43 protein-coding genes and 3 tRNA genes (1 of these 46 running past the window's edge) are annotated in these 45,530 nt (G+C 50.1%); 13 read left to right on the forward strand and 33 right to left on the reverse strand.

Features of this window, described 5'->3' with window-relative positions; translation table 11 throughout:
* On the reverse strand, positions 1-682 hold the 5' portion of the coding sequence (citC, locus tag D9736_RS14745) for a [citrate (pro-3S)-lyase] ligase (RefSeq protein WP_130258604.1). The gene continues 377 nt to the left of window position 1, outside the view; only the first 682 of its 1,059 coding nucleotides appear in the window; its start codon is at positions 680-682; its stop codon lies off the left edge, out of view.
* A gap of 378 nt (positions 683-1,060) precedes the next feature.
* On the opposite strand from citC, the gene dpiB reads away from it, so the two are divergent.
* Complete coding sequence (gene dpiB / locus D9736_RS14750; protein WP_130258605.1) at positions 1,061-2,719, forward strand: sensor histidine kinase DpiB; 1,659 nt, start codon at positions 1,061-1,063, stop codon at positions 2,717-2,719.
* Positions 2,688-3,368, forward strand: coding sequence for a two-component response regulator DpiA (gene dpiA / locus D9736_RS14755; RefSeq protein ID WP_130206469.1), 681 nt, complete (start codon positions 2,688-2,690; stop codon positions 3,366-3,368). Before dpiB ends, dpiA begins: the two co-directional genes overlap by 32 nt.
* 38 nt (positions 3,369-3,406) lie before the next feature.
* Here dpiA and dcuC read toward each other — a convergent pair whose 3' ends face one another.
* Complete coding sequence (gene dcuC / locus D9736_RS14760) at positions 3,407-4,792, reverse strand: anaerobic C4-dicarboxylate transporter DcuC (protein ID WP_130206471.1); 1,386 nt, start codon at positions 4,790-4,792, stop codon at positions 3,407-3,409.
* A gap of 561 nt (positions 4,793-5,353) precedes the next feature.
* Here dcuC and pagP point away from each other — a divergent pair.
* Both pagP and cspE read left to right on the forward strand, forming a co-directional pair.
* On the forward strand, positions 5,354-5,914 hold the full coding sequence (pagP, locus tag D9736_RS14765) for a lipid IV(A) palmitoyltransferase PagP (RefSeq protein WP_130258606.1): 561 nt from the start codon (positions 5,354-5,356) through the stop codon (positions 5,912-5,914).
* Positions 5,915-6,088: 174 nt separating this feature from the next.
* Positions 6,089-6,298 (forward strand): transcription antiterminator/RNA stability regulator CspE, encoded by a 210-nt coding sequence (cspE, locus tag D9736_RS14770; RefSeq protein WP_000034825.1) that lies wholly within the window; start codon positions 6,089-6,091, stop codon positions 6,296-6,298.
* Positions 6,299-6,351: 53 nt separating this feature from the next.
* On the opposite strand, the gene crcB is transcribed toward cspE, so the two are convergent.
* Positions 6,352-6,735 (reverse strand): fluoride efflux transporter CrcB, encoded by a 384-nt coding sequence (crcB, locus tag D9736_RS14775; RefSeq protein ID WP_130206475.1) that lies wholly within the window; start codon positions 6,733-6,735, stop codon positions 6,352-6,354.
* Positions 6,736-6,827: 92 nt separating this feature from the next.
* Here crcB and D9736_RS14780 point away from each other — a divergent pair, with 92 nt between their 5' ends.
* Entirely contained in the window at positions 6,828-7,616 is a 789-nt protein-coding gene (locus D9736_RS14780; protein ID WP_130258607.1) for a deaminated glutathione amidase, read from the forward strand.
* A 128-nt stretch (positions 7,617-7,744) separates the two neighbouring features.
* The gene (gene tatE, locus D9736_RS14785; protein ID WP_064528973.1) at positions 7,745-7,948 is read left to right on the forward strand and encodes a twin-arginine translocase subunit TatE; all 204 of its coding nucleotides are present in this window, start codon (positions 7,745-7,747) and stop codon (positions 7,946-7,948) included.
* A gap of 99 nt (positions 7,949-8,047) precedes the next feature.
* Here the strand turns inward: tatE and lipA are convergent, their stop codons facing one another.
* From lipA to leuS, 14 genes are all read right to left on the reverse strand, one after another.
* The gene (lipA, locus tag D9736_RS14790) at positions 8,048-9,013 is read right to left on the reverse strand and encodes a lipoyl synthase (protein ID WP_000042625.1); all 966 of its coding nucleotides are present in this window, start codon (positions 9,011-9,013) and stop codon (positions 8,048-8,050) included.
* A 302-nt stretch (positions 9,014-9,315) separates the two neighbouring features.
* Positions 9,316-9,957: a lipoyl(octanoyl) transferase LipB gene (lipB, locus tag D9736_RS14795; protein WP_130258608.1), complete on the reverse strand. Its 642-nt coding sequence runs from the start codon at positions 9,955-9,957 to the stop codon at positions 9,316-9,318.
* A gap of 99 nt (positions 9,958-10,056) precedes the next feature.
* A complete protein-coding gene (gene ybeD / locus D9736_RS14800; protein WP_130206481.1) occupies positions 10,057-10,320 on the reverse strand; it encodes a DUF493 family protein YbeD in 264 nt (87 codons plus the stop codon).
* Between the two features lie 109 nt (positions 10,321-10,429).
* Positions 10,430-11,641 (reverse strand): D-alanyl-D-alanine carboxypeptidase DacA, encoded by a 1,212-nt coding sequence (gene dacA, locus D9736_RS14805; RefSeq protein ID WP_064528971.1) that lies wholly within the window; start codon positions 11,639-11,641, stop codon positions 10,430-10,432.
* 140 nt (positions 11,642-11,781) lie between these two features.
* Positions 11,782-12,858, reverse strand: a complete 1,077-nt coding sequence (rlpA, locus tag D9736_RS14810; RefSeq protein ID WP_130222594.1) for an endolytic peptidoglycan transglycosylase RlpA — start codon at positions 12,856-12,858, stop codon at positions 11,782-11,784.
* Positions 12,859-12,867: 9 nt separating this feature from the next.
* Positions 12,868-13,980 (reverse strand): peptidoglycan glycosyltransferase MrdB, encoded by a 1,113-nt coding sequence (mrdB, locus tag D9736_RS14815; RefSeq protein ID WP_000131717.1) that lies wholly within the window; start codon positions 13,978-13,980, stop codon positions 12,868-12,870.
* A gap of 2 nt (positions 13,981-13,982) precedes the next feature.
* Complete coding sequence (mrdA, locus tag D9736_RS14820; protein ID WP_130219433.1) at positions 13,983-15,884, reverse strand: peptidoglycan DD-transpeptidase MrdA; 1,902 nt, start codon at positions 15,882-15,884, stop codon at positions 13,983-13,985.
* Between the two features lie 30 nt (positions 15,885-15,914).
* Positions 15,915-16,382: a 23S rRNA (pseudouridine(1915)-N(3))-methyltransferase RlmH gene (gene rlmH / locus D9736_RS14825; RefSeq protein WP_000776104.1), complete on the reverse strand. Its 468-nt coding sequence runs from the start codon at positions 16,380-16,382 to the stop codon at positions 15,915-15,917.
* Positions 16,383-16,385: 3 nt separating this feature from the next.
* Positions 16,386-16,703 (reverse strand): ribosome silencing factor, encoded by a 318-nt coding sequence (gene rsfS, locus D9736_RS14830; protein WP_001161662.1) that lies wholly within the window; start codon positions 16,701-16,703, stop codon positions 16,386-16,388.
* Between the two features lie 259 nt (positions 16,704-16,962).
* Positions 16,963-17,574: an adenosylcobalamin/alpha-ribazole phosphatase gene (locus D9736_RS14835; protein ID WP_130258622.1), complete on the reverse strand. Its 612-nt coding sequence runs from the start codon at positions 17,572-17,574 to the stop codon at positions 16,963-16,965.
* 23 nt (positions 17,575-17,597) lie between these two features.
* Positions 17,598-18,239, reverse strand: a complete 642-nt coding sequence (gene nadD / locus D9736_RS14840; RefSeq protein WP_064528967.1) for a nicotinate-nucleotide adenylyltransferase — start codon at positions 18,237-18,239, stop codon at positions 17,598-17,600.
* 1 nt (position 18,240) lies between these two features.
* On the reverse strand, positions 18,241-19,272 hold the full coding sequence (gene holA / locus D9736_RS14845; protein WP_130258609.1) for a DNA polymerase III subunit delta: 1,032 nt from the start codon (positions 19,270-19,272) through the stop codon (positions 18,241-18,243).
* The gene (gene lptE, locus D9736_RS14850; RefSeq protein ID WP_064528965.1) at positions 19,272-19,850 is read right to left on the reverse strand and encodes an LPS assembly lipoprotein LptE; all 579 of its coding nucleotides are present in this window, start codon (positions 19,848-19,850) and stop codon (positions 19,272-19,274) included. The genes holA and lptE overlap by 1 nt, the downstream gene beginning before the upstream one ends.
* Before the next feature lie 14 nt (positions 19,851-19,864).
* Positions 19,865-22,447: a leucine--tRNA ligase gene (gene leuS, locus D9736_RS14855; protein ID WP_001157890.1), complete on the reverse strand. Its 2,583-nt coding sequence runs from the start codon at positions 22,445-22,447 to the stop codon at positions 19,865-19,867.
* 235 nt (positions 22,448-22,682) lie between these two features.
* Here leuS and D9736_RS14860 point away from each other — a divergent pair, with 235 nt between their 5' ends.
* Positions 22,683-23,165, forward strand: coding sequence for a zinc ribbon-containing protein (locus tag D9736_RS14860; RefSeq protein WP_001044880.1), 483 nt, complete (start codon positions 22,683-22,685; stop codon positions 23,163-23,165).
* A gap of 70 nt (positions 23,166-23,235) precedes the next feature.
* Here the strand turns inward: D9736_RS14860 and ybeQ are convergent, their stop codons facing one another.
* Positions 23,236-24,213: a Sel1 family TPR-like repeat protein YbeQ gene (ybeQ, locus tag D9736_RS14865; protein WP_130258610.1), complete on the reverse strand. Its 978-nt coding sequence runs from the start codon at positions 24,211-24,213 to the stop codon at positions 23,236-23,238.
* A 163-nt stretch (positions 24,214-24,376) separates the two neighbouring features.
* Here ybeQ and D9736_RS14870 point away from each other — a divergent pair, with 163 nt between their 5' ends.
* Positions 24,377-25,084, forward strand: coding sequence for a DUF1266 domain-containing protein (locus tag D9736_RS14870; RefSeq protein WP_130258611.1), 708 nt, complete (start codon positions 24,377-24,379; stop codon positions 25,082-25,084).
* Positions 25,081-26,508 (forward strand): J domain-containing protein, encoded by a 1,428-nt coding sequence (locus D9736_RS14875; protein ID WP_130258612.1) that lies wholly within the window; start codon positions 25,081-25,083, stop codon positions 26,506-26,508. Before D9736_RS14870 ends, D9736_RS14875 begins: the two co-directional genes overlap by 4 nt.
* 9 nt (positions 26,509-26,517) lie before the next feature.
* On the opposite strand, the gene D9736_RS14880 is transcribed toward D9736_RS14875, so the two are convergent.
* The gene (locus D9736_RS14880; RefSeq protein ID WP_130222604.1) at positions 26,518-27,072 is read right to left on the reverse strand and encodes a tetratricopeptide repeat protein; all 555 of its coding nucleotides are present in this window, start codon (positions 27,070-27,072) and stop codon (positions 26,518-26,520) included.
* Between the two features lie 101 nt (positions 27,073-27,173).
* Between D9736_RS14880 and D9736_RS14885 the strand changes: the two genes are divergently transcribed.
* Entirely contained in the window at positions 27,174-27,881 is a 708-nt protein-coding gene (locus D9736_RS14885; RefSeq protein WP_130258613.1) for a DUF1266 domain-containing protein, read from the forward strand.
* A complete protein-coding gene (gene djlC / locus D9736_RS14890) occupies positions 27,878-29,329 on the forward strand; it encodes a co-chaperone DjlC (protein WP_130258614.1) in 1,452 nt (483 codons plus the stop codon). The genes D9736_RS14885 and djlC overlap by 4 nt, the downstream gene beginning before the upstream one ends.
* A gap of 110 nt (positions 29,330-29,439) precedes the next feature.
* Here the strand turns inward: djlC and hscC are convergent, their stop codons facing one another.
* From hscC to gltI, 6 genes are all read right to left on the reverse strand, one after another.
* Complete coding sequence (gene hscC, locus D9736_RS14895; protein ID WP_130258615.1) at positions 29,440-31,110, reverse strand: molecular chaperone HscC; 1,671 nt, start codon at positions 31,108-31,110, stop codon at positions 29,440-29,442.
* Positions 31,111-31,193: 83 nt separating this feature from the next.
* Positions 31,194-32,129 (reverse strand): pyrimidine-specific ribonucleoside hydrolase RihA, encoded by a 936-nt coding sequence (rihA, locus tag D9736_RS14900; protein ID WP_130219453.1) that lies wholly within the window; start codon positions 32,127-32,129, stop codon positions 31,194-31,196.
* Positions 32,130-32,246: 117 nt separating this feature from the next.
* Positions 32,247-32,972, reverse strand: a complete 726-nt coding sequence (gene gltL, locus D9736_RS14905; protein ID WP_000631384.1) for a glutamate/aspartate ABC transporter ATP-binding protein GltL — start codon at positions 32,970-32,972, stop codon at positions 32,247-32,249.
* Complete coding sequence (gene gltK / locus D9736_RS14910) at positions 32,972-33,646, reverse strand: glutamate/aspartate ABC transporter permease GltK (RefSeq protein ID WP_000272824.1); 675 nt, start codon at positions 33,644-33,646, stop codon at positions 32,972-32,974. The genes gltL and gltK overlap by 1 nt, the downstream gene beginning before the upstream one ends.
* On the reverse strand, positions 33,646-34,386 hold the full coding sequence (gltJ, locus tag D9736_RS14915) for a glutamate/aspartate ABC transporter permease GltJ (protein WP_000020944.1): 741 nt from the start codon (positions 34,384-34,386) through the stop codon (positions 33,646-33,648). The genes gltK and gltJ overlap by 1 nt, the downstream gene beginning before the upstream one ends.
* 169 nt (positions 34,387-34,555) lie before the next feature.
* Complete coding sequence (gene gltI, locus D9736_RS14920) at positions 34,556-35,464, reverse strand: glutamate/aspartate ABC transporter substrate-binding protein GltI (protein ID WP_130258616.1); 909 nt, start codon at positions 35,462-35,464, stop codon at positions 34,556-34,558.
* A 454-nt stretch (positions 35,465-35,918) separates the two neighbouring features.
* On the opposite strand from gltI, the gene D9736_RS14925 reads away from it, so the two are divergent.
* A complete protein-coding gene (locus D9736_RS14925) occupies positions 35,919-37,796 on the forward strand; it encodes a rhomboid family intramembrane serine protease (protein WP_130258617.1) in 1,878 nt (625 codons plus the stop codon).
* A gap of 126 nt (positions 37,797-37,922) precedes the next feature.
* Here D9736_RS14925 and lnt read toward each other — a convergent pair whose 3' ends face one another.
* The 5 genes from lnt to miaB all read right to left on the reverse strand — a co-directional run bounded on the left by lnt (position 37,923) and on the right by miaB (position 43,710).
* Positions 37,923-39,461 (reverse strand): apolipoprotein N-acyltransferase, encoded by a 1,539-nt coding sequence (gene lnt, locus D9736_RS14930; protein WP_130222616.1) that lies wholly within the window; start codon positions 39,459-39,461, stop codon positions 37,923-37,925.
* A 24-nt stretch (positions 39,462-39,485) separates the two neighbouring features.
* Complete coding sequence (gene corC / locus D9736_RS14935; protein WP_001278605.1) at positions 39,486-40,364, reverse strand: CNNM family magnesium/cobalt transport protein CorC; 879 nt, start codon at positions 40,362-40,364, stop codon at positions 39,486-39,488.
* An 89-nt stretch (positions 40,365-40,453) separates the two neighbouring features.
* Positions 40,454-40,921, reverse strand: coding sequence for an rRNA maturation RNase YbeY (gene ybeY / locus D9736_RS14940; RefSeq protein ID WP_130206518.1), 468 nt, complete (start codon positions 40,919-40,921; stop codon positions 40,454-40,456).
* Positions 40,918-41,958, reverse strand: coding sequence for a PhoH family protein (locus D9736_RS14945; protein WP_001018040.1), 1,041 nt, complete (start codon positions 41,956-41,958; stop codon positions 40,918-40,920). Before D9736_RS14945 ends, ybeY begins: the two co-directional genes overlap by 4 nt.
* Before the next feature lie 327 nt (positions 41,959-42,285).
* Positions 42,286-43,710 (reverse strand): tRNA (N6-isopentenyl adenosine(37)-C2)-methylthiotransferase MiaB, encoded by a 1,425-nt coding sequence (gene miaB, locus D9736_RS14950; protein WP_000162740.1) that lies wholly within the window; start codon positions 43,708-43,710, stop codon positions 42,286-42,288.
* A 145-nt stretch (positions 43,711-43,855) separates the two neighbouring features.
* Here miaB and ubiF point away from each other — a divergent pair, with 145 nt between their 5' ends.
* The gene (gene ubiF, locus D9736_RS14955) at positions 43,856-45,031 is read left to right on the forward strand and encodes a 3-demethoxyubiquinol 3-hydroxylase (protein WP_130258619.1); all 1,176 of its coding nucleotides are present in this window, start codon (positions 43,856-43,858) and stop codon (positions 45,029-45,031) included.
* 153 nt (positions 45,032-45,184) lie between these two features.
* Here the strand turns inward: ubiF and D9736_RS14960 are convergent.
* The 3 genes from D9736_RS14960 to D9736_RS14970 form a co-directional block, all read right to left on the reverse strand.
* A tRNA-Gln gene (locus tag D9736_RS14960) sits at positions 45,185-45,259 on the reverse strand.
* Positions 45,260-45,296: 37 nt separating this feature from the next.
* Positions 45,297-45,371, reverse strand: a tRNA-Gln gene (locus D9736_RS14965).
* A 48-nt stretch (positions 45,372-45,419) separates the two neighbouring features.
* Positions 45,420-45,496: transfer RNA gene (locus tag D9736_RS14970), tRNA-Met, on the reverse strand.
* Positions 45,497-45,530: the final 34 nt, after the last annotated feature.

Consider the following 45,530-nt stretch of genomic DNA (forward strand, 5'->3'; position numbering starts at 1 on the left):
CTTTAATGAAGTAGCAGGGGAACGTGGCGCGGGAGATGATGTACTCGGAGCCGCGATGCACGGTCAGACGCGGAATATCGGCGGTGCCTTTTAACACCAGATCTAACCGGTCGTCATAGGGAAAGCGTGAAGAATCTTCTTTGACTAAAAACAGATGCAGCCAGTCGCACTGTGCCGCAGCTTGTTGAATCAGATAACGGTGGCCGTTAGTAAAGGGATTGGCGTTCATGACGATACAGCCAATCTTCTTCCCTTCATGACGGAATTTCTTCAGCGATTCGGCATAGCGTTTCAGACGTGTGGCGCTATTTTCCATCAACACCATCACGCCAGGTACGCTGGTTAACGTGTAGAAACCGCACTGACGGAACAGCGCCTCGTATTCGGTTTTGGTATAAATAAACAGATGCGTGCTGTGCCGTTCATAGGCGAGGTTTATCAGTTCGGTGGCTAATGTCAGCGCCAGTCCTTCACCGCGAACTGATTCACTAATAGCGACGCACTTAATGATATTTCCGGCAATTCCGCCGCAGGCAATAAGGCGGTCGTTACGGATTACGGTAATAAATACCTCGACCGTGGTGTCAACACTCAAATCATTTTCATGCAGAAAGTGGGTAATTTCCGCCATCTTTTTATTTTCTGAACGTTTTACCCGGGTGAAAATATCATTGCCGAACATAATAAATAGTATCCTGAAGGTGCATGTTGTTATCGGGTTGCAACAAATGTTGTTCGATGTAGCAAATTGATAACCTTTTATTTTCAGTTGAGAGAAAGGGCTGTGAGTGAGGTATTTCTGTTTCTCCTTTCGCCATACATCCTAAGGAGTATTGCATCGTGAAATTTTGATTTATTTCACATAGAGTTAGTGGTTTTTTATTTATTTAATGGTTTTAAGTTTTTTAATTAATGTAATTACGAATTGACCCATAGGTTTAATTGATTTAATTGATTTAATGAATGAAATTTGTCACGATCATATTTGATATTTATAAATCGAGATTCAACATTTTAATTACATCCGCCAAAAAACAGGGCTTACCCCGCAAGGAAAACAATGTTGCAGCTTAATGAGAATAAACAGTTTGCTTTTTTCCAACGACTGGCGTTCCCGCTGCGTATTTTTTTGCTGATTTTGGTGTTCTCGATATTTGTCATCGCTGCGCTGGCGCAATATTTTACCGCCAGCTTTGAGGACTATTTAACGCTTCATGTTCGTGACATGGCAATGAATCAAGCGAAAATTATTGCCTCCAATGACAGTATCATCACTGCAGTGAAAACGCGTGACTACAAACGACTGGCTACTATTGCCAACAAATTGCAAAGAGATACCGACTTCGATTATGTGGTGATTGGTGACCGGGATTCGATCCGCCTTTACCATCCTAATCCGGAAAAGATTGGTTACCCCATGCAGTTTACCAAACCGGGAGCGCTGGAAAGAGGGGAGAGTTACTTCATCACCGGCAAAGGGTCGATAGGTATGGCAATGCGCGCCAAAACGCCGATCTTTGATGACGATGGCAAAGTCATTGGCGTGGTGTCGGTGGGGTATCTGGTAAGTAAAATCGATAGCTGGCGGGCAGAGTTTTTATTACCGATGGTGGGCGTGTTTGTCGTGCTGTTAGGCATTCTGATGCTGCTGTCGTGGTTCTTAGCTGCGCATATCCGCCGCCAGATGATGGGGATGGAACCAAAGCAGATTGCGCGCGTGGTCCGCCAGCAAGAGGCGCTTTTTAGTTCGGTTTATGAAGGGCTGATTGCGGTGGACCCGTATGGGCATATTACTGCCATCAACCGCAACGCAAGAAAAATGTTGGGGCTGAGTTCCCCCGGACGGCAGTGGCTGGGCAGACCTATTGCAGAGGTTGTCAGACCGGCTGATTTCTTTACCGAACAAATTGATGAAAAACGTCAGGATGTGGTAGCGAATTTTAATGGTCTGAGCGTTATTGCTAATCGCGAAGCTATTCGTTCTGGTGATGATTTGCTAGGTGCAATTATTAGTTTTCGTAGTAAAGACGAAATATCTGCCCTTAATGCGCAACTGACGCAAATTAAACAATATGTCGAAAGCCTGCGCACACTACGTCATGAACATCTCAATTGGATGTCTACGCTCAATGGTCTGTTGCAGATGAAAGAGTATGATCGTGTGCTGGCGATGGTTCAGGGGGAGTCCCAGGCTCAGCAGCAACTTATTGATAGTCTGCGTGAAGCATTTGCCGATCGCCAGGTGGCGGGGCTTCTTTTTGGTAAAGTGCAGCGCGCCCGGGAGCTGGGGCTAAAAATGACGATTGTTCCAGGCAGCCAACTTTCACAACTACCGCAAGGGCTGGACAGCACTGAATTTGCGGCGATAGTGGGCAACTTACTCGATAATGCCTTCGAAGCCAGTCTGCATAGTGATAAAGGGAATAAGACCGTCGAATTATACCTGAGCGATGAAGGCGACGACGTGGTAATCGAAGTGGCCGATCAGGGCTGCGGCATTCCAGAGTCTCTTCGCGACAAAATATTTGAGCAGGGCGTCAGTACGCGTGCTGATGAACCCGGTGAGCATGGCATTGGGTTGTATCTTATTGCCAGCTATGTAACGCGCTGCGGTGGAGTTATCACTCTCGAAGAGAATGATCCCTGCGGTACTTTATTTTCAATCTATATTCCGAAAGTGAAACCTGATGACAGCTCCATTAACCCTATTGATCGTTGAGGACGAAACACCGTTGGCAGAAATGCACGCGGAATATATTCGTCACATTCCCGGCTTCAGTCAGATATTGCTGGCGGGAAACCTGGCGCAGGCCCGAATGATGATCGAGCGTTTTAAGCCGGGGCTTATCTTGCTGGATAACTATCTCCCTGATGGTAGAGGCATTAATTTGTTGCATGAGTTGGTGCAGACGCATTACCCCGGCGATGTGGTGTTTACCACTGCCGCCAGCGATATGGAAACGGTATCTGAGGCTGTGCGCTGCGGTGTGTTTGATTATTTAATCAAGCCAATCGCTTATGAGCGTCTGGGGCAGACATTAACTCGTTATCGCCAGCGTAGACACATGCTGGAAAGCATTGATAGCGCCAGTCAGAAGCAAATTGATGAGATGTTCAACGCTTACGCTCGCGGTGAACCAAAGGATGAGCTGCCAACTGGCATTGACGCGTTGACGCTAAACGCAGTGAGAAAACTGTTCAAGGAGCCAGGTGTGCAACATACGGCTGAGACAGTAGCGCAGGCTTTGACCATAAGCCGCACCACCGCGAGACGTTATCTTGAATATTGCGCCAGCCGACATCTGATCATCGCCGAGATTGTTCACGGCAAAGTCGGCCGGCCGCAGCGCATTTACCACAGCGGATGAAGAGAGTGCCGGAGGACGCGCTCCTCCGGCCTGGGGAATTACTTACCAGCAACCGCGGCGGTAGTACCGGGCACCATCAACTCTGTAGCCACAATGACAATCACCAGCCCAACAAGCACCGGCACCGAGGTGCGTTTAACCACTTCAAAAGGTGATATTTTAGCCATCCCCGCAACGGCAACCACCACGCCAGAGACTGGCGAAAGCGTGCGCCCCAGGTTTGACGCCTGCAGCATCGGGATTGTCAGGTACGCCGGGTTAATGCCGGAAGAGTGTGCCAGTTTCGGGATCATCTCAACAAAGGCATAGAAAGGCGCATTGCCGGAACCCGTGGTGACTGCTGCCAGCATTGTCAGGATAACCAGCACCAGCATCAGGATAATGCTCGCCGAACCGAACGAGGTGGCGATTGAGATCAGGCTCTGGATAAAGCCGATGGTGCTAAGGCCCTGAGCGAAAACCCCTGCGGCAACTAATAACATGACTACGTTAGCGAAGGCATCAGCCATGCCGCGGTAAGCCACCTCGAGGCCCGAAAAGACTTTTTGCGTATTAAAGCCGCGAAGAAATTCCAGAACAGAGGCAATCAGCATACAGATCACCAGAATGGTGATGATGTGCAATTGCGGACCCCATTTGCCGTCAAAAAATAGCACGCCAATGATCGGTGTAAACGGCAGAATGGCGTAAAACGCGGGCGCGGTGGTTGTGATTTCGCTGACATCTAACATTTCATGAGAGATGTGCTCTTTTTTGTCCAGATAACGCTGCCAGAAAAAGTGGGCAATCGCCATGCCGATAATCGCGGCAATTGAGATAGGAAGTGTTGTTTTGAAGGCGAAGTCAATCAGCGGCATTTCAGAAGCCTGTGCTGCCAGCACCACATCACCAGATGTTGGTGCGAGAATAATTGCTGCTGGTGAGGCACAAATGGCAGCTGCCGCGCCGCGACTGATACCAACGTTCACCATCACCGGGAACAACGTTGCCATCAGTAAAACGCCAAGACCGGTTGCGGAAGAGACTGCCAATGACATCAGACAGGCGACAAAGTAGGCGGCAATCATCAGCAGGTAAGGGGAGTTAATGTACTGCAGCGGTTTTGATGCCAGTTTGACAACCATATCGTTCGCGCCGATGTGGGTCATATAAGCGGCAAAGCCACACAGCATCATGATCATCATGCCGAGATCGCCGCCACGGCTCATCAGTAATATTTTAATGTATTCAACGATATCTGTGGCGCTGTAGCCAGTGGAAGTCTGGCTGGAGGGTAAAACTTTGTGTCCCATTATAGCGCTGATGATCAGCAGTAGCAGGCCGCCAACAAATAGCACCCCGGTGGCGGAATACCCTTTAATGATGTAGCGAGCTACACCCACAATAACGACAACCCCAATAAGGAGTTCAATAAATGTCTGCATATTCTTTCCTGTCTCCAGAATCTACAATAAATAATAAAAAAGTCCTAAAATAAGAAAAAAATATGCCGAATAAATTGACATCGGATGCTGATTGAAATCAAGAAAGCTGTCATTAAGACATTGATGTTGTTGTTTTTATACCTGGATAACAAAATTTATTTTAGGGGGAGTAATTACAACATGGTGATGTTTATAAACTGATGAATAATTGATGCGATTTTGTTAATTAATTTATGGTATTTTGTCCGTCCAAAAAATAATCTTGTCTGTGTATCATGTGGCAATGCAAACAATGATTTTATTGATGTTTTATTGTATCTAATTGAAAAATAAATGAATGATAATTATTTTTATGGGTGTAACTTTTATTTGCATGAGTTGTTCTTTAGCTGAAAATATTTCTTAGTCTCCGGAATAATCCGATGGTTTTATTAGTAAATTTCATGAAATAAATTTTTCCAGACACTCGGATTATTCTTTATGTTTGCCTTGTTAAGGTTGTATTTATTTTTCTTTGGCTATGCTGGTAATATATTTTTGATAAGTTTTCTGTGGTTGCTAATGGGCGCTAGTAAATGTGTTACCGTATTTTCCTTTACTTTTATTCAGTTAATCAGCATTGAAGAAGTTTCTGCTAGTGCAGAGCAATGGATTGCGACATTTAAAGATAATGTCGCAGAAACCTGGCTGCGGCCAGAACATTATGATCTGTATATTCCCGCCATTACCTGGCATGCACGTTTCGCTTATGACAAAGAAAAAACCGATCGCTATAACGAAAGACCGTGGGGTGGCGGTTTTGGTCAGTCACGTTGGGATGAGAAAGGCAACTGGCACGGTTTGTACGCGATGGCGTTTAAGGATTCGTGGAATAAATGGGAGCCCATTGCCGGATACGGTTGGGAAAGTACCTGGCGACCGCTTGCCGATGAAAACTTTCATGTCGGTCTGGGATTCACCGCTGGTGTGACGGCGCGTGATAACTGGAACTACATACCTGTTCCGCTGATACTGCCATTGGCTTCTGTGGGCTATGGCCCTGCGACTTTTCAGATGACCTATATCCCTGGCACTTACAACAACGGCAATGTTTACTTTGCCTGGATGCGGTTTCAGTTTTAGACAAGTCACGTTTTAATAAAAGCCTTAAAAATCAGTGTGTAATGAAATTAACATCAAAAATAACGCGACTTTTATCACTTTTTAGTAAAGTTGCACTGGACAAAGCGTACCACAATTGGTGTACTGGTAACCGACACAGCATTTGTGTCTATTTTTCATGTAAAGGTAATTTTGATGTCTAAGATTAAAGGTAACGTTAAGTGGTTTAATGAGTCCAAAGGATTCGGTTTCATTACTCCGGAAGACGGCAGCAAAGATGTGTTCGTACACTTCTCTGCAATCCAGACTAATGGTTTTAAAACTCTTGCTGAAGGTCAGCGCGTAGAGTTCGAAATCACTAACGGTGCCAAAGGCCCTTCTGCTGCAAACGTAATCGCTCTGTAAGATACGTCAGCAAGAATTCAAAACCCGCTTATTCAGCGGGTTTTTTTTGGTCTTCAGTGTGCGGTTGATGCTGAAAATAGCCAAAAAGCCAGTGCGGTCATGGCAAAGGAACCTAACAGGTTAACGAAGACGTTCAGTAGCGCCCAGCCAAAACGCCCCTCCTGCAATAAAAACACCACTTCTGCCGAAAATGTTGAGAAAGTCGTTAGCCCGCCACAAAAACCAGTGGTGATTAATACTTTCCACACCGGATCGATATTAGTCATGCGGCTAAACCAGGCAAACCCCATTCCTATGATAAATGCCCCAATCAGGTTTGCTGCCAGAGTTCCGAGTGGAATAGCCTGGTGCAGTGGGTTAAACCGCATACTTAACATCCATCTCGCCACGCTTCCCGTACCACCACCAATAAAAACTGCTAAAAGGAGTTGTAACACAGCTAAATCCTGCTATTTGATTTGTATGAGTGATAAGTTTAACGCCGAATATTCGTCGTTGGCGAATTTTACAACTCTGACAGGAGGTGGCAATGCTGGTTGCCGCAGGACAATTTGCTGTTACATCAATATGGGAAAAGAACGCTGAGATTTGCGCCTCGTTAATGGCACAGGCGGCGGAAAACGACGTATCGCTGTTTGTCCTGCCGGAAGCGCTTCTGGCGCGCGACGATCTTGACCCGAATTTGTCAGTTAAATCGGCACAGTTGCTGGAAGGGGAATTCCTCGGACGTTTACTGCGGGAAAGTAAACGTAACATGATGACGACGATTCTGACGATTCATGTTCCCTCAACCCCTGGGCGCGCGTGGAATATGCTGGTGGCGCTGCAGGCGGGGAAAATTGTCGCCCATTATGCCAAATTGCATCTCTATGATGCGTTTGCCATTCAGGAATCGCGCCATGTGGATGCAGGTGATGAAATAGCCCCTTTACTGGAGGTTGAAGGCATGAAAGTGGGGCTGATGACCTGCTATGATTTACGCTTTCCAGAGTTGGCATTAGCCCTGGCATTACAGGGCGCGGAAATCCTGATCCTGCCAGCGGCCTGGGTTCGCGGGCCACTCAAAGAGCACCACTGGTCAACCTTGCTAGCCGCTCGTGCTCTGGATACCACCTGTTATATGGTGGCAGCGGGGGAGTGCGGGAACAAAAATATCGGGCAAAGCCGGATTATAGATCCCTTTGGCGTCACCATTGCGGCAGCGGCAGAAATGCCAGCGCTCATTATGGCGGAAGTGACGCCCGAACGTGTGCGTCAGGTGCGTGCGCAACTTCCCGTCTTAAACAACCGTCGCTTTGCGCCGCCGCAATTATTATGATGTTTTTTTACTCGGCGCTTGATTCACCTTGTTACAGATTGCTATTGTGTGCACGCGTCGAATGACCGTTAATATTCTCTGGTTTTTAAGGCGCGTTCTGTTGCCAGTTTTATGTCAAGAAGGTATCTATGGGTGAGATTAGTATTACCAAACTGCTGGTAGTTGCGGCGCTGGTCGTTCTGCTGTTTGGGACTAAGAAGTTACGTACGCTGGGCGGAGACCTGGGAGCGGCCATTAAAGGGTTCAAGAAAGCGATGAATGATGATGACGCTGCGGCTAAAAAAGGCGCAGACGTTGATATTCAGGCTGAAAAGCTCTCTCATAAAGAGTGACGTGGCGAGCAGGACGCTCCCTCAATATCTTGTTCGATAAAAAAACCCGCTTCAGATAGCGGGTTTTTTATCAGACAGATGTAAGCAATTATTACGCGACTACTTAACTTCCATCCCTTTCGCCTGCAAGTCGGCGTGATACGAAGAGCGGACAAACGGACCGCATGCAGCATGGGTAAAGCCCATCGCCAGCGCTTCGGCCTTCATTTCATCAAACTCATCCGGGCTAACGTAGCGTTGTACCGGCAGGTGATGGCGGCTTGGCTGCAGATATTGCCCCAGTGTCAACATGGTTACACCATGGCGGCGCAGATCGCGCATGACTTCAATAATCTCTTCATTGGTTTCACCCAGTCCCACCATCAAACCGGATTTGGTTGGGATCTCCGGATGCGCTTCTTTAAAGCGTTCCAATAGTTTTAGCGACCAGTTGTAATCTGCGCCCGGGCGTACCTGACGGTAAATACGCGGTACGTTTTCCAGGTTGTGGTTGAACACGTCTGGCGGCGTGGCGGTCAGAATATCCAGTGCGCGATCCATACGACCACGGAAATCCGGCACCAGAGTTTCAATTTTGATTTCCGGGCTTTTTTCCCGGATGGCAGTAATGCAATCCGCAAAGTGCTGGGCTCCGCCATCGCGCAGGTCATCGCGGTCAACGGAGGTGATAACCACATAACGCAGCGCCATATCAGCAATGGTCTGCGCCAGTTTTACCGGCTCGTTGGCATCCGGGGCGACCGGGCGACCGTGGGCAACGTCACAGAACGGACAACGGCGGGTACAAATGGCGCCGAGGATCATAAACGTTGCTGTGCCGTGGTTGAAGCATTCTGCCAGGTTAGGGCAGGAGGCTTCCTCACAGACAGAATGCAGGCCATTTTTGCGCATTGCGGCTTTGATGCCCTGGATACGTGTAGAGTCCGCGGGAAGCTTGATTTTCATCCATTCCGGCTTGCGCAGCAGGGCTTCGCGCTCTGTTGCCACGTTTTTAACCGGGATAAGGGCCATCTTATCGGCATCGCGGTATTTAACACCGCGTTCCATCACAATGGGTTTACTCATAGCGTGCGTGTTCCAGTTGCGAATTACGAAGGAAAGCGTTTCAATTCAATGGATTGTTGTAATTATCAACTATTTTTGAATTAACGACTGGCAGTATATCATTGAAACGGCCCAGAAAGCAGCCAAAGCGGTCGCGAAAATGTAAAATTGTTGTTGGTTTGTGCCATTTTATCGTTCTGCGCTGTGAACGCTATGTAACGATACTTTTTCAAAACACATTCGATAGCATCAGTTCCCCGCGAAGCGCTGGAACACGCTGACTACAATGACCCAATATGATTTGGGTCATTAATGAGGGGGAATTAAGCAGGGATATATTCTACGTCAGGATTTTTGAGTAGCGCTAAAATATTTGCCAGTAAGCGTGGTGCAATATTATCGGTGGTCGCATCAGGTTTCCATTGTGATATTTTTGTCATTTCCATCCCGGCATAACCACAAGGGTTGATACGTAAAAATGGCGAAAGATCCATATTGACGTTTAATGCCAGACCGTGGAATGAACAGCCGCGGCGAATACGCAATCCGAGCGAACAAATTTTCTTTTCCCCAACGTAGACACCTGGAGCATCAGCCCGAGGGTGCGCTTCAATATCCAGCTCGGCCAGGGTATTCACTACCGTTTGTTCGAGCAAGGTCACCAGTTCACGCACGCCCAGCTTCCTACGTTTGAGGTTAAGCAACACATACATCACCTGTTGCCCCGGCCCGTGATAAGTTACCTGGCCGCCGCGATCGCTCTGGATCACCGGAATATCACCCGGCATTAAAATATGTTCCGCTTTACCTGCTTGTCCCTGGGTAAATACAGGATGGTGTTCAACCAACCAGATTTCATCAAGGGTATTTTCATCACGGGTATCGGTGAATTCATGCATAGCCTGAGAAATAGGCTCGTAAGGTTGAAGGCCGAGCTGGCGGACAAGAATTTTATCCTGATACAAAACGGCATCTCCGTGGAGAATGAGTAAAAGTGGGGAAAATTATATCACAGCGAGGGGAGGGGAGTTACCCGACCAGAGGCCGGGTAACGGAGAAGCGAATTACAGAACCATACGGACGATATCGATTTTGCCCAGTTCTTCGTACAGAGTTTCAACCTGCTCGATATGAGTGGCGTTGATAGTGATAGATACCGAGTGGTAGTTGCCTTTGCTGCTTGGTTTTACCGTTGGGTTGTAGTCACCTGGCGCATGGCGCTGTACCACTTCAACCACCTGATCAACCAGCTCAGGTAACGCCTGCCCCATTACTTTGTAGGTAAAAGGAGTAGGGAATTCAAGCAGTTCGTTAAGTTTGGTTTTCATGTCAGCTCCGGCGTAACGTAATTAAATAGCAACTCCCGCCAGAGGGCGGGAGTTTTTTACTGATGCTTAGTATATGGGGGCGGAAATTACACTTTCAAGTGTTCAATTTTTAGCCAAACCAGTGATGGAACATTAATTTAATGTAATCAATGATTTTGCCGAAGAAGTTACCTTCCGGAATTTCCTGTAACACCACCAGCGGGCGTTGTTCGATAGTTTTGCCATCAAGCTGGAAGTTGATGGTGCCAACGACCTGGTTCTTTTGCAGCGGCGCATGCAGTTCGCTGCTGTTCAGCACGTAGCTGGCTTTCAGGTCTTTCATACGGCCACGCGGAATGGTCAGGTAAACGTCTTTATCAACCCCTAACGAAGCGCGGTCAGTATTACCAAACCATACCGGCTCAGAGGCGAACTCTTTGCCAACTTTCAGCGGGTTAACCGTTTCGAAGAAACGGAAGCCCCAGGTCAGCAGTTTTTTACTTTCGGTTTCACGGCCTTTGAACGTGCGTCCGCCCATGACTGCGGAGATCAGACGCATCTGACCTTCCGTTGCGGAGGCGACAAGGTTGTAGCCAGCCTTGTCAGTATGGCCAGTTTTGATACCGTCGACATTCAGGCTGTTATCCCATAGCAGGCCGTTACGGTTGAGCTGGCGAATACCGTTAAAGGTAAACTCTTTCTCTTTATAGATAGCGTATTCGTTAGGGACATCACGAATCAGGGCCTGACCGATCAGCGCCATATCACGTGCGGAGCTGTACTGACCGTCAGCGTCCAGACCGTGTACAGTCTGGAAGTGGGTATTTTTCAGGCCCAGGGCGTTAACGTAACTGTTCATCAGACCAACGAAAGCATCCTGGCTACCGGCGGCGAAGTCAGCCATGGCAACACAAGCATCGTTACCAGATTGCAGGTTGATACCACGGATAAGCTGAGAAACCGGTACCTGCATGCCAGGTTTGAGGAACATCAGCGAAGAACCTCTGAACACCGGGTTACCGGTGGCCCAGGCGTCATTGCCGATGGTCACTAAATCAGATTCTTTGAATTTACCTGCTTTCATTGCCTGGCCGATAACGTAGCTGGTCATCATTTTGGTCAGACTTGCAGGGTCGCGACGGACATCCGCATTTTGCTCGGCGAGCACTTTGCCGGAGTTATAGTCGATCAGGATGTAAGACTCCGCGTCGATCTGCGGTACACCCGGGATCATGGTTTTGATATTCAGGTCATCGGCATGTGCAGCAGAGATAAAGGCTGTGCAAAGAGCCGTGGTGAGCGCCAGGCGCTTCATGATACGAGCGGAAAAAATGGTATTCATGGTCTGAACTACGACATCCGTGATGGAATTTAAAATAAGTGCCCTACTATAGCAAATGCACTACCGCCAGGCATCTGACTTTCCGCGTGACTTTGTTAACGTCATTTACAGAAATTGACATTTCAGATGCCTGCTTTACGTTATTGCGCGGTGGTAATAAATGACTGTAATTGGGCTTCGGTTTGTAAACGTTGCTGTAAGGCACTGGCTTCAGCTTTGTTGGCGAATGGACCAAGCTGAATACGCCAGACCGCGCCGTTTTGGGTCACGCGACCGGGTACGCCGAACTTTTGTCCCAGTTGCTGTTGATACTGTTGCGCGCGTGCCTGATCGCTAACGGCCCCCACTTGCACCATAAAGTTACCGCTGGCGCTTTGCGAAGCGGCTTGCGGTGTCACCATTGCAGGTGTTGTTGCAGGTGCCGAGACAACGGGCTGTGGTGCAGGTGTCGGTTCGCTGCCTTCCAGTACGCCGGGCGCCAGGGTAGTCGGCGCGCCGAGGAAGCCGCTGCTGGTTACCGGCGCGCCGGTCGGATCTTCGCTTTTCAGCGTCGAGTTGCTGACCGGGAGAATATCACCCTGCGGGACAGACATAGAGTTTGTTCCGCTGCCGCCGTTTAAATCGGGCGGCGCAGGCAGGGCGTAAGTCTGTTTGGCAATGGTAGTACAAGCCATGCCTGGGCCAGAAAATGAACCATCCTGGGCGACGATAATAGGATCGATACGAACTTTTGTATTGTTCGAGGTGTTAAGACGGTCAGCTGCCGCGCGTGAAAGTGAAATCACACGGTCGTTGCCGTAGGGACCGCGATCGTTAATGCGCACCACGATCATCCGCCCGTTAGCCAGGTTGGTGATTCTGGCGTAGCTGGGGATGGGGAGCGTTGGATGCGCCGCCGTCAGCTGCGTTGGATCAAATGCTTCGCCAGATGCTGTCAGATTGCTGCCAGGTTCGGCATCATAAATGGCTGCAAGGCCCGCCTGGCTAAAGCGTGAAGGGTCCTGCACGATTTTGTAGCTTCTGCCGTCGCGCTGATAATCCTGATTTGCCGTCGCGTTCAGTGGTTCGAAACGTGGTTCCGCCCCGCTAATTTCAACTATAGGGCCGTTACATACCGCAGGCTGCGGCACACTTACCGTCTGTTGCTGACCATCATCGCTAGTACATGCCGCGAGCATTCCTGCCGCGATGCAGATCCCGAGCCACTGCTTACGCATTCGCACCTCTTACACGCTTTTCGACAACATTTTCCTGTGGGTGTGGATTGACATCACAATCCCAAACCCAGCCATCAGCACTATGAGCGCCGATCCTCCATAACTGACCAGCGGGAGTGGAACCCCTACAACCGGCAGAATACCGCTTACCATACCAATATTTACGAAGACATAAACGAATAATATCAGCATTAAGCCGCCAGCCATGACGCGACCAAAGGTAGTTTGTGCTCTGGCTGCAATCCACAGTCCGCGCATGATGAGCAGAATATAGAGAGCAAGCAGAATCAAAATACCCACTAATCCCAACTCTTCCGCCAGTACCGCGAAGATAAAATCGGTATGGCGTTCGGGCAGAAATTCAAGCTGTGACTGGGTACCGTGCAGCCAGCCTTTACCGCGTAATCCGCCGGAGCCAATAGCAATTTTAGACTGAATAATGTGATAGCCCGCGCCAAGTGGGTCTGATTCCGGGTCGAGTAGCATCATTACGCGCTGGCGCTGGTAATCATGCATCAGGAAGAACCACAAGATTGGGATAAATGCTGCCACCAGTACCACTGCAACGCCAATCAGGCGCCAGCTAAGTCCGGAGAGAAACAGTACAAACAGACCGGAAAGCGCAACGAGGATTGACGTCCCCAGGTCAGGCTGCGCTGCCACCAGCAACGTGGGCATAAAAATCAGCACCAGCGCGATGGCGGTATTTTTTAACGACGGTGGGCAAACGTCACGGTTGATAAAGCGAGCCACCATGAGCGGCACAGCTATTTTGGCGATTTCCGAGGGCTGGAAACGGACGATACCGAGATCCAGCCAACGTTGAGCGCCTTTGGAGATGGCCCCAAAGGCATCTACCGCTACCAGCAAAATAATACAGATGATATAGAGATAGGGCGCCCAGCCTTCATAAACGCGCGGCGGAATTTGGGCCATCACCACCATAATGACCAGCCCCATCGCGATCTGGCCGATTTTACGCTCCATCATGCCGATGTCCTGGCCGCTGGCGCTCCAGATTACCAGGGCGCTGTAGACCAGTAATGCCAGTAAGATCAGTAGCATTGTGGGATCAAGATGGACTTTATCCCAGAATGTTTTTTTATTCGGATTATCCGTCATGATTAATGGTCCTCCGCAGCAGTAACCGCCGGGTTTTCTGCAGGCAGATCGGTGTTGTTGTCACCAAGCATAATATGGTCGAGGATCTGGCGCATCAGCGTACCGACCGCCGGGCCAGCCCCGCCGTTTTCCAGAATCATAGCGACAGCGACTTGCGGATTGTTATATGGCGCAAACGCGGTCATCAGTTTGTGGTCGCGCAGACGCTCGGCAATTTTGTGCGCATTATAGGTTTCGTTCGCCTTCAGGCCGAAGACCTGCGCGGTACCGGATTTCGCCGCAATTTTGTAGGGCGCGCTGGCAAAGTATTTATGTGCCGTACCGTTAGGACGGTTAGCAACACCAAACATGCCGTCTTTCGCCAGTTCCCAGTAACCAGAATGAATATCGCCTACCGGCGGTTCATGCGGCTGTACCCACGGCACTTGTTTGCCATTTTCGGCGGTGCTCATCAGCAAATGCGGAACCTTCACAATACCGTCGTTAATCAGGATCATCAGTGCTTTGTTCATCTGGATAGGGGTCGCTGTCCAGTACCCCTGACCGATACCGACCGGAATGGTGTCACCCTGATACCACGGTTTTTTAAAGCGTTTCTGTTTCCATTCGCGGGTCGGCATATTACCGGAACGTTCTTCCGACAGGTCGATACCGGTGTAATGACCGTAGCCAAATTTACCCATCCATTCAGAAAGGCGGTCGATGCCCATATCGTAGGCAACCTGATAGAAGAAGGTATCTGCTGACTCTTCCAGCGATTTAGTGACATTCAGGCGACCGTGGCCCCATTTTTTCCAGTCACGATAACGCTTTTCAGACCCCGGCAACTGCCACCATCCAGGATCAAACAGGCTGGTATTACGGGTGATCACCCCTGCACTTAATGCCGAAACCGCCACATAAGGTTTAACCGTCGACGCTGGCGGATAAACCCCCTGCGTGGCACGGTTCACCAGTGGTGTATTCGGGTCGTTCAGCAACGCGGAATAATCTTTGCTGGAGATACCGTCAACAAACAGGTTAGGGTCGTAACTTGGCGTGGAAACCAGCGCCAGCACGCCACCTGTACGCGGATCGGTGACTACAACAGCGGCACGACTGCCCGCCAGCAGTGTTTCAATATACTGCTGGAGCTTGAGATCAATTGTCAGGTAAATATCATGCCCGGCCTGCGGCGATACTTCTTTTAACTGGCGGATGACGCGACCGCGGTTGTTAACTTCAACTTCTTCATAACCCGTCTGGCCGTGCAGAACATCTTCGTAGTAACGTTCAATCCCCAGCTTGCCGATATCATGTGTTGCGGCATAGTTGGCCAGTTTGCCGTCATTATTTAGTCGCTCGACGTCTTTATCGTTAATTTTCGAGACATAACCGATAACGTGGGTCAACGCTGAACCATAGGGATAGTAACGACGTTTATAGCCTTTAACTTCCACACCTGGAAAACGATATTGGTTAACGGCGAAACGCGCCACCTGAACTTCAGTCAGGTTGGTTTTCACCGGAATAGAGGTAAAACGGTGCGAACGTGCACGCTCCTTTCGAAACGCGGCGATATCGTCATCGGTCAGGTCAACCACGCTGCGCAGGGCGTCCAGAGTCTGCTGCACGTTATCGACTTTCTCCGGCATCATCTCTATCTGATAGATAGTTCGGTTGAGCGCCAGAGGGATACCGTTACGGTCGTAGATAATGCCGCGGCTGGGGGCGATAGGCACCAGCTTAATGCGGTTTTCATTAGAACGGGTCTGGTAATCGGTAAAGCGAACAATTTGTAGGTTATACAAGTTGGCGATGAGCACGCCGGTTAGCAGCAAAATCCCCAAAAAGGCGACCAGCGCCCGGCGCACAAACAGCGCGGACTCTGCCGAATAGTCGCGAAAAGAGTTCTGTAATTTCATCCGCTGCGTTTTCTACTTAAGGCTACCATATCACTCACGGTGATAAGGATGGTTGGTGGTAATGCTCCACGCCCGGTACAGACTCTCTGCGACCAGTACGCGAACCAGCGGATGGGGGAGGGTAAGCGCCGAAAGTGACCAGCTTTGTTCTGCCGCCGCTTTACAGGCAGGCGATAACCCTTCCGGCCCGCCAATCAGCAAGCTGACATCGCGGCCATCCAGCTTCCAGCGTTCCAGTTCAGCGGCTAACTGCGGCGTGTCCCAGGGCTTGCCTGGGATATCAAGGGTGACAATGCGGTTTTTACCTGCGGCAGCCAGCATTTGCTCACCCTCTTTGTCGAGTATGCGCTTGATATCCGCGTTCTTGCCGCGTTTTCCCGCCGGAATTTCAATCAGTTCAAAAGGCATATCTTTCGGAAAACGACGCAGGTACTCGGTAAAACCGGTTTGTACCCAGTCCGGCATTTTCGTTCCCACGGCGACAAGTTGCAGCTTCACGCATTAACTCCAGAGTTTTTCCAGCTCATACAGGCGACGGCTCTCTTCCTGCATAACATGGACAATCACATCACCCAGATCGACCACAATCCAGTCGGCGCCGTTTTCACCTTCAACGCCGAGGGGCAATAAACCCGCCGCGCGAGATTCCTGAACCACGTGGTCGGCAATGGACATAACATGACGGCTGGATGTTCCCGTACAGATGATCATACAGTCGGTGATACTGGATTTGCCCTGAACGTCTAAGGCGATGATGTCCTGACCTTTGAGGTCATCAATTTTGTCGATAACAAAATCCTGGAGTGCTTTACCCTGCAAGTTTTCCCCCTGGGTGAAATAAAAAAGATAAAAATGGTCTGTCAGTATACCTGAAGCAGAGGCGATTTCGGGACAAATGTCAGCAAATCGGCTCTTGAAAGTGGGCTATCATCCCACCCCGCGTCACAGATTGCATCGCCATTTTTGTAAAACAATTTCTACAAAGTCGTGTATGGCGGAAAAGTCAGGTTGCGGAGAATATCAGCCTGCCCGGGCCTGTCAATGTCCGTTGCGGCTTACCTGTAAAAAAACAGAAAAGTCATGCATCTTCGCACCAGATGGCGCGGCTATTGAGGACACGTAGAGTTGCGAACTCGCCATTGATATCAATGGCGCTCCAGCAGCCCTGGTCTACACGAAAATGCCACATTGCCTCGGGAGGCATGCCGATTAAGCGGGCAATCAACAGGCTCAACACACCCTGGTGGCTAACGATTAATATGTTTTTGTGCTGCTGATACTCACTAAGTCCGGCAATAAACCTTTCTATCCGCTGTGAAAATGCCTGAAAGCCTTCACCGCGAGTAGGGACGGTATGCTGCCAGTCATTGCACCAGGCACTATAGTTTTCGGCATCTTCTTGCATCAGCTCGCGATGATGCCGCATTTCCCAGTCACCAAAAAACATTTCGTTGAGTTCAGGGATGATTTGCACGGGGAGTTGACGGGCATCAAGAACCAGGCGCGCGGTGTGCTGCGCCCGTTCCAGTTCACTGCATAAAACCCTATCGAAGGGAACATCACGTAGCAGTGTATGCAAGCTTTTCGCCTGCGCGATACCGCGCTCCGTAAGTGGTGTAGGCGCATGACCGCTGTATAACCCGTCGACATTCGCTTGCGTTTCACCGTGACGAATTAACCACAGTCGCATCATTCCCTCCGTGACGGCAGATATCAGCGATACAAGCCTTGTTGGTTAATGTAAGTCAGTACCGATTCTGGTAACAATTCCTCACAAGATTCGCCGTTTTGCAAACGTTCGCGGATGATTGTCGCCGAGATGTTGAACCACGGCGTTTCGGCGAGATAAATTTTACCAGCAGGCTGAAGATGCAGATCTTCCGGATTATGCGTCAAATGATCTTCCAGCCACTGCTGGTACTGCGGTTGTGCCATTTCCAGCGGATAACCTGGACGTCGACAGACTATCAAATGTGCATTGTCGAGAATCGTTTCGTATTCATACCAGGTCGGAAAGTTCAGCAGCGAGTCCTGACCGATAATAAACGCCAGCGGCACATCTGGGCCTTGCTCCTGCCGCCACTCTTTTAACGTCTGCGATGTGTAAGAGGGGGCATTACGCTTTAACTCGCGTTCATCAAGGGTAAACAGCGACTTGTCGGCAATCGCCAGTTCAAGCATGTGTTTTCGCTGCACGCTGTTCGCTTCAGGCTGGGGGCGATGCGGAGGAACGTTGTTAGGGATAATCGTTACCCGCGTCAGGCCAATCAGATTCGCCAGCGTTTCCACAGGTTTTAGATGGCCATAATGCACCGGGTCGAAGGTGCCGCCAAACAGAGCTTGTAAAGATTTCATATCAACCGTCGATAAATACGTCTGCCAGTGGTTTATGGCACAAAAGAAGAGATAATCCCTTCAGTTCTGCCCACACTGACTGACCGTAATCTTGTTTGAGAGTAAGTTCCGTTCGTGTCAGGAGTTGTACAGCCTGACGTAACTGTGGCTGACTCAGGCGATTTAACGCTTCGCTAATCATGTTACGACGGTTCTGCCATACCCGATGCTTGTCAAACAGCGTACGCAGCGGAGTATGAGCAGACTGACGCTTCAGATTAACCAGTAGCAATAGCTCACGTTGCAAAGTGCGCAACAAAATCACCGGCTCACTGCCTTCCAGGCGCAACTGCTGAAGAATATGCAATGCACGCTTGCTTTTGCCACTCAACAAAGCGTCAACCCAATGAAAAGGGGTGAAATGAGCGGCATCATTCACCGCTTGCTCAACGCGCGGCAGTGTCAGTTTGCCGTCCGGCCAGAGTAGCGATAAACGCTCCAGTGCCTGTGCCAGCGCCAGCAGGTTTCCTTCATAACAGTAGCAGAGCACCTGATTCGCCGCGTCATCCAGTTCTAAATTGAGCTGTTTTGCTCGCGCGGCAACCCAGCGAGGAAGCTGGGCTTGTTCTGGGGTCTGGCAAGTAACCTGCACGCTACGGTTTGCAAGCGCGGTAAACCAGGCGGCATTTTCCTGCGCTTTGCTTAATTTATTACCGCGTACGATCAACAGCAGATCGTCATGCAGCAATCCGGTGAGCGTGAGGAGTTGTTCATTGATCGCCGCATTTGGCCCATTTTCAGGTAGCACTAACAACAAGGTTTGCCGACTGGCAAACAGGCTCATTGCCTGGCATAGCGAAAAGATCGCATTCCAGTCAGTGTTGGGATCAATGGAAAAAGTATGGTGTTCTTCAAACCCTTGTGCGGCGGCGACCTGACGAATGGCGTCCTGGCTTTCTTGCAACAACAGGGGATCGTTACCAAGTAAAAGATAGGCCGCGCGCAGCCCTTCAGTGAGCTGCGCGCGGAGCTGTTCCGGGTACAACCGAATCATCAGTTACCCAGCGTGGTGGAGACGCGTGCAGGCGTTGCTGTGGTATCCGTTGTTGTCGACGTTTCTTCGTCGGAACGGACGTCCGCAGCGCGAATGCTTGGCAGCTTACGAATAAGCTGTTCGGCGGCACGGTCGTACATCTCTTTAATGATCATGTCCTGCTCGTTATCTTTCGCTAACGCCATTTGCGGGTTATCGAAGAACGAACGGAAGACTTTGGCGCTAATCGGGTAGATATCTCGTCCAGGAATCAATACCGACGCGCTAACAGTCATCACCATCTGATATTCCGCAGTTTGACCATTACGGAAAACCGACGCGGTATCCTGTGAGATTGATACAGCGCCCAGACGCAGGGATGGAACATCCTTACGCGTGGTTTCTTTATCGAGCAACTCGACGCCGTTCAGACGTAACTGATTACGCACTGCACGGCTTAACGGCCCGTTCGGGTCACCGGAGTCCAGGATCATAACCTTCATAGTGGAAGGGACCTGCGTGGTATCACGCAGATGCCAGCCACACCCGGCGGTGATTAACACCGCCAGAGATAACAACAATGTTGCCAGATATCGCACGCTTCCTCCCGCGCTTAGCCAACGACCAGATTGAGGAGTTTACCCGGTACGTAAATCACTTTACGCACGGTAACGCCATCAAGATATTTTGCTACCAGATGTTCCTGGCCAGCACGTTCGCGAACCTGTTCTTCCGTTGCATCCACCGGAACGGTGATTTTGGCACGGACTTTACCGTTAACCTGAACAACGACCAGCGTGGAGTCTTCCACCATCGCTTTTTCGTCAGCCACCGGCCACGGCGCGTTGTCGATATCGCCTTCGCCTTTCAGTTCCTGCCACAGCGTGAAACAGATGTGTGGGGTGAACGGGTTAAGCATACGAACTACCGCCAGCAGCGCTTCCTGCATCAGGGCGCGATCCTGCTCGCCATCGGTCGGTGCTTTCGCCAGTTTGTTCATCAGCTCCATAATCGCCGCAATTGCGGTGTTGAAGGTCTGACGACGACCGATATCATCGGTCACTTTAGCGATCGTTTTATGCACATCGCGACGCAGCGCTTTCTGATCTTCAGTCAGTGCATCGACGTTCAGTGCCGCAACATCACCTTTAGCAGTATGCTCGTACACCAGTTTCCAGACACGTTTCAGGAAGCGGTTAGCCCCTTCCACGCCAGACTCCTGCCATTCAAGAGTCATATCCGCCGGAGAAGCAAACATCATAAACAGACGAACGGTGTCCGCGCCGTAACGTTCAACCATCACCTGCGGGTCGATACCGTTGTTCTTCGACTTGGACATTTTGCTCATGCCGGTATAAACCAGTTCATGGCCTGCCGCGTCTTTCGCTTTCACGATACGGCCTTTTTCGTCACGTTCAACGATAGCATCAACCGGGGAAACCCAGTTACGTTCGCCGTTTTCGCCAACATAGTAGAAGGCATCTGCCAGCACCATACCCTGACACAGCAACTGTTTCGCTGGTTCGTCAGAGTTCACCATGCCTGCATCACGCATCAGTTTGTGGAAGAAGCGGAAGTAGAGCAGGTGCATGATGGCGTGTTCGATACCACCAATGTAGATATCCACCGGCAGCCAGTAGTTAGCCGCTTCGGAATCCAGCATACCTTCTTTGTACTCTGGGCAAGTGTAGCGCGCATAGTACCAGGAGGACTCCATAAAGGTGTCGAAAGTGTCGGTTTCACGCAGCGCTGGCATACCGTTAACGGTGGTTTTTGCCCACTCCGGATCTGCTTTAATCGGGCTGGTAATGCCGTCCATCACCACATCTTCCGGCAGGATCACCGGCAGCTGGTCGTCCGGGGTCGGCATTACAGTACCGTCTTCCAGCGTCACCATCGGAATCGGCGCGCCCCAGTAACGTTGACGGGAAACACCCCAGTCGCGCAGGCGGTAGTTTACTTTACGCTCGCCAACGCCCATCGCAGTCAGTTTATCGGCGATGGCGTTGAAGGCCGCTTCATGGTCAAGACCGTTGAACTCGCCAGAGTTGAACAGCACGCCTTTTTCAGTCAGTGCCTGCTGAGAAAGATCGGGTTCAGAACCATCAGCCGCCAGGATAACCGGTTTGATGTTCAGGCCGTATTTAGAGGCAAACTCGTAGTCGCGCTGGTCGTGACCCGGAACCGCCATAACTGCGCCCGTGCCGTATTCCATCAATACGAAGTTTGCTGCCCAAACGGGAATTTCTTCGCCCGTTAATGGGTGAACCGCTTTAAAGCCAGTATCGACGCCTTTTTTCTCCATCGTCGCCATTTCAGCTTCGGCAACTTTGGTGTTACGGCATTCGTCAATAAAGGCCGCCAGTTCAGGATTATTTTCTGCCGCTTTCTGCGCCAGCGGATGACCTGCCGCTACCGCCAGGTAGGTACAACCCATAAAGGTGTCCGGGCGGGTAGTGTAAACAGTCAGCGTGTTGTCATAGTCGTTAACGTTGAAGGTGATTTCTACGCCTTCGGAACGACCAATCCAGTTACGCTGCATGGTTTTAACGGTGTCTGGCCAGTGATCCAGTTTATCCAGATCGTTGAGCAGTTCGTCAGCGTAAGCGGTGATTTTGATAAACCACTGCGGGATCTCTTTACGTTCAACTTTGGTATCGCAGCGCCAGCAGCAGCCGTCGATAACCTGTTCGTTCGCCAGTACGGTCTGGTCGTTCGGGCACCAGTTGACCGCAGAGGTCTTCTTATACACCAGGCCTTTTTTATACAGCTCGGTGAAGAATTTCTGTTCCCAACGGTAGTATTCTGGCGTACAGGTTGCCAGCTCGCGGCTCCAGTCATAACCAAAGCCCAGCATTTTGAGCTGGTTTTTCATGTACGCGATGTTGTCGTACGTCCACGGTGCTGGCGCGGTGTTGTTTTTTACCGCCGCGCCTTCCGCAGGCAGACCAAACGCGTCCCAGCCGATCGGCTGCAGAACGTTTTTGCCCAGCATGCGCTGGTAGCGGGCGATCACGTCACCGATGGTGTAGTTGCGTACGTGGCCCATGTGTAGTCGACCAGAAGGATAGGGAAGCATAGACAGGCAGTAATACTTCTCTTTGCTCTCGTCTTCGGTTACTTCAAATGTGCGCTTCTCATCCCAATGAAGCTGTACTTTGGATTCTATCTCTTCCGGGCGGTATTGCTCTTGCATGGCAGCCAGTGGTCCTGTTTTCATTACGGCTACAAAAGTAGCGTTAGAGGTGGTTTTTCAGATCCGCATAGCATAGCCCAAACGTCCGCGTCAAAACAGCCTTTCGCGCACTCGACGTTGAAATCGCACAGCGGTAATCCTTGCACGAATTTACACACTCTGTGGGCAGTCTTGCAAAGTTGAGCGTAAATAACGTCTATTATTATAGCCAGTTAACGACACGGGAGATGAAATGATGAACAAGGTTGCTCAATATTACCGTGAACTGGTGGCGTCATTAAGCGAGCGACTGCGTAATGGCGAACGCGATATCGATGCACTGGTAGAACAGGCGCGTGAGCGTGTAATAAAAACAGGGGAGTTAACGCGGACCGAGGTCGATGAATTGACTCGGGCCGTCAGACGTGACCTGGAAGAGTTCGCCATGAGTTATGAAGAGAGCCTGAAGGAGGAATCTGACAGCGTTTTTATGCGGGTGATTAAAGAAAGCCTCTGGCAGGAACTGGCGGACATCACCGATAAAACGCAGCTTGAATGGCGTGAAGTTTTCCAGGATCTCAATCATCACGGGGTTTATCACAGCGGAGAAGTGGTAGGGCTGGGGAATCTGGTCTGCGAGAAATGTCACTTCCATCTCCCGATCTACACGCCGGAAGTGCTGACGCTATGCCCGAAATGTGGTCATGACCAGTTCCAGAGACGTCCGTTCGAGCCGTAATAGTTTGATTTCGCACACTAATAAAGAGAATTTGGGCCGAATGAAATTCCCCGGCCCTTGTTTTTTATCTCTACAGTAAATCTTCAATCTCACGGATTTCTTGACTGACATCCCTGGTACCGGATGACTGAACTTTACGATACAGGTCGAGAGCCTGTCGGAGATCAACAGGTCTTCCTTCTCCGTAGTGATACATAATGGCCAGGTTATACCAGGCAGTGGCGTGATCGCATTCAGCGGCTTTCGTAAACCATTCAAAGGCAGCGTTATAATCTTTCTCAACGCCTTGCCCATGTTTATACATATAGCCGATGTTAACGTAAGCGCCGATGCTTCCCTGAGCGGCAGCCTTCAGATACCAGTACATCGCTTGTTTATAGTCCTGGTCTACCCCTTCGCCAGCGTTATAAGCCCACGCAATTTGAAACTGGGCGTGCCGATTACCCTGCTGTGCGCTTTTCAAATACCAGAATGCGGCGAGAGTCTTGTTTTGAGCAACGCCTTCTCCATCTTTATAAAGATCGGCCAGATTGTCTTGCGCGTCACTATGGCCTTGCAATGCAGCTTGTTTGTACCAGAAAAATGCCAGCGCATAGTCTTGTGCGACTCCGTTGCCATTTCTGTACATCCACCCAAGATTATTTTGCGCATAAGACATTCCGCTCTCCGCGGCTATCTGATACCAGGCAACCGCTTCTTTATCGTTGGGGTCTTCTCCACGATCCAGTATCCAGCCAAGGGCGTTGGAAGCGAAAGTATGGCCTTGTAGGGCAGCTTTTTTCAGCCAAAAGATGGCTTGCTCATTATTTTTATGACGGCTTTTATCCTCGGAGTATTTCCGCCCTAAGGAATATTGTGCTTCACAATGGTCTTGCCCGGCGGCAAGCTTTAGCCAGTAAAAGGCCTTTTCGTCGTCCGGAGAGTCAATTGCACTATCGCGATTGTAATAAAATCCAACAATATATTGAGCCTCACTATCGCCTTGTTCAGCACGTTCGATAATCTCATCTATTGATAAATTATCGCAGCAACTTGACGTAAATATCATTATCATTTCCTTATGGTTGCAGATAAAGCATATTATATTTTTATATGTTCCATTTTTGCGTAAGCCTTATTTTATGCGTATTATGTTGCGTCAGAAAAGTATAAATAAATGAGCCTCGTAATGTGGTTTGCATTCATTAAATGAATGTTTAAGGATAAATTATATGGACATGGAGTCGCAAAAAATATTGTTTGCACTTTCCACCCCGATGGAAATACGCAATGAATGCTGTTTACCTTCGCATTCATCCCCCAAAATGTATTTAGGTACATGCTTTTTTGACCTTTCTTCCTCCTGGGGAATTGATGACCGTGATGACCTGCTGCGCACAATTCACCGAATGATCGATAACGGTCATGCTGCACGGTTGGCTGGGTTTTATCATCACTGGTTTCGTTATTCGCCATGTGAATGGCGTGACTATCTTGCTGAATTAAATGAGCAAGGTCAGGCTTACGCGCAATTTGTCGCCAGCACCGCTGAATGCTGTGGCGAAGGGGGGATCAAAGCCTGGGATTATGTCCGGATGGGTTTTTTAAGCCGAATGGGCGTACTTAATAACTGGTTGAGTGAAGAAGAAAGTCTATGGATCCAGTCGCGCATTCATCTACGGGCGCTACGTTATTATAGTAACTGGCGGCAATACTTTGCCGGTTATACCTTTGGTCGGCAATATTGGCAGTCTCCCGAGGATGATAATCTGCCTTTATTACATGAATTCTTAGCGCGTAAAGAATACGACGATTCCGGCAATGATATGTTTTATCAATTATTTGCCAGTGACGATGCATATTACGCGACCTTACCCTGGCAACCACTGGCTGACTACCCCGCATGCCCGGAAACGCTTAAGGATATGAGCGACCTATGAAAAATTGCTGGAAGATCCTCGAAATAGAGGAAACAACTGACGTCGATATTATCCGTCGCGCTTATCTGGGGTTGTTACCGTCCTTTCATCCAGAAACCGATCCACAGGGCTTTAAACAACTGCGTCAGGCGTATGAAGACGCGCTACGGATTACGCAGTCGCCTGCTAAATCTGTTTGGCAACCAGAAGAGCATGAAGTTGCAGAACATGAAATTCTGCTCGCCTTTCGTGCGTTACTTGCCTCTGATAGCGACCGTTTTCTGCCCTCAGCCTGGCAGCGATTCATTCAGCAATTAAATTATTGCTCGATGGAAGAGATTGATGAATTACGCTGGTTGTTGTGCGCGATAGCTATGAACACTGCCCATTTATCCTTCGAGTGCGTGGTGTTATTAGCAGAAAGATTGCGGTGGTTGCAGGAGGAAAACACCGGGGAAATAGACGAAGAAGAACTGGAATCCTTTTTATATGCCATTGCGAAGGGGAATATTTTTAACTTCCAGACCATCCTGCATCTGTCCGTTGCCGTGCAAAATGAAACCATTGATTTTTACCAAATGTTCGCTCGGATTTGGTCATCGCATCCAGAATGGCTGACACTGTATTTAGCGCAACATCGCGCAGTGATTATCCCCGATGATGCAAAACTGCACAGAAATTTACTGTGCTGGTATACCTCAAGCCGCGTGGGAATACCCGAACTCCTGGATTACGCCCGGTCGTGGCGGGAAGCTGAACCTGATTATGAAGATGCGCGTTATTATGAATACGCGCAACGTGTCTATTGTGGAGAAGGCGAAAACCTGCTGGCAGAACTTTGTGATTACTGGCGCAAGTCTCCCTCTACCCAGGCGGATGCTTTAATGTTGCAATGGTGCCGTCAGCATCGGGTCGATTATTACCCATTAGTGGTGATGATGATTGAAGCTCGTGAACTGGTTAACGATCAGGGAAAACCGCTACTTTATGTCCCCGGCGACAGCGCCCGTACGCGCTTTCAATTATACGAAATACTCAGCCATGAAAAACTCTCTGCGCTGGGGCGTTCTCTGGTCGAGATGGTTTTGCACAAAGGGCGTAAGCCGCGAATCTCACTCACGCGTGATACAGAGCATCCCTTATGGCCATTATATTTAGTTGCTAAACAATTAGTACTGGCGAACCAGCCTACAGAAGAATCATTAATGCCGATCGTCGCTCGTCTTGATGCAGAAGATCGTTGCCCACTGGAAGCATTAATTATTCGTCGATTATTAATTCAGTCGGCGAATTTTACCGAGAAGCAAACCGTCGAACCGGAGCCGCAACCGCAGCCAATGCCTGTTGATGATGGTGGGCCGGGCTGTCTGGGCATCATTAAAATTATTTTCTATATTTTTATTTTTGCTGGTTTGATAGGGAAAATACTCCATCTCTTCGGGTGACAGTCGACGTTAATGTGCGGGAAGCCCGGCAAGCAATCTTTCCGCATTTTTGTAATGTTGTTTGGCGGCCAGTTTTAACCATTTTTGAGATTCATAATGGTTAACATTAATACCAGTGCCATTTCTGTAGATCAAACCCAAAGTATATTGAGCATGAGCATACCCTTGTTCAGCTGCTTCCTTATACCAGAGAATTGCTTTACGGGTATCGGGTTTGACTCCCAGACCTTTCAGGTAGATCCACCCTAGTTTGCTTTGTGCGCGCGGATTTTCCTGTTCTGCTGATTGCTCATACCAGTATCTCGCCTGTGTATAATCCAGTGGTTTACCGCCGCTACCATGAAGATAAAATTCGCCAAGGCGATATTGCGACGTTGAGTGACCATGAATCGCGGAAAGCTCCGTTGCTGCCGTGGTAAACGGAAGACTGCCTGGTGATCTTAAATAATCAAAGACATAATTCACCATAGCTTTATCGCGCAAAGTCGTTTTCTTAGGTTGGCTAATACAAGTGATAGCCGCAACTATAAATATTGCGAATATAAAATATATTTTTTTGTTCATTTATCAATACTTCGATTTTCTTTTTATTTTGAAAGCGTCAAGTTTATACTCATCATTAATAAAAAAGTAGTCAGTTAATGTACTTAAAGGATTGTTAATAAATGGATAAGGAAGAACAACGCCTTCTATTTGCGCTTTCTACGCCAATGGAGATTCTTAATAAGGGATGCAAGCCTGCACATGACTCGCCAAAAATGTATACCGGAATAAAAGAATTTGATCTGTCATCATCCTGGGGAATAAATAATCGTGATGATTTAATTCAGACTATTTACCAAATGACCGATGATGGTCACGCAAATGATTTAGCCGGGTTATATCTGGCATGGCATCGCTCTTCACCTGAAGAGTGGAAAGCATTAATTGCTGGTGGCTCTGACAGAGGTCTGATTTATTCCCAATTTGTTGCACAAACCGCTATGTGCTGCGGGGAAGGGGGAATCAAAGCCTGGGATTATGTTCGAATGGGGTTTCTGTCACGGGTCGGTGTGCTCAACAAGTGGCTGACGGAAGACGAGAGTTTATGGCTGCAATCGCGCGTCTATGAACGAGCACACTATTACTATCACAGTTGGATGCACTATTTTTCCGCCTATTCGTTAGGACGTCTCTACTGGCAATCCGCTCAGTGCGAAGACAACGCTTCGCTACGTGAGGCGCTGACCTTGTACAAATACGATAGCGCCGGGAGTCGGATGTTCGAAGAGCTGGTAGCGGGAAGCGATCGTTTCTATGCCACGCTTCCCTGGCGGCCATTAACTGACCAGCCTGAATGCCCGGCAACGCTTAAGGATGTGAGCGACCTATGAAAACATGTTGGCAAATCCTCGAAATCGAAAGCACAACACAAGTTGATATTATCCGCCAGGCTTATCTTGCTCGCTTACCGTTGTGTCATCCCGAAACCGATCCGCAGGGGTTTAAAGCGTTACGTCAGGCCTATGAAGAGGCGCTGCGACTGGCGGTCAATCCTGTCGAGGAAGCAGATTATGAAGATAAAGATGCCGCCGCTGAACATGAAATACTACGTGCATTCAGGACATTACTGGATTCAGAAAGTGATCGTTTTCAGCCCTCCGCCTGGCAGAAATTTATTCAGCAATTAAATACCTGGAACATGGAGGATGTCGATCAATTACGCTGGCCGCTGTGTGCAATCGCTATAGAAGCGCGATATCTTTCATTAAATTGTGCTTCTTTGCTGGCAGAGCGTTTGAACTGGCATTCGTTTAATGACAGCGAAGGAATAGATGAGGAAGAAAGGGAGGCTTTTCTTGAGGCCATTCAGGCTGGTGATTGTTTCGATTTCCTTAGCCTTCTGGAATATCCCGTTGCGTTGCAGAACCAGACTGTTGAGTATTACTTCGCGCTGGAACGTTGCTGTCGTTACCATCCTGACTATGTCACTGCATTTTTGGCGATGGCAGGTCCGTGGTTAATTCCTGATGATGCGAAGTTGCATCGCAAACTGTTGCGCTGGCACAGCTCGGTGCAAACAGGTATGGCGGAACTCATTCCTGTTGCCCAACAGTGGCAAACGGAAGAATCAGAAAGCGAAGATGCCCGGTATTACCAGTGTGCACAACGTTTGTACTGCGGCGAGGGGGAAAGCCTGCTTGCCGATCTCGGCGCGTACTGGGAAAGTTACCCATCTACACAAGCTGATAATTTGTTGTTGCAGTGGAGCAAGCGTCATTGCCCGGATTATTTCGCGTTATTAGTGATGGTTATCGAAGCGCGAAGCATGATTGATGCGCAAGGTAAACCGTTGAAATATGTTCCTGGTGAGAGCGCCCGGACGCGGCTGTTATGGGCGGAAATTTTACATAGCGGAAAATTATCGCCGTTAGGTCAATCGTTTATCGAGTCGTTATTCTTCAAACGCAAAGCATGGGCGTGGTGGAAATCGAGAGTCGGTAGCGAGACAGGGCAAGATTCACCCTTACTGGATCTGTATCGGGTAGCGGAACAGGTAGTACTGGAAGCATTTCCGAAACAAGAGATGCTGGCCCGTCTTAATACAAGGCTGGAAGGCGGAGACGCTCATCCATTAGAGGCCATTATCACCCGGATGCTGTTAACGAAAGTGAAACTCGAGCCGGTGGATGAAGATGTCGATGAGCCTATACCTGAAAATCATGAAGAGATAAATGATGAGGATGAAAAACCACAGAGCATTACCAGCATTATTAAAATCAGCTTAACGGTGCTGGTGATAGGTTATGCTCTCGGCAAAATCGCGATGTTGCTCAGTTAGATGCGATGCTGATGTATTTTATCCTTCAATGTCGGATGCGATGCTAATGCATCTTATCCGACCTACGAGTAGGCCGGATAAGGCGTTCACGCCGCATCCGGCAGCCGTGTTTAAGGGATCTCAATGGCCAAATAATCGCTCGCCCGTCGACGAACTTCATCGACGCGGGCCATATCGTTTGACTGCAACGCCTCATCAAAATCGGTGATCACCCGGCCAATCTCTTCTCGCTCGTCACCCAGTGCACGCGCCCACAACTCTTCCAGTTTGGCTTTAAAGGTACGGTTGATGAGCATATCGCGCGGATAAATTTTCAATGCGGATAACCGCGCCCGACTCTCTTCAATCTGCTGAGCGCTCAATGTTACCGGGCTGTGATTAATGACTCTGGACTTAACGCTGCCGTCTTCCAGAAGCACGTCAACTTCAAGCAACCCGTTGATATCATAACTAAAGCGAATATCAATTGACTGATAAGCCCCGGTTTTCTTCAACGGCACATCGAAGGATTCCACCAGAATGTTATTTTTAACTTTGTGGTTTTCTCCCTGATAGACGTTAACCGTAATTGAATCCTGTTCCGGGTGCATGGTTGAGTAAGTTTCTACACGCGATACAGGCACAGTGGTGTTGCGTTCAATAATTGGCGAGAAAATGCCGGAAACGCCCTGGCGGTTAACTTCAACGCCCAACGAGTAGGGGCAAATATCGGTGAGGATCACTTCTTCAATGTCTTCGCTGCGTAAGCGGCAGGCGGCCTGGATCGCTGCGCCCAGCGCGACAATGGTGCTCGGGTCGTAACTTTGATACGGTAGTTTGCCAAACAGACGCACGGCGATTCGCTGCACCAGCGGCATTTGCGACGCACCGCCAACCAGCACCAGGCTGTCGATTTGACTCGGCTTCAGACGTGCATCGCGCAACGCCTGTTCAATCGGCACACGCAAGCGGTTGAGTAGCGGTAACCACAAATCTTCCAGTTCGTTCTCGTAAAATTCGCATTCACGCGTTTCTTCCTGGTACTGCCAGCGAATGTGCATTGGCGATTGATTGCTACATTTTGCCGCTTCCACGCAGGCGTATAAGGCTGCCAGTTCGCTCTCGTTAAGCGCGGTTTTGGCAACTTCCGTGCGTTTTAAAACCTCATCGACCAGCATATGCGTAAAATCTTCGCCACCGAGGAAGTTATCGCCAGCGGAGGCGTGAACTTCAATCACCGGCGTGGCGTACTCGAGCACCGTGACGTCAAACGTGCCGCCACCGAGATCAAAAACCAGCGAGCGGGTATTTTGCTGCGTATGCAGGCCATACGCCATCGCGGCTGCCGTTGGCTCATTAATCAGGCGCACTGCATTTAGCCCGGCTAACTCTGCTGCTAAACGGGTATGCTTGCGTTGTTCATCACTGAAATAAGCAGGAACAGAGATCACCACATCTTTAATCGGTTGTTGCAGAAATTCTTCAGCATCTTCTTTTAATGAACGCAATACCAAAGAGGACAATTCCGGTGCATTAAATGTGTCACCGCCTAACCGCCAGTTGGTATTACTGCCCATCGCACGTTTAAATAACGCTGCGGTTTTATCAGGATGCGATGTGCGCCTGGATACTGCCGGTTTACCGACCAGAATATGGTTATTTTCATCCATGCTAATTATGGATGGTGTTAAATATTCACCGAATTTATTTGGAATTAATTGTGCGGCACCGTCTTTCCAGACAGCAATTAAACTATTGGTAGTACCGAGATCGATACCAATGGCGAGTTCTGCATTATCCATTGCATTTATATCTTGAAAGAAAAAGAGATAGCCAGATTAAGACCACCCTGGTAAAACGTGGTGATCTTAATCAATAAGGAGTATTAAGCGTAAAATTTCAGACGTTCAGCCAGTAAATCAACAAAGCCCTGACGATCAACATCGACCATTACAGTGGCATTCGGTTTATTACCGGTCAGATAGTAATAATCAACAACCGTCATCCCCTGGGTATATTTCCCCTGTGTTTCAACGCCGACCCAGCGCTCCACGGTGGTAAACAACTCGGGTTTCAATAGCCAGGCAATGGTGCATGGGTCATGCAGCGGTGCGCCGACAAAGCCCCATTTTTCGTCTTTATGATATTCGAGGAAGAAATCCAGCAGTTCGGCAACAATGGTTGAAATCGGGTTACCAATAGCGCGGAAACGCTCGGTGTCCTCAACGTGGATTTGTGCTTTGTGAGTAACATCCAGACCGGCCATCACCACCGGAATCCCGGACTGGAAGACAATTTCTGCCGCTTCCGGGTCAACGTAAATATTAAATTCAGCCGCAGGCGTCCAGTTACCAAGCCCCATTGCGCCGCCCATAATCACGATACGGGCGATTTTGCTGTGCAGTTCCGGATGGCTATTGAGCAGCAAGGCGACGTTAGTTTGCGGTCCGGTAGAAACAATGGTGACAAGTTCCGCACTTTCACGCAGCGTTTTCGCCATCAGCTCCACCGCCGTACAGTTTTGCGGTGCAAACGTCGGTTCTGGTAATGCCGGGCCGTCCAGTCCACTTTCGCCGTGTACGTTGTCCGCGATAATCAACTCACGCATTAACGGTTTTACCGCACCGCTTGCTACCGGAATATCGGTGCGATTAAGCAAGGTCAGCATACGCAGAACATTGCGTAATGTTTTATCGGGTGTCTGGTTTCCGGCTGAAGATGTGATGGCTTTGACATCAAGCTCTGGTGAGGCGAGGGCGAGAACTATTGCGATAGCGTCGTCATGACCTGGGTCGCAATCTAACAGAATTGGCAGTGCCATTGTTGCTCCTTGTTGTGTGTTTCTTTACGACAAGGGTAACGCCGGAATGTAACAGATACGAGGACCGAAACGATAAAGCGTGAGATGGCGCGCACCTGGATATGCGCGCCAGAAGGATTAGTGCAGGATTTTCGCGAGGAAGTCTTTTGCGCGGTCCGATTTCGGATCATCGAAGAAAGCGTCTTTCGGCGAGTCTTCGACAATTTTTCCCTCGTCCATAAAGATCACCCGATTCGCCACTTTGCGGGCAAAGCCCATTTCGTGGGTCACCACCATCATGGTCATTCCTTCGTTCGCCAGTTCGACCATCACGTCCAGCACTTCGTTGATCATCTCCGGATCCAGCGCCGATGTCGGTTCGTCGAACAGCATCGCAATAGGATCCATACACAATGCTCGAGCAATTGCCACACGCTGCTGCTGACCGCCGGAAAGCTGCGCCGGAAACTTATTGGCATGTGCGGAAAGTCCCACGCGCTCCAGCAATTTCAATGCTTTTTCACGAGCCGGTGCTTTATCGCGTTTAAGCACTTTCACCTGCGCCAGGGTCAGGTTTTCGATAATCGACAGATGAGGGAACAGCTCGAAATGCTGGAATACCATCCCGACGCGGGAACGCAGCTTTGCCAGATCGGTTTTCTTGTCGTTAACCACGATACCATCGACAGTGATTTCACCTTGCTGCACTGGTTCGAGGCCGTTGACGGTTTTAATCAGCGTTGATTTGCCGGAACCAGACGGGCCACAAACCACCACCACTTCGCCTTTTTTCACTTCGGTTGAGCAGTCGGTCAGCACCTGAAAGTGACCATACCATTTTGAAACATTTTTCAGGGTAATCATTATGCTGTCCTTCTTTTCAAGTAGCTGACCAACAACGACGCGCTAAGGCTAATAACGAAATAAACAAATCCGGCAAACAGGATCATCTCAACCTGCGTACCATCACGCTCACCAATGGTTGAGGCGGTACGGAAGAAATCGGCCAGAGATAACACATACACCAGTGAGGTATCCTGGAACAGTACGATGCCCTGAGTGAGCAGCAGCGGCACCATCGCGCGGAACGCCTGCGGCAGAATAATCAGTTTCATCGACTGCCAGTGAGTCATTCCCAACGCCAGCGCGGCGCTCGACTGACCACGAGAAATACTTTGAATACCGGCGCGGATAATCTCTGAATAGTAGGCCGCTTCAAACATCGAAAACGCCACCATCGCCGAAATTAAACGGATATCATTTTTTGGCGATAATCCCAGCACGTTTTGCAGAAAACCCGGCACAATCAGGTAAAACCACAGCAAAACCATAACTAAAGGAATCGAGCGGAATACGTTAACGTAGGCTTTGGCAAACCACGCTACGGGCGCAAAGCTGGACAAGCGCATCACCGCCAGCATGGTGCCCCACAAAATACCAATCACGACTGCCGTGACGGTGATTTTCAGGGTGATCACCAGCCCGTCGAGCAGATATGGCAGGGAAGGGACAATGGAACTCCAGTCAAACTCGTACATTATTTGCCTCCCATGTTGCCGGGCAGGCGAACTTTACGTTCAACCAGCGTCATCACCAGCATGATAACCGCGTTAATCAACACATACGCCAGCGTGATGGCGGTAAACGACTCCCAGGCGTGAGCGGAGTAATCGAGTAATTTACCCGCCTGCGCCGCCATATCTACCAGACCGATAGTCGAGGCGATGGCGGAGTTTTTCACCAGGTTCATCATCTCGGAAGTCATCGGCGGGACGATAACGCGATAAGCATTAGGCAACAGTACATAGCGGTAAGCCTGCGGCAGCGTCAGACCCATCGCCAGCGCGGCATTCTTCTGCCCACGCGGCAGCGACTGGATCGCGGCGCGTACCTGTTCGCAAACACGGGCGGCGGTAAACAGCCCCAGGCAGAGCATGGATGAAAGGAAAAACTGAATATTGGGATCCAGCTCGGCCTTAAACCACATGCCGATTTTCTCCGGCAGCAGCTCCGGGATCACCAGATACCAGGTAAAGAATTGCACAATCAACGGCACGTTGCGGAACAGTTCGACATACAACGTACCCAGACCGGAGAGAAAACGGTTTGGAACGGTACGTAAAATGCCGAAAAATGAACCGACGAGGAAAGCGATAATCCAGGCGCAGATCGACAAAGCGATCGTCACCTGAAAACCACTCCAGATCCAACCAAGATAGGTGGTGTTGCCGAACGGGGCTTGTTGTAAAAAAATACCCCAGTTCCAGTCTATAGACATAAATCTACTCCAGAAAAAAGAGGGTAGCAGCGTTAACTGCTACCCTCGAAGATTGTTACCCAGCGTATTGCGGTTTTCAGGCCCGATGGGGAACGACCATCAGGCGTATAGTCTGTCCGTGCTACGTAACAATCGAGAGGGCTGGAATTTCCGCCCCTGGTTCTTGTAATTAGTTCAGTGCCTTGTCATTCGGTTCTTTGAACTGTGCTTTCATTTCGTTTGACAGTTCGAAATTCATGTTCAGGTTTTTCGGCGGAATTGGATTTTTGAACCATTTATCAAACCATTTTTCCGCTTCACCGGAGGTCTGCACCTGAGCGATGGTGTCATCCATCAGCTTTTTGAACTGCGGATCATCTTTACGCAACATACAACCGTAGGCTTCCTGAGACTGCGGCTTGCCGACGATTTCCCAGTTGTCTGGTTTCTTCGCTTTCGCACGTTCACCGGCCAGCAGGGCATCATCCATCATAAAGGCAACGGCACGACCGCTTTCCAGGGTGCGGAAAGAGTCACCGTGATCTTTGGCGCTGATGATGCGCATATTCATTTTTTGCTCTTCATTCAGTTTGTTGAGCAAAACTTCAGAGGTAGTGCCGGAAGTGACGACCACTGCTTTGTCTTTAAGGTCGGCAAAATCTTTGATATCGCCGCCCTTTTTGGTCAGCAGGCGCGTACCGACCACGAAAATAGTGTCAGAGAAAGCCGCCTGTTTTTGGCGTTCGACGTTATTGGTGGTGGAACCACATTCAAAATCGAAAGTGCCGTTTTGCAGCAGTGGAATACGGTTTTGTGAGGTGATCGGAATCAGTTTCACCTGTAAGTCCGGTTTGTTGAGTTTCTTTTTCACTGCTTCAACAATGGCGTTGGAGTAATCCTGCGAGTAACCCACCACTTTTTGCTGATTGTCGTAATAAGAGAAAGGCACTGAAGATTCACGGTGACCGACGACAATCACACCGTTTTTGGCGATTTTGTCCAGAGTACTGCCTGCTGCCGGGGCGGCGTCATCTGCCTGTGCCAGTCCTGCGGAAAGCGCCAGGGCCAGGATTGCTGTGGCAGGTTTACGTAATTGCATATCCAACTCCTTTATCTTCTGCGTTAAAAACGCATGGATACCCGTTGTGAGTGTTTGTGTTGTTATCATCTGCAACTTTATTGTGCAGTGTTGTGCTTGTTAGGTAACATTTAGTTTGGCTAAATGTAAAGATATTGCTGTTTTATTGTTTGTTTTTGCGAGATGCGCCGCACCATTCCGAAGCAAAATTCTTAAACCGCACCTTTTTGGTGCTACCGCTGATTTGTGGTGGTGCAACCCGGTTGCGTCGCGGCTGATTTCATTGCTTACACAGTAAATAAAGCAACATACATGCCAAAAAATACTTAGGTGTGAATTAATTACGGTTGTAATTTTAGACTGAAAAAGTCATATTTCGGACAGTGTTAACTTTTCGGTATGGGACGTTTGCCGGGATGATAACTGCACACGGGAAAAATGCTTTTTACCTGTCTTTTCAAGGAAGAATCACCTTATGTCTGCATCTACGGTTAAGCCGTTAAATGTTCAATTACCCGCAATAACCCTTATCCTTTTTGCGTTTTGTGTTGGGATATTTTGTTACCTCGCACAATGGATGAGTTATGAAGAAGTCGATCAATCCGCACTTATCCATCTCGGCGCAAACGTTGCTTCTCTCACGTTGTCGGGTGAACCCTGGCGCTTATTGAGCAGTGTCTTTCTGCACAGTAGTTTTTCCCATTTGCTGATGAATATGTTTGCTCTCCTGGTGGTGGGGGCTGTGGCGGAACGGATTCTGGGGAAATGGCGACTCCTGATTATCTGGTTGTTCTCCGGCGTCATTGGTGGACTCATCAGCGCCTGTTATGCGTTACGCGAAAGTGAGCAGATAGTCATCAGCGTTGGGGCATCCGGGGCAATTATGGGGATAGCTGGCGCTGCGATAGCAACACAGCTTACTTCAGGTGCGGGTACACACCATAAAAACCAGCGGCGAGTATTTTCTCTGTTGGGTATGGTGGCGCTGACACTGTTGTATGGTGCCCGGCAAACAGGAATAGATAATGCTTGTCATATTGGCGGCCTGATTGCGGGTAGCGCGTTGGGGTGGCTGAGTGCGCGTTTATCTGGGCAAAACCGGCTTGTTACGGAAGGCGGGATTATTGTTGCGGGCAGTCTTCTTCTTACCGGGGCTATCTGGCTTGCGCAGCAGCAGATTGATGAATCAGTTTTACAGGTCAGGCAAAGCCTGCGTGAAGCGTTTTATCCGCAGGAGATTGAACAAGAGCGACGGCAAAAAAAGCAACAGTTAACGGAGGAACGCAACGCCCTCAGGGAAACATTATCCGCTCCGGTAAGTCGTGAACAGGCCAGTGGTGATTTGCTCGCTGAGATTGCCGATATCCATGATATGGCGATCAGTCGGGATGGTAATACGTTGTATGCCGCAATTGAAAACACGAACAGTATTGTTGTTTTCGACCTCGGACAAAAGAAAATCCTGCATACCTTTACAGCGCCCATAGCGAAAGAAAAGTCAGTCAAACATTGTGGTGGCTGTAAAGATCAGGGCGTCAGATCGCTGGCATTAAGCCCGGATGAAAAGTTGCTTTATGCGACGTCATTTGAAGCGAATGCGTTATCGGTCATTAACGTGGCGACGGGGGAGATTATTCAGTCGATTACCACCGGCGCACATCCTGACAGCCTTATCCTCTCGCATGATGGAACAAAAGCCTGGGTGATGAATCGCACCAGTAATAGTGTGTCAGCTATTGATCTGGTGGCTTATCAGCATGTGGCGGATATCCCGCTGGAGAAATACGACGGGACGGGGACAAGCGGTAAACCAGGCGCCTGGGTTATGGCACTTTCCCCGGATGAAAGAACATTACTGGTTCCGGGAGCAGGCAGAGGTAACATCGTGCGGATCAATACCATCACGCATCAGAAAGAAGACTTTCCCGCAGGTGATGCGCGTGGTGTCGTTTCTGCGATGGGATTCCGACCAAAAAATGGTGAGGTTATTTTTGCCGATAGCCAGGGGATTTCACGTATAAGCGTAGGGGATCAACAAGCCAGCATTATGACGCAATGGTGTAGCAGGAGCGTTTATTCCGTTGAGGGTATTAGCCCGGACGGTCAATATTTAGCGTTGGTGTCATATGGCCTGCAAGGTTATGTCATCCTGCTTAATATTAATGCCGGGCAGATTATTGGCGTTTATCCTGCCAGCTACGTTAATCACCTGCGTTTTTCAGCGGATGGTAGAAAAATATTTGTTATGTCGAAGAATGGGTTAATCCAACTGAACAGGACGCGCTCGCTTGATCCGCAGGCAATTATTCGTCATCCCCAATATGGCAATGTGGCTTGTATCCCTGAACCGTAAGAAAAAGGGGCATTATAATCATGCCCCACAGCGTGTTGAGAAAGTACGCTTCATCCTATAAAATCACGTAAATTCAACATGTTGCAAAAATCGCGTAGGCCTGATAAGCGTAGCGCATCAGGCACATTAACGTTTACGTGCTCGCAGACTCATCAACACAGCGGCAAAACCAAACAGTGCCGTCAGCACCCACAGCGGCCAGTTGCCGGTACGGGCGTACGGTGTGAGTCCGGTAGTCGGCGTCACGTTAGTGGTCAACACCTCGCGGGTGAACTGCGGGATCATCGCCTGAATCTCACCCTGCGGACCAATCACCGCCGTAATGCCGTTGTTGGTGCTGCGCAACAATGGGCGCGCCAGCTCCAGCGCACGCATTCGCGCCATCTGGAAGTGCTGCCATGGACCAATAGACTTACCAAACCACGCATCGTTGGAGATAGTCAGCAGATAGTCGGTATCCGGGCGGAAGTTATCGCGCACTTGCTCGCCAAGAATGATCTCATAGCAAATGGCCGCAGTAAGCTCAATACCATTTACCGACAGCGGTGGCTGGATATAAGGTCCACGGCTGAACGACGACATCGGCAGATCAAAGAACGGTGCTAACGGACGCAGAATCGACTCCAGCGGGACAAACTCGCCAAACGGAACCAGATGGTTTTTGTTATAGCGATCGGCTGATTCATAGCTGTACGGTGCGCCTTTACCCAGTGTGATGATGGTGTTGTAGGTATCGTAGCGGTTCTGTTTATTGAGACGCGCGTCGACAATCCCGGTGACCAGCGAGCTACCTTTATCGCGCAACTCACCGTCCAGAGCTTTGAGGAACGGTTGCTGATTAATTTCCAGATCGGTTATCGCCGACTCCGGCCAGATAATCAGCGATGATTTGCCCATCAGCGGTGCCGTTGCGTTGTAGTAAATCTTCAGCGTATTAAGAAGCTGACTTTCATCCCACTTCAGCGATTGCGGAATATCGCCCTGAACCATCGAAACCTGAATGGTTTTCTCCGGTTGCGGGGTAAACCACTGGATGTAACGCAGCGGGAAGGGAAGGGCAAACAGTACGACGGCCACCACCAGCGGACGCCAGTTGCGTTTGACTAACGCCAGTGCCAGCAGGCCGCTAACCATCATTAGCAGGAAGTTAATGGCTTCCACGCCCATTATCGGTGCCAGCCCTTTTAACGGGCCGTCAATCTGGCTATAGCCGAACTGTAACCACGGGAAGCCTGTCAGTACCCAACCGCGCAGAAACTCGGTCACTTGCCAGAGAGCAGGGGCGGCAATCGCCACGCGCAGCCAGGTGGTTTTCGGCCACAGACGCGACAGCACGCCAGCAAACAGTCCGGTATACAGCGACAAATACGCCGCCAGCAGCACCACCAGGAAGATGTTAACCGGGCCAGGCATTCCGCCAAAGGTCGCGATACTGACATAGACCCAGTTAATACCGCTGCCAAAGAGGCCAAATCCCCAGCAAAAGCCAATAGCGGCAGACTGAAGTGGACGGCGGTTAAAGGTCAACGCCTGAAGCCCCATCAGCGAAATAATCGCCGCAGGCCAGACGTCGTAAGGAGAGAAGGCCAGCGTTCCGCAGGCACCGAATAATAACGCCAGCAGCAGGCGAATGCGCTGGCGTTCAATTAATGAGGCAAAAGCCATGTAGTTATCTATCCAGTTTCGGTTTTATTCATCCAGCTTCGGCTGGGGTGAGTCATCCGGGATTTTGACATGAACCTGAATAATACGCCGACTATCGGCCATCGCCACTTTGAACTGGTAACCGTCGATGTCGATGGTTTCGCCACGCGCCGGAAGATGCCCAAATGCCTGCATCACCAGACCACCGATAGTGTCGACCTCTTCATCGCTAAAGTGGGTGCCGAACGCTTCGTTGAAGTCTTCAATGGAAGCCAGTGCGCGCACGGTCCAGGTATGACGACTCAGCTGACGGAAGTCGATATCATCTTCTTCGTCATACTCGTCTTCAATCTCACCAACAATCAGTTCCAGGATGTCTTCAATGGTCACCAGACCGGAAACCCCACCGAATTCGTCAATGACGATCGCCATGTGGTAACGCTGAGAGCGAAACTCTTTCAGCATCCGGTCTACGCGCTTACTTTCAGGAACGACAACCGCCTGACGTAACACTTTGTCCATGCTGAAGGCTTCAGCATCGCTGCGCATAAACGGCAGCAAGTCTTTCGCCATCAGAATCCCTTCAATGTGATCTTTGTCTTCGCTAATCACCGGGAAACGTGAGTGGGCGGACTCGATGATGACATCAAGGCATTCGTCCAGCGTCTGGTTGCGTTTCAGGGTAATCATCTGGGAGCGGGGGATCATGATGTCGCGAACGCGTTGGTCTGCGATGTCCATCACCCCTTCGAGCATATCGCGCGTATCTTCGTCGATAAGGTCGTTCTGCCCGGAATCACGGATCAGCGCCAGCAGTTCGTCACGGTTTTTCGGTTCACCGTGGAAAAGTTGGCTGAGTAACAGGGAGAAAAATCCCTTCTTGTTGCTTATCGTGTCACTACTGTGTGAATTGTCGTCGCTCATGGCGTCGTATGGGTTCTCATGTTAGTTAATCAAAACGCCGTCGTTAATCACCAACGGCGGGGACATCTGCCAGTCAAATGCCTGGCAAATTATTCTTTCTCGGCAATGTACGGATCCTCATAGCCCAGAGCAAGCATAATCTCTGTTTCGAGGGCTTCCATTTCTTCTGCTTCGTCATCTTCGATGTGATCGTAACCTAACAAATGCAGACTGCCGTGCACCACCATATGCGCCCAGTGCGCCTCTAGTGGTTTGCCTTGCTCCTGAGCTTCCTTCTCAACCACCTGACGGCAGATAACCAGATCGCCCAGTAGCGACATCTCCATGCCAGGCGGCACTTCAAACGGGAAGGAGAGCACGTTGGTCGGCTTATCCTTACCGCGATAGGTCATATTCAGACTGTGGCTTTCGGCGGTGTCGACCACGCGAATAGTCACTTCCGACTCTTCCTGAAACTGCGGGATCACCGCATTCAGCCATGTCTGAAACTGGCTCTCTTCCGGTAACCCGGAATTATCTTCACATGCCAGTTGTAAATCGAGGATCACCTGACTCATTTTTGTTCCTGTTCTTCGCGCTTGCGTTCTGCCGCCAGCGCCGCTTTACGTTTTTGTTCGGCTTCTTCCCAGGCTTCATAGGCGTTAACGATACGCGCCACCACCGGGTGACGAACCACGTCTTCGCTGTGGAAAAAGTTAAAGCTGATCTCTTCGACATCGGCCAGCACTTCGATGGCGTGACGCAAACCAGACTTGGTATTACGCGGCAGGTCGATCTGCGTGACGTCGCCGGTGATAACCGCTTTTGAGTTAAAACCGATACGGGTCAGGAACATCTTCATCTGTTCGATGGTGGTGTTCTGGCTCTCATCAAGAATGATAAACGCGTCGTTCAGCGTACGACCACGCATATAGGCCAGCGGCGCGACTTCAATAACGTTGCGCTCAATCAGCTTCTCGACTTTCTCAAAGCCCAGCATTTCAAACAGCGCGTCGTACAGCGGGCGCAGATACGGATCTACTTTCTGGCTTAAATCGCCAGGCAGGAAGCCCAGTTTCTCACCGGCTTCTACCGCCGGACGAGTCAGCAGAATACGGCGAATTTCCTGACGCTCCAGGGCATCAACTGCCGCAGCCACTGCCAGGTAGGTTTTACCCGTACCCGCCGGGCCAACGCCGAAGGTGATGTCATGGTCGAGAATATTGGCGATGTACTGCGCCTGGTTTGGCGTGCGCGGCTTAATTACGCCGCGTTTGGTTTTGATATTGACCGCTTTGCCGTACTCCGGCACGCTCTCCGCGCTTTGCTCCAGTACCCGCGCTTCTTTAATCGCAAGGTGGATCTGTTCCGGTTCGATATCCTGAATCTGACCGCGCATCGGGGCGGTATCGACATACAGGCTACGCAGAATGTCTGCCGCAGCGGTGACGCAAATCGGACGGCCGGTCAGTTTAAAGTGGTTATCGCGGCGATTGATTTCGATGCCGAGACGGCGTTCGAGTTGTTTGATGTTGTCATCAAACGGGCCGCACAGGCTCAACAGACGCGCGTTGTCTGCTGGCTCCAGGGTGATTTCGCGAGTGTCTATGTTCAAACTGTTCCTCTTATTTGTATGCCGCCGGAAGCTGAACATTCACCGGCCTATAACGAAATTATTCACGCCACAGGAAAAAGGCGCAAGCATTGCGATAAAGATGGGGATAAAGAGAGAAAAAACAAGGCCCACCGGAACGGCGGGCCAGTGATTATTGACGAAGTGCGTGTTGTTCATGCCGGATGCGGCGTAAACGCCTTGTCCGGCCTACAAATTCATGCGAATTCAATATATTGCTGGAATCATGTAGGCCTGATAAGCGTAGCGCATCAGGCAATTTGCGTTTGTCGTCAGTCCCAAAACTTACCAGACCGGCGGGCCTGAGAATTACGGCTGATAATAACCCACGCCAAGGTCGTTTTCTTTGCGAGTACGGGCAATCACCGATTCCGGAGTTTCTGCCACGCGCAGACCCATTTCATCTTCAGTACGCACCACTTTACCGCGCAGAGAGTTCGGGTAGACGTCGGTAATTTCTACATCGACGAATTTACCGATCATATCCGGCGTGCCCTCGAAGTTGACCACGCGGTTATTTTCAGTACGCCCAGAAAGTTCCATGATGCTCTTACGTGAAGTCCCTTCTACCAGAATACGCTGGGTGGTGCCGAGCATCCGGCGGCTCCATGCCATCGCTTGCTGATTGATACGTTCTTGCAGAATATACAGACGCTGCTTCTTCTCTTCTTCCGGAACATCATCAACCATATCGGCGGCTGGCGTACCCGGACGTGCTGAGAAGATAAAGCTGTAGCTCATGTCGAAATTGACGTCGGCAATCAGCTTCATCGTTTTCTCGAAGTCTTCGGTGGTTTCGCCAGGGAAGCCAACGATGAAGTCAGAACTGATCTGAATATCCGGACGTGCCGCACGCAGTTTACGGATGATCGCTTTGTACTCCAGCGCCGTATGAGTACGGCCCATCAGGTTCAGAATGCGATCGGAACCGCTCTGTACCGGCAGGTGCAGGAAGCTCACCAGCTCCGGCGTGTCTCGATACACTTCGATGATATCGTCGGTGAATTCGATCGGATGGCTGGTGGTAAAGCGAATACGATCGATCCCGTCGATCGCAGCAACCAGACGCAGCAAATCGGCAAACGATCCGGTGGTGCCGTCGTAGTTTTCACCACGCCAGGCGTTCACGTTCTGACCGAGCAGGTTGACTTCACGCACGCCCTGAGCAGCAAGCTGGGCAATCTCAAACAGAATATCGTCGGACGGACGGCTTACCTCTTCACCACGGGTGTAAGGCACCACGCAGTAGGTGCAATATTTATTGCAGCCTTCCATGATGGAGACAAACGCGGTCGGCCCTTCGGCGCGCGGTTCCGGCAGACGGTCAAACTTCTCGATTTCCGGGAAGCTGATATCTACAACCGGGCTGCGGTCGCCGCGCACGGAGTTGATCATCTCCGGCAGACGGTGCAGCGTTTGCGGCCCAAAAATAATATCGACATAGTGGGCGCGCTGGCGAATGTGCTCGCCTTCTTGCGATGCCACGCAGCCACCGACGCCGATAATCAGGTCTGGATTCTTCTCTTTTAACAGTTTCCAGCGACCCAACTGATGGAAGACTTTTTCCTGAGCCTTCTCGCGGATTGAGCAGGTGTTCAGCAGCAGCACATCCGCTTCTTCCGCCACGTCGGTCAGTTGATAGCCGTGGGTGGCATCCAGCAGATCGGCCATCTTCGATGAATCGTACTCGTTCATCTGACAGCCCCAGGTTTTAATATGGAGTTTTTTGGTCATCGACTTGCTCTTGCGAAATAGTAGCCAGGAATGCAGGGCGCATAGTGTAATGCTTTGCTGCCGTTGTGACCAGTATGAGCGTTATCAGCCCTTGGGGGTAAAAATCCTGTAAACTTAAAGCATATTGCTAACAGGATGATTGACCATGACAAATCAACCAACGGAAATTGCCATTGTCGGCGGAGGAATGGTCGGCGGTGCACTGGCGCTGGGACTGGCACAGCACGGATTTGCGGTAACGGTAATCGAGCACGCAGAACCTGCGCCGTTTGTCGCTGATAGCCAGCCGGATGTGCGGATCTCGGCGATTAGTGCGGCTTCGGTATCATTGCTTAAAGGTTTAGGCGTCTGGGATGCAGTACAGGCTATGCGTTGCCATCCTTACCGCAGACTGGAAACCTGGGAGTGGGAAACGGCGCATGTGGCGTTTGACGCCGCTGAACTTAAGTTACCGTTGCTGGGCTATATGGTAGAAAACACTGTCCTGCAACAGGCGCTGTGGCAGGCGCTGGAAGCGCATCCGAACGTGACGTTACGTGTGCCAACCTCGCTGATTGCGCTGCATCGCCATAATGATCTTCAGGAGCTGGAACTGAAGGGCGGCGAAGTGATCCGCGCGAAGCTGGTGATTGGTGCCGACGGCGCAAATTCGCAGGTGCGGCAGATGGCGGGAATTGGCGTTCATGCCTGGCAGTATGCGCAGTCGTGTATGTTGATTAGCGTACAGTGTGAGAACGATCCCGGTGACAGCACCTGGCAGCAATTTACCCCGGACGGACCGCGTGCGTTTCTGCCATTGTTTGATAACTGGGCATCGCTGGTGTGGTATGACTCTCCGGCGCGCATTCGCCAGTTGCAGAATATGAATTTGGCGCAGTTACAGGCGGAAATCTCGAAGCATTTCCCGTCGCGTCTGGGTTACGTGACACCGCTTGCCGCTGGCGCTTTTCCGCTGACGCGTCGCCATGCGTTGCAGTATGTTCAGCCGGGACTGGCACTGGTGGGCGATGCCGCGCATACCATCCATCCGTTGGCGGGGCAGGGGGTGAATCTTGGTTATCGTGATGTTGATGCCCTGATTGATGTTCTGGTCAACGCCCGCAGCTATGGCGAAGCGTGGGCCAGTTATCCTGTGCTCAAGCGTTACCAGATGCGGCGCATGGCGGATAACTTCATTATGCAAAGCGGTATGGATCTGTTTTATGCCGGATTCAGCAATAATCTGCCGCCGCTGCGTTTTGTGCGTAATCTCGGATTAATGGCGGCGGAGCGTGCTGGCGTGTTGAAACGTCAGGCGCTGAAATATGCGTTAGGGTTGTAGCCTTACAACATTGCCGGATGCATGCCAACCGTAGGTCGGATAAGACGCGCCAGCGTCGCATCCGACTTTGAAGGATAAGACGTGTCAGCATCACATTCGGCATTGAATATACGCAGAAAAGCAAAAAGCTCGCCGAAGCGAGCTTTTTTAATGTGGCTGGGGTACGAGGATTCGAACCTCGGAATGCCGGAATCAGAATCCGGTGCCTTACCGCTTGGCGATACCCCAACTGGGTGCACTTACAAAGTAAGCGTCTTGAATAAATTGGCTGGGGTACGAGGATTCGAACCTCGGAATGCCGGAATCAGAATCCGGTGCCTTACCGCTTGGCGATACCCCAACAAATTTGTTTTTGAATTTGCCGAATCTATTCGACAGATTCAGAATTTGGTGGCTACGACGGGATTCGAACCTGTGACCCCATCATTATGAGTGATGTGCTCTAACCAACTGAGCTACGTAGCCAGATTATTTCTTCGATGGCTGGGGTACCTGGATT

The sequence above is a fragment of the Escherichia sp. E10V10 genome (assembly GCF_004211985.1).
Classification (GTDB): Bacteria; Pseudomonadota; Gammaproteobacteria; order Enterobacterales; family Enterobacteriaceae; genus Escherichia.

What these genes read in the sequence shown, in the direction of transcription:
- D9736_RS14875 (WP_130258612.1), top strand. Translation starts at nt 25,081, where the DNA reads ATGAAAAATTGCTGGAAGATCCTCGAAATAGAGGAAACAACTGACGTC.
- dcuC (WP_130206471.1), bottom strand. Translation starts at nt 4,792, where the DNA reads ATGCAGACATTTATTGAACTCCTTATTGGGGTTGTCGTTATTGTGGGT.
- lipA (WP_000042625.1), bottom strand. Translation starts at nt 9,013, where the DNA reads ATGAGTAAACCCATTGTGATGGAACGCGGTGTTAAATACCGCGATGCC.
- ybeY (WP_130206518.1), bottom strand. Translation starts at nt 40,921, where the DNA reads ATGAGTCAGGTGATCCTCGATTTACAACTGGCATGTGAAGATAATTCC.
- dpiA (WP_130206469.1), top strand. Translation starts at nt 2,688, where the DNA reads ATGACAGCTCCATTAACCCTATTGATCGTTGAGGACGAAACACCGTTG.
- rlpA (WP_130222594.1), bottom strand. Translation starts at nt 12,858, where the DNA reads ATGCGTAAGCAGTGGCTCGGGATCTGCATCGCGGCAGGAATGCTCGCG.
- pagP (WP_130258606.1), top strand. Translation starts at nt 5,354, where the DNA reads ATGGGCGCTAGTAAATGTGTTACCGTATTTTCCTTTACTTTTATTCAG.
- corC (WP_001278605.1), bottom strand. Translation starts at nt 40,364, where the DNA reads ATGAGCGACGACAATTCACACAGTAGTGACACGATAAGCAACAAGAAG.
- D9736_RS14925 (WP_130258617.1), top strand. Translation starts at nt 35,919, where the DNA reads ATGTCTGCATCTACGGTTAAGCCGTTAAATGTTCAATTACCCGCAATA.
- lnt (WP_130222616.1), bottom strand. Translation starts at nt 39,461, where the DNA reads ATGGCTTTTGCCTCATTAATTGAACGCCAGCGCATTCGCCTGCTGCTG.
- dacA (WP_064528971.1), bottom strand. Translation starts at nt 11,641, where the DNA reads ATGAATACCATTTTTTCCGCTCGTATCATGAAGCGCCTGGCGCTCACC.
- hscC (WP_130258615.1), bottom strand. Translation starts at nt 31,110, where the DNA reads ATGGATAATGCAGAACTCGCCATTGGTATCGATCTCGGTACTACCAAT.
- D9736_RS14870 (WP_130258611.1), top strand. Translation starts at nt 24,377, where the DNA reads ATGGACATGGAGTCGCAAAAAATATTGTTTGCACTTTCCACCCCGATG.
- gltI (WP_130258616.1), bottom strand. Translation starts at nt 35,464, where the DNA reads ATGCAATTACGTAAACCTGCCACAGCAATCCTGGCCCTGGCGCTTTCC.
- cspE (WP_000034825.1), top strand. Translation starts at nt 6,089, where the DNA reads ATGTCTAAGATTAAAGGTAACGTTAAGTGGTTTAATGAGTCCAAAGGA.
- ybeD (WP_130206481.1), bottom strand. Translation starts at nt 10,320, where the DNA reads ATGAAAACCAAACTTAACGAACTGCTTGAATTCCCTACTCCTTTTACC.
- D9736_RS14885 (WP_130258613.1), top strand. Translation starts at nt 27,174, where the DNA reads ATGGATAAGGAAGAACAACGCCTTCTATTTGCGCTTTCTACGCCAATG.
- dpiB (WP_130258605.1), top strand. Translation starts at nt 1,061, where the DNA reads ATGTTGCAGCTTAATGAGAATAAACAGTTTGCTTTTTTCCAACGACTG.
- nadD (WP_064528967.1), bottom strand. Translation starts at nt 18,239, where the DNA reads ATGAAATCTTTACAAGCTCTGTTTGGCGGCACCTTCGACCCGGTGCAT.
- miaB (WP_000162740.1), bottom strand. Translation starts at nt 43,710, where the DNA reads ATGACCAAAAAACTCCATATTAAAACCTGGGGCTGTCAGATGAACGAG.
- ybeQ (WP_130258610.1), bottom strand. Translation starts at nt 24,213, where the DNA reads ATGATATTTACGTCAAGTTGCTGCGATAATTTATCAATAGATGAGATT.
- rihA (WP_130219453.1), bottom strand. Translation starts at nt 32,129, where the DNA reads ATGGCACTGCCAATTCTGTTAGATTGCGACCCAGGTCATGACGACGCT.
- djlC (WP_130258614.1), top strand. Translation starts at nt 27,878, where the DNA reads ATGAAAACATGTTGGCAAATCCTCGAAATCGAAAGCACAACACAAGTT.
- leuS (WP_001157890.1), bottom strand. Translation starts at nt 22,447, where the DNA reads ATGCAAGAGCAATACCGCCCGGAAGAGATAGAATCCAAAGTACAGCTT.
- mrdA (WP_130219433.1), bottom strand. Translation starts at nt 15,884, where the DNA reads ATGAAATTACAGAACTCTTTTCGCGACTATTCGGCAGAGTCCGCGCTG.
- tatE (WP_064528973.1), top strand. Translation starts at nt 7,745, where the DNA reads ATGGGTGAGATTAGTATTACCAAACTGCTGGTAGTTGCGGCGCTGGTC.
- gltJ (WP_000020944.1), bottom strand. Translation starts at nt 34,386, where the DNA reads ATGTCTATAGACTGGAACTGGGGTATTTTTTTACAACAAGCCCCGTTC.
- D9736_RS14860 (WP_001044880.1), top strand. Translation starts at nt 22,683, where the DNA reads ATGAACAAGGTTGCTCAATATTACCGTGAACTGGTGGCGTCATTAAGC.
- D9736_RS14880 (WP_130222604.1), bottom strand. Translation starts at nt 27,072, where the DNA reads ATGAACAAAAAAATATATTTTATATTCGCAATATTTATAGTTGCGGCT.
- D9736_RS14835 (WP_130258622.1), bottom strand. Translation starts at nt 17,574, where the DNA reads ATGCGACTGTGGTTAATTCGTCACGGTGAAACGCAAGCGAATGTCGAC.
- gltL (WP_000631384.1), bottom strand. Translation starts at nt 32,972, where the DNA reads ATGATTACCCTGAAAAATGTTTCAAAATGGTATGGTCACTTTCAGGTG.
- mrdB (WP_000131717.1), bottom strand. Translation starts at nt 13,980, where the DNA reads ATGACGGATAATCCGAATAAAAAAACATTCTGGGATAAAGTCCATCTT.
- ubiF (WP_130258619.1), top strand. Translation starts at nt 43,856, where the DNA reads ATGACAAATCAACCAACGGAAATTGCCATTGTCGGCGGAGGAATGGTC.
- D9736_RS14780 (WP_130258607.1), top strand. Translation starts at nt 6,828, where the DNA reads ATGCTGGTTGCCGCAGGACAATTTGCTGTTACATCAATATGGGAAAAG.
- holA (WP_130258609.1), bottom strand. Translation starts at nt 19,272, where the DNA reads ATGATTCGGTTGTACCCGGAACAGCTCCGCGCGCAGCTCACTGAAGGG.
- gltK (WP_000272824.1), bottom strand. Translation starts at nt 33,646, where the DNA reads ATGTACGAGTTTGACTGGAGTTCCATTGTCCCTTCCCTGCCATATCTG.